Source organism: Streptomyces sp. NPDC034103, from assembly GCF_055575395.1.
The window spans coordinates 1-57,207 of sequence record NZ_JBVISS010000018.1 but is presented as its reverse complement, the minus strand read 5'-3'; the positions used below and the strand labels follow the sequence as shown (position 1 = coordinate 57,207).

General features: G+C 71.7%; 51 protein-coding genes and 1 tRNA gene (1 of these 52 only partly in view). 25 read left to right on the top strand and 27 right to left on the bottom strand.

Going from position 1 to position 57,207, the window contains the following annotated elements; genetic code table 11:
• Both ACZ56U_RS33875 and ACZ56U_RS33870 read left to right on the top strand, forming a co-directional pair.
• Positions 1-788 carry the 3' portion of a class I adenylate-forming enzyme family protein gene (locus tag ACZ56U_RS33875; RefSeq protein WP_469087749.1) on the top strand. The gene continues 880 nt to the left of window position 1, outside the view, so only the last 788 of its 1,668 coding nucleotides appear in the window; the start codon falls outside the window, past its left edge; its stop codon occupies positions 786-788.
• 42 nt (positions 789-830) lie between these two features.
• Entirely contained in the window at positions 831-1,424 is a 594-nt protein-coding gene (locus ACZ56U_RS33870) for a TetR/AcrR family transcriptional regulator (RefSeq protein ID WP_391240364.1), read from the top strand.
• A gap of 59 nt (positions 1,425-1,483) precedes the next feature.
• Here the strand turns inward: ACZ56U_RS33870 and ACZ56U_RS33865 are convergent, their stop codons facing one another.
• The 3 genes from ACZ56U_RS33865 to ACZ56U_RS33855 form a co-directional block, all read right to left on the bottom strand.
• Positions 1,484-2,698 carry an acyl-CoA dehydrogenase family protein gene (locus tag ACZ56U_RS33865; protein WP_469087748.1) on the bottom strand — a complete coding sequence of 405 codons (1,215 nt, stop codon included), beginning with the start codon at positions 2,696-2,698 and terminating at the stop codon, positions 1,484-1,486.
• Positions 2,699-2,704: 6 nt separating this feature from the next.
• Entirely contained in the window at positions 2,705-3,751 is a 1,047-nt protein-coding gene (locus ACZ56U_RS33860) for a phosphotransferase family protein (RefSeq protein WP_469087747.1), read from the bottom strand.
• 160 nt (positions 3,752-3,911) lie between these two features.
• Positions 3,912-4,208 (bottom strand): hypothetical protein, encoded by a 297-nt coding sequence (locus tag ACZ56U_RS33855; RefSeq protein ID WP_469087746.1) that lies wholly within the window; start codon positions 4,206-4,208, stop codon positions 3,912-3,914.
• 111 nt (positions 4,209-4,319) lie between these two features.
• Here ACZ56U_RS33855 and ACZ56U_RS33850 point away from each other — a divergent pair, with 111 nt between their 5' ends.
• A complete protein-coding gene (locus ACZ56U_RS33850; protein ID WP_469087745.1) occupies positions 4,320-5,294 on the top strand; it encodes an NADP-dependent oxidoreductase in 975 nt (324 codons plus the stop codon).
• A 125-nt stretch (positions 5,295-5,419) separates the two neighbouring features.
• On the opposite strand, the gene ACZ56U_RS33845 is transcribed toward ACZ56U_RS33850, so the two are convergent.
• From ACZ56U_RS33845 to ACZ56U_RS33830, 4 genes are all read right to left on the bottom strand, one after another.
• Entirely contained in the window at positions 5,420-5,755 is a 336-nt protein-coding gene (locus ACZ56U_RS33845; RefSeq protein ID WP_469087744.1) for a DUF202 domain-containing protein, read from the bottom strand.
• Complete coding sequence (locus tag ACZ56U_RS33840) at positions 5,752-6,144, bottom strand: YidH family protein (RefSeq protein WP_469087743.1); 393 nt, start codon at positions 6,142-6,144, stop codon at positions 5,752-5,754. The genes ACZ56U_RS33845 and ACZ56U_RS33840 overlap by 4 nt, the downstream gene beginning before the upstream one ends.
• Positions 6,145-6,196: 52 nt before the next feature.
• Positions 6,197-6,712: an NUDIX domain-containing protein gene (locus tag ACZ56U_RS33835; protein ID WP_469087742.1), complete on the bottom strand. Its 516-nt coding sequence runs from the start codon at positions 6,710-6,712 to the stop codon at positions 6,197-6,199.
• Between the two features lie 91 nt (positions 6,713-6,803).
• Positions 6,804-7,700 (bottom strand): DMT family transporter, encoded by an 897-nt coding sequence (locus tag ACZ56U_RS33830; protein ID WP_469087741.1) that lies wholly within the window; start codon positions 7,698-7,700, stop codon positions 6,804-6,806.
• 368 nt (positions 7,701-8,068) lie between these two features.
• On the opposite strand from ACZ56U_RS33830, the gene ACZ56U_RS33825 reads away from it, so the two are divergent.
• From ACZ56U_RS33825 to ACZ56U_RS33810, 4 genes are all read left to right on the top strand, one after another.
• Complete coding sequence (locus ACZ56U_RS33825) at positions 8,069-9,019, top strand: hypothetical protein (RefSeq protein ID WP_469087740.1); 951 nt, start codon at positions 8,069-8,071, stop codon at positions 9,017-9,019.
• A 75-nt stretch (positions 9,020-9,094) separates the two neighbouring features.
• Positions 9,095-10,624 (top strand): APC family permease, encoded by a 1,530-nt coding sequence (locus ACZ56U_RS33820; protein WP_469087739.1) that lies wholly within the window; start codon positions 9,095-9,097, stop codon positions 10,622-10,624.
• 74 nt (positions 10,625-10,698) lie between these two features.
• The gene (locus tag ACZ56U_RS33815; protein ID WP_469087738.1) at positions 10,699-11,424 is read left to right on the top strand and encodes a molybdopterin-dependent oxidoreductase; all 726 of its coding nucleotides are present in this window, start codon (positions 10,699-10,701) and stop codon (positions 11,422-11,424) included.
• Positions 11,408-12,034: a cytochrome b/b6 domain-containing protein gene (locus ACZ56U_RS33810; RefSeq protein WP_469087737.1), complete on the top strand. Its 627-nt coding sequence runs from the start codon at positions 11,408-11,410 to the stop codon at positions 12,032-12,034. The genes ACZ56U_RS33815 and ACZ56U_RS33810 overlap by 17 nt, the downstream gene beginning before the upstream one ends.
• Positions 12,035-12,238: 204 nt before the next feature.
• Here ACZ56U_RS33810 and ACZ56U_RS33805 read toward each other — a convergent pair whose 3' ends face one another.
• Together ACZ56U_RS33805 and ACZ56U_RS33800 are read right to left on the bottom strand one after the other, a co-directional pair.
• Positions 12,239-13,636 (bottom strand): GntP family permease, encoded by a 1,398-nt coding sequence (locus tag ACZ56U_RS33805; RefSeq protein ID WP_469087736.1) that lies wholly within the window; start codon positions 13,634-13,636, stop codon positions 12,239-12,241.
• Positions 13,637-13,684: 48 nt separating this feature from the next.
• Positions 13,685-14,191 carry a gluconokinase gene (locus ACZ56U_RS33800; protein WP_469087735.1) on the bottom strand — a complete coding sequence of 169 codons (507 nt, stop codon included), beginning with the start codon at positions 14,189-14,191 and terminating at the stop codon, positions 13,685-13,687.
• 128 nt (positions 14,192-14,319) lie between these two features.
• On the opposite strand from ACZ56U_RS33800, the gene ACZ56U_RS33795 reads away from it, so the two are divergent.
• The gene (locus ACZ56U_RS33795) at positions 14,320-15,021 is read left to right on the top strand and encodes a FadR/GntR family transcriptional regulator (protein ID WP_469087734.1); all 702 of its coding nucleotides are present in this window, start codon (positions 14,320-14,322) and stop codon (positions 15,019-15,021) included.
• A gap of 46 nt (positions 15,022-15,067) precedes the next feature.
• Here ACZ56U_RS33795 and ACZ56U_RS33790 read toward each other — a convergent pair whose 3' ends face one another.
• The 5 genes from ACZ56U_RS33790 to ACZ56U_RS33770 all read right to left on the bottom strand — a co-directional run bounded on the left by ACZ56U_RS33790 (position 15,068) and on the right by ACZ56U_RS33770 (position 21,569).
• A complete protein-coding gene (locus tag ACZ56U_RS33790) occupies positions 15,068-15,442 on the bottom strand; it encodes a YchJ family protein (RefSeq protein ID WP_469087733.1) in 375 nt (124 codons plus the stop codon).
• Positions 15,443-15,624: 182 nt separating this feature from the next.
• Positions 15,625-16,980, bottom strand: coding sequence for a M1 family metallopeptidase (locus tag ACZ56U_RS33785; protein WP_469087857.1), 1,356 nt, complete (start codon positions 16,978-16,980; stop codon positions 15,625-15,627).
• A gap of 74 nt (positions 16,981-17,054) precedes the next feature.
• Positions 17,055-20,906, bottom strand: coding sequence for a Pls/PosA family non-ribosomal peptide synthetase (locus ACZ56U_RS33780; RefSeq protein WP_469087732.1), 3,852 nt, complete (start codon positions 20,904-20,906; stop codon positions 17,055-17,057).
• A gap of 264 nt (positions 20,907-21,170) precedes the next feature.
• Complete coding sequence (locus ACZ56U_RS33775) at positions 21,171-21,392, bottom strand: hypothetical protein (protein WP_469087866.1); 222 nt, start codon at positions 21,390-21,392, stop codon at positions 21,171-21,173.
• Positions 21,393-21,481: 89 nt separating this feature from the next.
• Positions 21,482-21,569 (bottom strand) — tRNA-Leu (locus ACZ56U_RS33770).
• A gap of 186 nt (positions 21,570-21,755) precedes the next feature.
• On the opposite strand from ACZ56U_RS33770, the gene ACZ56U_RS33765 reads away from it, so the two are divergent.
• The 3 genes from ACZ56U_RS33765 to ACZ56U_RS33755 all read left to right on the top strand — a co-directional run bounded on the left by ACZ56U_RS33765 (position 21,756) and on the right by ACZ56U_RS33755 (position 24,389).
• Positions 21,756-23,081 carry a M20/M25/M40 family metallo-hydrolase gene (locus ACZ56U_RS33765; RefSeq protein WP_391240311.1) on the top strand — a complete coding sequence of 442 codons (1,326 nt, stop codon included), beginning with the start codon at positions 21,756-21,758 and terminating at the stop codon, positions 23,079-23,081.
• Between the two features lie 157 nt (positions 23,082-23,238).
• Positions 23,239-23,472, top strand: coding sequence for a chaplin ChpH (gene chpH, locus ACZ56U_RS33760; protein ID WP_391240308.1), 234 nt, complete (start codon positions 23,239-23,241; stop codon positions 23,470-23,472).
• A 140-nt stretch (positions 23,473-23,612) separates the two neighbouring features.
• Positions 23,613-24,389, top strand: coding sequence for a chaplin (locus ACZ56U_RS33755; RefSeq protein WP_469087731.1), 777 nt, complete (start codon positions 23,613-23,615; stop codon positions 24,387-24,389).
• Positions 24,390-24,479: 90 nt separating this feature from the next.
• Here the strand turns inward: ACZ56U_RS33755 and ACZ56U_RS33750 are convergent, their stop codons facing one another.
• Positions 24,480-24,668 (bottom strand): DUF5703 family protein, encoded by a 189-nt coding sequence (locus ACZ56U_RS33750; protein ID WP_079308592.1) that lies wholly within the window; start codon positions 24,666-24,668, stop codon positions 24,480-24,482.
• 47 nt (positions 24,669-24,715) lie between these two features.
• On the opposite strand from ACZ56U_RS33750, the gene ACZ56U_RS33745 reads away from it, so the two are divergent.
• On the top strand, positions 24,716-25,414 hold the full coding sequence (locus ACZ56U_RS33745) for a hypothetical protein (RefSeq protein WP_469087730.1): 699 nt from the start codon (positions 24,716-24,718) through the stop codon (positions 25,412-25,414).
• A gap of 384 nt (positions 25,415-25,798) precedes the next feature.
• On the opposite strand, the gene ACZ56U_RS33740 is transcribed toward ACZ56U_RS33745, so the two are convergent.
• Together ACZ56U_RS33740 and ACZ56U_RS33735 are read right to left on the bottom strand one after the other, a co-directional pair.
• Complete coding sequence (locus ACZ56U_RS33740) at positions 25,799-28,291, bottom strand: helix-hairpin-helix domain-containing protein (RefSeq protein ID WP_469087729.1); 2,493 nt, start codon at positions 28,289-28,291, stop codon at positions 25,799-25,801.
• Positions 28,288-29,271, bottom strand: a complete 984-nt coding sequence (locus ACZ56U_RS33735) for an aldo/keto reductase (protein ID WP_469087728.1) — start codon at positions 29,269-29,271, stop codon at positions 28,288-28,290. Before ACZ56U_RS33735 ends, ACZ56U_RS33740 begins: the two co-directional genes overlap by 4 nt.
• A 178-nt stretch (positions 29,272-29,449) precedes the next feature.
• On the opposite strand from ACZ56U_RS33735, the gene ACZ56U_RS33730 reads away from it, so the two are divergent.
• Together ACZ56U_RS33730 and ACZ56U_RS33725 are read left to right on the top strand one after the other, a co-directional pair.
• Entirely contained in the window at positions 29,450-30,505 is a 1,056-nt protein-coding gene (locus ACZ56U_RS33730; RefSeq protein WP_469087727.1) for an LLM class F420-dependent oxidoreductase, read from the top strand.
• A 234-nt stretch (positions 30,506-30,739) separates the two neighbouring features.
• Positions 30,740-31,528 (top strand): ferritin-like domain-containing protein, encoded by a 789-nt coding sequence (locus tag ACZ56U_RS33725; protein WP_469087726.1) that lies wholly within the window; start codon positions 30,740-30,742, stop codon positions 31,526-31,528.
• A gap of 9 nt (positions 31,529-31,537) precedes the next feature.
• Here the strand turns inward: ACZ56U_RS33725 and corA are convergent, their stop codons facing one another.
• Entirely contained in the window at positions 31,538-32,533 is a 996-nt protein-coding gene (corA, locus tag ACZ56U_RS33720; RefSeq protein WP_469087725.1) for a magnesium/cobalt transporter CorA, read from the bottom strand.
• A gap of 62 nt (positions 32,534-32,595) precedes the next feature.
• On the opposite strand from corA, the gene ACZ56U_RS33715 reads away from it, so the two are divergent.
• From ACZ56U_RS33715 to ACZ56U_RS33695, 5 genes are all read left to right on the top strand, one after another.
• The gene (locus ACZ56U_RS33715; protein ID WP_469087724.1) at positions 32,596-33,282 is read left to right on the top strand and encodes a histidine phosphatase family protein; all 687 of its coding nucleotides are present in this window, start codon (positions 32,596-32,598) and stop codon (positions 33,280-33,282) included.
• Positions 33,283-33,349: 67 nt separating this feature from the next.
• On the top strand, positions 33,350-33,940 hold the full coding sequence (locus ACZ56U_RS33710; RefSeq protein WP_469087723.1) for a DUF3090 domain-containing protein: 591 nt from the start codon (positions 33,350-33,352) through the stop codon (positions 33,938-33,940).
• On the top strand, positions 33,904-34,713 hold the full coding sequence (locus ACZ56U_RS33705; protein ID WP_469087722.1) for an SCO1664 family protein: 810 nt from the start codon (positions 33,904-33,906) through the stop codon (positions 34,711-34,713). The genes ACZ56U_RS33710 and ACZ56U_RS33705 overlap by 37 nt, the downstream gene beginning before the upstream one ends.
• 177 nt (positions 34,714-34,890) lie before the next feature.
• The gene (gene mshC, locus ACZ56U_RS33700; RefSeq protein WP_469087721.1) at positions 34,891-36,120 is read left to right on the top strand and encodes a cysteine--1-D-myo-inosityl 2-amino-2-deoxy-alpha-D-glucopyranoside ligase; all 1,230 of its coding nucleotides are present in this window, start codon (positions 34,891-34,893) and stop codon (positions 36,118-36,120) included.
• Between the two features lie 405 nt (positions 36,121-36,525).
• On the top strand, positions 36,526-37,485 hold the full coding sequence (locus ACZ56U_RS33695) for an SMP-30/gluconolactonase/LRE family protein (RefSeq protein ID WP_469087720.1): 960 nt from the start codon (positions 36,526-36,528) through the stop codon (positions 37,483-37,485).
• 156 nt (positions 37,486-37,641) lie between these two features.
• Here ACZ56U_RS33695 and ACZ56U_RS33690 read toward each other — a convergent pair whose 3' ends face one another.
• A complete protein-coding gene (locus tag ACZ56U_RS33690; RefSeq protein ID WP_469087719.1) occupies positions 37,642-38,634 on the bottom strand; it encodes a PAC2 family protein in 993 nt (330 codons plus the stop codon).
• Between the two features lie 220 nt (positions 38,635-38,854).
• Entirely contained in the window at positions 38,855-39,526 is a 672-nt protein-coding gene (locus ACZ56U_RS33685; protein WP_469087718.1) for a FadR/GntR family transcriptional regulator, read from the bottom strand.
• Between the two features lie 450 nt (positions 39,527-39,976).
• Between ACZ56U_RS33685 and mtnA the strand changes: the two genes are divergently transcribed.
• Entirely contained in the window at positions 39,977-41,008 is a 1,032-nt protein-coding gene (mtnA, locus tag ACZ56U_RS33680; RefSeq protein ID WP_469087717.1) for an S-methyl-5-thioribose-1-phosphate isomerase, read from the top strand.
• Positions 41,009-41,061: 53 nt separating this feature from the next.
• On the opposite strand, the gene mtnB is transcribed toward mtnA, so the two are convergent.
• The 3 genes from mtnB to ACZ56U_RS33665 are packed head-to-tail and all read right to left on the bottom strand — an operon-like array spanning position 41,062 to position 42,988.
• A complete protein-coding gene (gene mtnB / locus ACZ56U_RS33675) occupies positions 41,062-41,670 on the bottom strand; it encodes a methylthioribulose 1-phosphate dehydratase (protein WP_469087716.1) in 609 nt (202 codons plus the stop codon).
• Complete coding sequence (mtnC, locus tag ACZ56U_RS33670; protein WP_469087715.1) at positions 41,667-42,392, bottom strand: acireductone synthase; 726 nt, start codon at positions 42,390-42,392, stop codon at positions 41,667-41,669. Before mtnC ends, mtnB begins: the two co-directional genes overlap by 4 nt.
• Positions 42,389-42,988, bottom strand: a complete 600-nt coding sequence (locus tag ACZ56U_RS33665; protein WP_469087714.1) for a 1,2-dihydroxy-3-keto-5-methylthiopentene dioxygenase — start codon at positions 42,986-42,988, stop codon at positions 42,389-42,391. The genes mtnC and ACZ56U_RS33665 overlap by 4 nt, the downstream gene beginning before the upstream one ends.
• A 506-nt stretch (positions 42,989-43,494) precedes the next feature.
• Between ACZ56U_RS33665 and ACZ56U_RS33660 the strand changes: the two genes are divergently transcribed.
• The 4 genes from ACZ56U_RS33660 to mtnK are packed head-to-tail and all read left to right on the top strand — an operon-like array spanning position 43,495 to position 48,379.
• A complete protein-coding gene (locus ACZ56U_RS33660; RefSeq protein WP_469087713.1) occupies positions 43,495-44,592 on the top strand; it encodes a substrate-binding domain-containing protein in 1,098 nt (365 codons plus the stop codon).
• A complete protein-coding gene (locus ACZ56U_RS33655; protein ID WP_469087712.1) occupies positions 44,579-46,126 on the top strand; it encodes a sugar ABC transporter ATP-binding protein in 1,548 nt (515 codons plus the stop codon). The genes ACZ56U_RS33660 and ACZ56U_RS33655 overlap by 14 nt, the downstream gene beginning before the upstream one ends.
• Before the next feature lie 25 nt (positions 46,127-46,151).
• A complete protein-coding gene (locus ACZ56U_RS33650) occupies positions 46,152-47,198 on the top strand; it encodes an ABC transporter permease (protein WP_469087711.1) in 1,047 nt (348 codons plus the stop codon).
• Positions 47,199-47,206: 8 nt separating this feature from the next.
• The gene (gene mtnK, locus ACZ56U_RS33645; RefSeq protein WP_469087710.1) at positions 47,207-48,379 is read left to right on the top strand and encodes an S-methyl-5-thioribose kinase; all 1,173 of its coding nucleotides are present in this window, start codon (positions 47,207-47,209) and stop codon (positions 48,377-48,379) included.
• A gap of 196 nt (positions 48,380-48,575) precedes the next feature.
• Here the strand turns inward: mtnK and ACZ56U_RS33640 are convergent, their stop codons facing one another.
• The 4 genes from ACZ56U_RS33640 to ACZ56U_RS33625 all read right to left on the bottom strand — a co-directional run bounded on the left by ACZ56U_RS33640 (position 48,576) and on the right by ACZ56U_RS33625 (position 53,780).
• Positions 48,576-50,192, bottom strand: a complete 1,617-nt coding sequence (locus ACZ56U_RS33640) for a glycerol-3-phosphate dehydrogenase/oxidase (protein ID WP_469087709.1) — start codon at positions 50,190-50,192, stop codon at positions 48,576-48,578.
• A gap of 51 nt (positions 50,193-50,243) precedes the next feature.
• Positions 50,244-51,785: a glycerol kinase GlpK gene (glpK, locus tag ACZ56U_RS33635; RefSeq protein WP_391240238.1), complete on the bottom strand. Its 1,542-nt coding sequence runs from the start codon at positions 51,783-51,785 to the stop codon at positions 50,244-50,246.
• 52 nt (positions 51,786-51,837) lie between these two features.
• Positions 51,838-52,638 (bottom strand): MIP/aquaporin family protein, encoded by an 801-nt coding sequence (locus tag ACZ56U_RS33630; protein WP_469087708.1) that lies wholly within the window; start codon positions 52,636-52,638, stop codon positions 51,838-51,840.
• A gap of 377 nt (positions 52,639-53,015) precedes the next feature.
• Complete coding sequence (locus ACZ56U_RS33625) at positions 53,016-53,780, bottom strand: IclR family transcriptional regulator (protein ID WP_391240233.1); 765 nt, start codon at positions 53,778-53,780, stop codon at positions 53,016-53,018.
• 305 nt (positions 53,781-54,085) lie between these two features.
• Between ACZ56U_RS33625 and metH the strand changes: the two genes are divergently transcribed.
• Positions 54,086-57,207 (top strand): methionine synthase (gene metH / locus ACZ56U_RS33620; RefSeq protein WP_469087707.1); only part of this gene is annotated, 3,122 nt, incomplete at its 3' end.

Here is a 57,207-nt window from a genome sequence, read left to right as displayed (position 1 = left end):
CGGTCGGCCCCTCCACCGCCTTCATGGCGCTGGCCGCCCACCCGGACGTCACCCCGGACCACTTCTCCTCCTTCGTCACCATCTCCTCCGGCGGCGCCCCCCTGCCGCCCGCCCTGGTGGAGAAGTTCCGTGCCGGGTTCGGGCCGTACATCCGCAACGGCTACGGCCTGACCGAGTGCACCGCTCCGTGCGCCTCCGTGCCACCCCATCTGGAGGCGCCCGTCGACCCGGCCTCCGGGACGCTCGCCGTGGGACTGCCGGGCCCGGAGACGGTCGTGCGGATCGTCGACGACCAGGGCGCCGAGGTGCCCTTCGGGGAGCAGGGCGAGATCGTGGTGCGCGGACCGCAGGTCGTGCCCGGCTACTGGCGCCGCCCGGACGCCACCGCCGAGACCTTCCCGGACGGCGAGCTGCGCACCGGCGACATCGGCTTCATGGACGCCCAGGGCTGGCTGTACGTCGTGGACCGCAAGAAGGACATGATCAACGCGTCCGGCTTCAAGGTGTGGCCCCGCGAGGTCGAGGACGTGCTGTACACCCACCTGGCGGTACGCGAGGCGGCCGTCGTCGGGGTGCCCGACGGGTACCGCGGGGAGACCGTGAAGGCCTACATCAGCCTGCGCCCGGGCGCCGACACCGACCCGGATGAACTCGCGGTGTACTGCAAGGAGAGACTGGCCGCCTACAAGTACCCCAGGCAGGTGGAGATCCTGCCCGACCTGCCGAAGACGGCGAGTGGGAAGATCCTCCGGCGGGAACTGCGTTCTCGCAGGCAGGACGAGCAGTAGCGCACAACGAGCGGTATGAACGGAAAGGCAGGAGGCGGCACAGTGCCCAGGACGACCGACGGGGACGGCACGCCCGTTCCGCAGCGGCTGCTGGCCGCCGCCACCCGGCTCTTCGCGGAGCAGGGCTACGACCGCACCTCCGTGCAGGAGATCGTCGAGGCGGCCGGCGTCACCAAGGGGGCGCTGTACCACTACTTCGGTTCCAAGGACGACCTCCTGCACGAGGTGTACGCGCGCGTGCTGCGCGTCCAGCAGGAGCGCCTCGACTCCTTCGCCGACGCGGACGAGCCCATCGAGAAGCGGCTGCGGGGCGCCGCCGCGGACGTCGTCGTCACGACGATCGAGAACCTCGACGACGCGTCGATCTTCTTCCGCTCCATGCACCACCTGAGCCCGGAGAAGAACAAGCAGGTGCGCGCCGCCCGCCGGCACTACCACGAGCGCTTCCGCGCGCTGGTCGAGGAAGGCCAGCAGGCGGGCGTCTTCTCCACGGCGACGCCCGCCGACCTGGTGGTGGACTACCACTTCGGTTCCGTCCACCACCTGTCCACCTGGTACCGCCCCGACGGCCCGATGAGCCCCCAGGAGGTCGCCGACCACCTGGCCGACCTGCTGCTGAGAGCCCTGCGCCCGTAGCAGCGCCAGGACGTGCGCACGGGGCGGTCGCTCAAGGCGACCGCCCCTTGGCGCTCAACTCACAGGTACTTCTTCAGCTCCCGGCGCGCCAGCGACCGCTGGTGCACCTCGTCCGGACCGTCGGCGATCATCAGCGTCCGCGCCCCGGCGTACAGCTCCGCCAGCGGGAAGTCCTGGCTGACCCCGCCCGCGCCGTGCAGCTGGATCGCCCGGTCGATGATGTCGACGACGGCGCGCGGCGTGGCGATCTTGATGGACTGGATCTCGGTGTGGGCGCCCCGGTTGCCGACGGTGTCCATCAGCCAGGCCGTCTTCAGCACCAGCAGCCGCAGTTGCTCCACCGTCACGCGCGCGTCGGCGATCCAGTTGTGCACCACGCCCTGCTGGGCCAGCGCCTTGCCGAAGGCCGCACGCGACACCGCCCGCCGGCACATCAGCTCGATCGCCCGCTCGGCCATCCCGATCAGCCGCATGCAGTGGTGGATCCGGCCCGGCCCGAGGCGCGCCTGGGCGATGGCGAACCCGCCGCCCTCCTCGCCGATCAGGTTCGACACCGGCACGCGCGCGTGGTCGAAGATCACCTCGGCGTGGCCGCCGTGGGAGTGGTCCTCGTACCCGAAAACCTGCATCGCCCGCTTGACCGTGACGCCGGGGGTGTCACGGGGGACCAGCACCATGGACTGCTGACGGCGGATGTCGTCGCCGTCCGGGTCCGTCTTGCCCATCACGATGAAGATCTTGCAGTCCGGGTTCATCGCCCCGGAGATGTACCACTTGCGGCCGGTGATGACGTACTCGTCGCCGTCACGCTCGATGTACGTGGTGATGTTCGTGGCGTCCGAGGAGGCCACCTCCGGCTCGGTCATCGCGAACGCCGAGCGGATCTCACCGGCGAGGAGCGGCTCCAGCCACTGCTTCTTCTGCTGCTCGTCCCCGAACTGGGTGAGCACCTCCATGTTGCCGGTGTCCGGTGCCGCGCAGTTCAGCGCGGTGGGCGCGAGCTGCGGGGAACGGCCGGTGATCTCGGCCAGCGGCGCGTACTGGAGGTTGGTCAGCCCGGCCCCGTACGCGGGGTCCGGCAGGAAGAGGTTCCACAGCCCCTGCCTGCGGGCCTCGGCCTTCAACTCCTCCACCACGGCCGGCGTGTCCCACGGCGACGCCAGCCGGGCACGCTGCTCCTCGGCGACGGCCTCGGCGGGATAGACGTGCTCGTCCATGAAGGCGAGCAGCTTGGCGCGGAGTTCCTCGGTGCGCGCGTCGAACGCGAAGTCCATGGCGGGTCAGCCTTCCTGAAGGGTGGTCAGGCCGTGCGAGATGAAGACGGGGACGAGGTCGCCGATGCGGTCGAAGCCGGCGCCGACCGTCTGGCCCAGGGTGTAGCGGTAGTGGATGCCCTCCAGGATCACGGCGAGCTTGAACCACGCGAACGCCGTGTACCAGGAGACCGTCGAGACGTCGCGCCCCGAACGGGCCGCGTACCGCTCGACCAGCTCGGCCGGGTCGGGATGGCCCGGCGCCGTGGCGGTCGTGGAGACGGGGGAGTCGGGCAGGTCCAGCGGCATGCTGTACATGACCAGCAGGCCGAGGTCGGTGAGCGGGTCGCCGAGCGTCGACATCTCCCAGTCGAGGATCGCGTTGATCCGGTCGGCACCGGTGTCCGGGTCGGGCCCGATGAGCACGTTGTCGAGCCGGTAGTCACCGTGGATCACGGTCGCGGTGGGGGAGGTGGGCAACCGGCGCCCCAGCGTCGCGTGCAGCTCGTCGATGCCGGCCAGTTCGCGGTTGCGGGAGGAGTCCAGCTGCTTGCCCCAGCGGCGCAGCTGGCGGTCCAGGAAGCCCTCGGGGCGGCCGAAGTCGGCGAGGCCCACCTCGGCGGGGTCCACCGCGTGCAGTTCGACGAGCGTGTCCACCAGGGACAGCACCGCGGCCCGGGTGCGCTCCGGGCCGAGCGGGAGCAGCTGGTCGGCGGTGCGGTACGGGGTGCCCTCGACGAACTCCATGACGTAGAACGGTGCTCCGATGCCCGCCGTGTCCTCCTCGGACTCGCACAGCAGCAGCGGTTTGGGGACCGGTACGTCCGTCGGGTGCAGCGCGCTGATCACCCGGTGCTCGCGCTTCATGTCGTGCGCCGTGGCCAGGACGTGGCCCAGCGGGGGACGGCGTACGACCCACCGCGTGGTGCCGTCGGACACCGTGTACGTGAGGTTCGACCGTCCGCCCTCGATCAGCCGGCCGGTCAGGGGGCCGTGGACCAGACCGGGCCGCTCGCGGTCGAGCAGGCCGCGCAGCCTGTCGAGATCCAGTCCGGGCGGATGGTCGGGGCTCATGCGTCGCTCCTACGGGCAGGTGAACGGTACCCGAAACATGATGCCGACCGGTCGGTATGCCGTCCAGTGCGTGGAGCGAACGTGATCTGAGCCACGATAGGCCGACAGCTCCCCGTCCGGTGCGACGGGGAGCTGCGGTGACGTCTTTTCGGTCACGTGGTCAGTGGTCGTCCCAGTGCTCCTCGTGCCGGGCGTGCCGGTGGCCGTCGTGCAGATAGTCCACGTGGTCCCCGTGCAGCACGCTCTCGTGTCCGCAGGAGTCGCCGTGCGCGTGGTCGTGGCCGTCGTGGGTGACGTGCCCGCCCGGCTCGCACTCGTCCCAGTGGCCGCCGTGCTCCCGGTGCAGATGCCCGCCGTGCGCGTAGTCGACGTGGTCCCCGTGCGGTACCTCGGTGTGCCCGCAGTCGGGTCCGTGGGCGTGGGAGTGGGAGGCGTGTTCCTGGTGGAGGGTGCTCATGGTGCTCGCCTTCGCAGATGTGCCGATGCCGTCGGACAGGCTGCCACGCGAACGCCGCGTATCGGGGCATCCCGCTTGCGTGGCGTCCCGTTACCCCGGAGGGTCGAAGCCATGAAGGGCATCAGCTACTCACGCTACGGCGGACCCGAGGTCCTCGCATACGGGGATCTGCGCGACCCCACGGTCGGGGTCGACGGGGTACTGGTCAAGGTCCGGGCGGCGGCGGTCAACCCGGTCGACTGGCACGCCCGGGAGGGGCACCTGGAGCAGATCCTGGACCCCGTCTTCCCGGTGGTCCCCGGCTGGGACGTCAGCGGTGTCGTCGTCCGACTCGGCGTCTCCGTCCCGGAGTTCGCGATCGGCGACGAGGTCATCGGCTATGTCCGCGAGGACTTCCTCTCCCGGGGCACCTTCGCCGAGTACGTGGCCGCCCCCGTCCGCACCCTCGCCCGCAAGCCCCGCAACCTCTCCTTCGAGGAGGCGGCGGGGCTGCCGCTGGCCGGACTCACCGCCTACCAGGTGCTGGTCAAGGCCCTCCAGGTCAAGCGCGGCGAGACGGTCCTGGTGCACGCGGCGGCGGGCGGCGTGGGCTCCCTCGCCGTACAGCTCGCCCACCACTTCGGCGCCCGGGTCATCGGTACGGCGAGCCCGGGCAACCACGACTTCGTACGGAGCCTCGGCGGCGAGCCCGTCGCGTACGGCGAGGGTCTGGCCGAACGGGTGCGCGGGCTGGCCCCCGAGGGCGTCGACGCGGCGTTCGACACCATCGGTGGCGAGACCCTGACCACCTCGGCGAACCTCCTGGCCCCCGAGGGCCGCCTGGTCTCCATCGCGGACGGGAACGTCGTCACCTACGGCGGCCGCTACGTCTGGGTGCGCCCGGACGCCGAGGACCTCCGGCGCCTGTCCGCGCTGGCCGAACAGGGCGTGGTGTCGGTGCACGTGTCACAGACCTTCCCGCTGGAGCGGGCGGCGGAGGCACAGCGGCTGAGCCAGGAGGGGCGGACCCGGGGGAAGATCGTGGTGACGGTGGACCCGGAGCCGGAGCGGCGGCCGGAGGAGCGGGAAGGCGACGACCGGGCCTAGTGCCGCGGCGGGCGCCTCGTGCCCATCAAGGAGCGGCGTCCGGTGCGCCGCCCCCTCAGGGCTCCCGGTGTGCCGACCGGAAGCGCTGGGGGGGGGCGTGCCGGGGCGAGCTGCCTGCGCCCGCCCTAGAACACCAGCGCGGCTCCGCAGAGCGCCATGGCGACGGTGCACAGGGTGGCCGCGCTGGCATGGCGCGGGGTGAGCGCGGAAGGGACCCCGGGGGCCGCGAGGGCGCGGATGCGGCGGTGCGCGACGAGCAGGAGGCCCAGCCACAGGACGCCGGCCAGCGCACAGGCGACGACACCGGCGGCGGACGGACCCCCGTGCAGCGCGGTCTTCGCGGCGAGCACGGCGCAGACGGTGCCGGACAGGGTGGTGCGCCGCCAGGCGAGACGGGTGCGTTCGGGCTGGAGCCCGGGATCGCGTTCCTCGGCGGTGCCGACAGACCGCGTCGCGCTCACCCCTCCCACCCGACGAGCACGACCAGCACCATCGCGACGGCGACGACGGCCACGACGACACCCAGCAGCGCCGGGAACCGGGAGACGGGCAGATCCTCGCCCCGCCGCATCGCCCGCTCGCACCGCATCCAGTGGTTCACCGCGCGCAACGAGCACAGCACCCCGGCGGCGAGCAGCGCGAGCGCCAGCCCCACCCGCCAGCCCCAGCGCAGATCCGGCAGGAACTGGTCCACGGCGAACCCGCCGCCGATGAGCGCGAGGGCGGTCCGCAACCAGGCCAGAAACGTGCGCTCGTTGGCGAGCGAGAACCGGTAGTCGGGCGTGGTGCCCTCCTCCCGGACCTGCTCGGGGGCGAACCACAGCCGGACGTTGCGCACGAAGCCGATCACGTCCCGACCCTACCGGGGTGCAGGCATCCGCCCTGGTCGAGGGGGAGACGTGTCAGCCCGCCGCCCGGTGGGCGCGGAGCCGTTCGTACGCGTCCCGTCCGTCCGGCACCCACTGCCACTCGCCGAGCCGCCGCTCCACCTCCTCCTCCGGCAGGAAGTCGTACCAGGCGACCTCCTCGACCTGGGGGTTCACCGGCAGCTCGCACCGGACCTCGTACACCGACGACCACCAGGTCTGCCCGGCCCCGTCGTCGTACAGGAACTTGAAGAGGAACTCGGGAGCGGGCAGCCCGGACACCCCCAGCTCCTCCTCGGCCTCCCGCAGAGCCGCCTCCTCGTAGGACTCGCCCGCGCCGACGACACCGCCGACCCACATGTCGTACAGGGACGGGAAGACCAGCTTGGTCGCGGTCCGCCGGTGCACGAAGAGCCGCCCCGCGCGGTCCCGCGCCTGGATGAACACACACCGGTGCCGCAGCCCCTTGGCGTACGCCTCACCCCGCGGCGACTGCCCGACGACTCGGTCGTCCTCGTCGACGATGTCGAGAATCTCGTCAGCAGAACTCATGCCCCTCATCCAAGCAGGCCTTTCGACGAGACCGGTCGCCCCACCCGCGACGCCTGTGCCTCGGGTCCGGCCCCGGCGGCCCGGCGCGGCCTCAGTGCGGCTGGAGATCCCGGGGTCGTGTGGTCCGCTCGGATGTCCCGCAGGGCATCGCCGGGTGGAGGCCCAGCAGCACGATGCCCGCCACGACCGCGGCGAGGCCGGCCGCCTCCCAGGCCAGGGCGCCCGTGTCGGTGCGGAGGCGGTCGCCGAGGAAACCCACGCCGCAGATGATGCCGGCCAGGGGCTGGGCGGCGGTGAGGGCCGGGAGGGACATGCGCAGGGAGGCCGTCTCGAAGGCGCTCTGGACCAGGACCAGGCCGGTGACGCCGAGGGCCAGCACGGCGTAGGGCTGCCAGCCGGTGAGCAGCTCCACCAGGCCGCCGGCGGAGAAGCGCTGGCCGCTCACCCGCGTCAGGGCGTCCTGGACGCCGTAGAGCAGGCCGGCGGCGACGGCGAGCAGGGCCGGGCCCGCGACGAGGCGGGAGCGCTTGGCGTACGTCGTCAGCAGCAGCGCGAGGCCGATCATCGCGCCGATGATCAGCCAGTGCCGCAGGGGGTCGGTGACCGCCGTGCCGCCGCGCGGCTCGCCCGCGACGATGAACGCCGTCACCCCGCCCGCGAGCAGCAGCAGGCCCGCCCAGCCCTGGCGGCCCAGCGGCTGCTTGCTCTGGTGGCGGGAGAGGGCCATCGCGAACAGCAGGTTCGTCGCCAGCAGGGGCTCCACCAGGGAGATCTCGCCCTGTCCCAGCGCGATCGCGCCCAGCGCCATGCCGACCACCATCAGCGCGATACCGCCCAGCCAGCGCGGCATCCTCATCAGGTCCAGCAGCAGCCGGGGCGAGAGGAAGTCGTTCAGGGGTGCCCGCTGGGCCGCGTCCTGCTGGAGGACGAAACCGAGGCCCAGACAGCAGGCGGCGCTCACGGCGAGAACCAGGACAAGAACCGACACGCTGCGTACCTCGATCACTGGGCCGGGCTGCGGGGCGGGGGTAAGGGCCGACTTTAATGCCCCGGGACGCGGCTTGCTCCCGGGAGTACCCGGAACCGGGCGGTTGACTCGGTCGCCCGTACGACCGTCCCGCCATGCTCCGACGCCCGGCCTCGCGGCGCCATGGCGTACGCCACACCCACGGCCCCCCGTATGCCCTGTGCCCGCCAAAAGTGATCACAACTGCCTCATGCGTCACACTAGTTGAACCGTGTAACAGCCGTTCCGGCCTTGACGGGAAGCCTTGGCTGCGGGTTTGCTGTCCGTGACCAGCTGCCCACACAACCGAACTACGACGTCGAGCAACGTCGCGTGAGGAAGTCTCCGCGGTGTCTCCACCCCCGCCCCCACTGGGCCGCAGCCGCAGACGCGCGGCCCAGGCCTTCGACGCCGCCCTCGACGACGCCGAACTCGCCGCAGCCCGCGCCGCGTTGGCCCAGGGCCGCTGGCAGGCCGCCCGCTCCCTGCTCGCGCACTCCGGCGACGACTGGGACCTGCGAGGCCACCGGGTGACCGTCCTCGCCCTGGAGCCCTACAGCGCCGCCTGGACCCGCGACTGGCTGCTCGCCGAACCCGAGTCCGCCGACGCCGCCGTCCTGCTCGCCCTCGCCCAGGTCCAGCGCGCCCTGCGCGGCAAGGAGAAGCCGGACCGCGCCCGCGATGCCTGCCGTACCGCCGCCGAGCGGGCCCCCGCCGACCCCACCCCCTGGCTCGGGATGCTCATGCTGGAGAAGGGCACGGTCGGCGCCCAGGCCGCCGTCCGGATCTTCGAGGAGGTCCGCCGGCGTCACGCCGACCACCACCACGCCCACCACCTGATGGTCGCCCGCCTGGCCGAGCACCGTGCCGAGACCGGCCCGGACCCCCTGCACGAGGTCTACGACTTCGCCAACTGGGCCGCCGAACAGGCCCCGGCCGACTCGCCCCTCGCCATCCTCCCGGTCATCGCGCACGCCGAGCGCTACCGCGTCCTCGCCGCCGCCGGCCACGAACCCCCCGACCCGGCCGCCTCCGGCCACTGGGTCGGCCGCCGGGCCCGCCAGGTGATGAAGGCAGCCTTCGACTGGTGGCTGGAATGGGAGCACGAGGGCCATCCCCGGCGCCTGGTCGACCTCAACTTCCTCGCCCACGCCAAGGTCAACGAGGGCCGGGGCGCCGAGGCCGCCGCCCTGTTCCACCGCATCGGCGAGCACGCCACCCCCGCCCCCTGGTCGTACCCCGACCGGGACCCCTCCGCGGCCTTCCGCGCCGCCCGCGACAGCGCCCTCGGTACGACGTAAGCCCCCCGGCACCCCCTGACGGCCCCCGGCCCCCGGCCCCCGCCAGCCCTTCCCCCGAAAAGGACGGTCTCCCCCGTGACAACGGACAGTTCGAGCCCGAGCAGAACCGACGGCATCAGCACCTTCAAGGGCCAGGACCGGGCCCTGCGCGCCGACCGCCTCGGCACCGGTGGCCTGCTGCTCTCCGTGCTCGCGGCGACCGCCCCCCTCATGGTGGTCGCGGGTGTCATGCCCACCACATTCGCGGTGATGGGCATCGTCGGACAGCCCCTGCTCTTCGTCCTCCTCGGCGTGATCCTCGTCCTGTTCGGCATCGGCTACGCCGAGATGAGCCGGCACGTCCACAACGCCGGCGCCTTCTACGCGTACATCTCCCGAGGCCTCGGAGGCACCGCCGGCGCGGGCGCGGCGATGGTCGCCCTCGTCGCCTACAACGCCCTCCAGGTCGGCATCTACGGCATCTTCGGCTTCGAGGTCTCCGGCCTCTTCGCCACCTACGCCGAGACGGACGTCGCCTGGTGGATACCGGCCCTGGTGGCCGCGCTCGTCGTCGGCGCGCTGGGCTGGCTGAAGATCGACGTCAACGCCAAGGTGCTCGGCGTCCTGCTGGTCATCGAGGTGGCCCTGGTCGTCATCTTCGACATCGCCGCCGTCGCCGACCCGGGCAAGGAGGGCCTGTCCCTGCACGCCTTCAACCCCGACACCCTCACCGGCGCGGGCGTCGGCACCGCGCTGTGCTTCTGCATCGCCGCCTTCCTCGGCTTCGAGCAGGCGCCCGTCTACGCCGAGGAGACCAGCCGCCCGCACGTCCTGGTGCCCCGGGTGATGTTCCTCGCCGTCGGCGGGGTCGCCGTCTTCTTCGCGCTCAGCAGCTGGGCCCTGACCGTCGCCACCGGCCCCTCGGCGATCGTCGGGGAGTCGCAGAAGCAGAGCGCCGGGCTGCTCTTCGGCCTCACCGAGTCCCGCCTCGGCGGCACCTTCACCGACGCGCTGCACATCCTCTTCGTGACCGGCATGTTCGCCGCGATGCTCAGCTTCCACAACGTCGTCGCCCGCTACGCCTTCGCCATGGGCCGCGAGGGTCTGCTCCCCGCCGCCTTCGGCCGCACCACCGGCGCCAGCGGCGCTCCCGGCACCGGCTCGCTGCTCCAGACGGCCGTCTCGGTGGTGGTCGTGGCCGCCTTCGCGGTCGCCGACGACAAGCCGACCGGCGACCCGACCGTGCCCGTCCTGCACCTGTTCACCTGGTTCGGCAACATCGGCGCCCTCGGAGTGATCGTCCTGATGGCGGCGGCCTCCTTCTCGGTGGTCGTCTTCTTCGCCCGCCGCGGGGCCGCCGGCGCCCAGGCCTGGCGCCTGGTCACCTCCGCACTGGCCGGCCTCGCCCTGCTGGTGATCGCCGGCTACACCGTGAAGGACTTCGATGTCCTGGTCGGCTCGGGGCCGGACTCGTCGCTGAACTGGCTGCTGCCCGGCATCATCGTCCTGGCACTGCTCGCCGGCGTGGTCCAGGGCCTGCTCCTGCGCGCCCGCTCGCCCGAGGCGCACGCCCGCATCGGCCTGGGCAACGAGGCGTTCCAGCTGGACAAGGCGGCCTCTTCGTAAGGAGTGGTTACGGAAGTCTGACGGGCACCCGCGAACCCTGGTCCGCCAGGGCCCGCGGGTGTTCGAATGGTCAGGTGAACTCCGGACAGCCCGAGGAACAGGGCAGGCCCATCGGCCGCCGCGTCCTCCTCGGCACCCTCGGCCTCGGCGCCCTCGGCGTGGTCGCCGCGCCCACCCTCCAACGCGGCCTGGAGTCCTTCCTCGGCGGCGCGGCCGACAAGGACCCCACCGGCCTCACGGGTCTCCTCCCCAACGGCGGCGGCTTCCGCTACTACTCGGTCGCCTCCTCCGTCCCGCACAAGAACGCCGCGACCTACCGCCTGAGAGTCGACGGCCTCGTCGACCGCCCGGCCACCTACACCCTGAACGACCTGCGCGCGATGCCCCAGACCCGGATGGTCAAGGACGTCCAGTGCGTCACCGGCTGGCGCGTCCCGGGCACCCCCTTCGAGGGCGTCCGCCTGTCCCGGCTGCTCGACGCCGCCGGGGTCCGCTCCACGGCCACGGCGATCCGGTTCAGCTGCTTCGACGGCACGTACACCGAGAGCCTCACCCTCGACCAGGCCCGCCGCGCGGACGTCCTGGTGGCCCTGCGCATGCGGGACGAGGACCTCGGCCACAGCCACGGCGGCCCGGTCCGCCTCTATGTGGCGCCGATGTACTTCTACAAGTCCGCCAAGTGGCTCTCCGGCATCACCGTCACCGAGGACGTGGAACCGGGCTACTGGGAACGGCGCGGCTACGACGTCGACGCCTGGGTCGGCCGGTCGAACGGGCGGGACGATGAGCCTACGAGCTGACGCCCCCGCCCCCGAGTCGTCCCGCGTCCGGCGCTTCGGCCGCAGCCAGCGCTGGGTGCACCGCGCGACGGCCGCCCTGATGGGCGTGTGCGTGCTCAGCGCGGCCTCTCTCTACCTCCCCCAGCTCGCCGAACTCGTCGGCCGCCGCGAACTGGTGGTCCGCGTCCACGAGTGGTCCGGCCTCGCCCTGCCCCTTCCCGTCCTGATCGGCCTGGCCTCCCGGCACCTCCGCGCCGACCTCGGCTTCCTCAACCGCTTCGGCCCGCACGACCGGACCTGGCTGCGCGCCGCCCTGCGCCGCGACAAGCGGCCCTCGGCACGCCCGGCGGGGAAGTTCAACGCCGGGCAGAAGGTCTACGCCGCCTGGATCGCGGGCGCCACGCTCGTGATGCTCGGCACCGGCCTGCTGATGTGGTTCACCCACCTCACCCCGATCCAGTGGCGCACCAGCGCGACCTTCGTCCACGACTGGCTGGCGCTGACCATCGGCATCGTCCTCGCCGGCCACATCGGCATGGCGCTGGGAGACCCGGAGGCCCGCCGCGGCCTCAGGACCGGGACCGTGAGCCGGGAATGGGCCGAGCGCGAGCACTCCCTGTGGCATCACTGACCGGCTGACCGTGACCCCGACCGCCCGGCGGCCCGGCCTGCCGCCCCGAAGTCGGCGCGGGGCAGCGCGACATGGCGAGCCCGAAATCCCGACTCTCCGCACCGCAGGCCACGTTCACCCCGCTCACGGGACCGGGTTCAGCCCCCGGAGACCAGGGCCGTCCGGCCGCTGATGTCGAACAGCGGGTGACTCGTCCCCGTACCCCTAGATGATCAGCGAGAGGAGCAGGACGAGGCCGCCCGCGACCACCGAGATGATCGTCTCCATGACGGACCAGGTCTTGATGGTCTGGCCGACGCTCAGGCCGAAGTACTCCTTGACCAGCCAGAACCCGGCGTCGTTGACATGGCTGAAGAAGAGCGAGCCGGCGCCGATGGCGAGGACCAGCAGGGCCGCGTGGGTCGTCGACATGTCGGCGGCCAGCGGGGCGACCAGTCCGGCCGCGGAGACCGTCGCCACCGTCGCGGAACCGGTCGCGAGGCGGATGGCCACCGCGATCAGCCACGCCAGCAGCAGGGCCGGGATCGACCAGTCCTTGGAGATGTCCAGGATCATCGCGCCCACGCCGGTGTCGATCAGCGTCTGCTTGAAGCCGCCGCCCGCGCCGACGATCAGCAGGATGCCCGCGATGGGCGCGAGGCCCTTCTCCACCAGACCGGAGACCCGCTCCTTGCCGAAGCCCGCGGGCCGCAGCAGTGTGAAGATGCCGAGCAGCACGGAGGCGAGCAGGGCGATCAGCGGCGAGCCGATGACGTCGAAGACGCGCTGCGTGGTGTTCTCGGGGTCGTCGATGACGATGTCGACGAGCGCCTTGGAGAGCATGAGGATCACCGGCAGCATGATGGTGATCAGCGTGGCGCCGAAGCCGGGACGCCTCTCCAGCTCCTCCGAGGCCCGCTGCGGGATCATCTTCTCCGGCGCCGGGACGTCCACCCAACGTGCCGCGTACCGGGAGAACAGCGGACCGGCGATGATCACGGTCGGGATCGCGACGAGCACGCCGAGCGCCAGGGTGACCCCCAGGTCGGCCTTGACCGCGTCGATCGCGACCAGCGGGCCGGGGTGCGGCGGGACCAGGCCGTGCATCACGGACAGACCGGCGAGGGCCGGGATGCCGATCCGCATGAGCGAGTAGTTGCCGCGCCTGGCCACCATCAGCACGACCGGGATCAGCAGCACGACGCCGACCTCGAAGAACAGCGGCAGACCGATCACCGAGGCGATCAGCACCATGGCCCACGGCAGCGAACGGCCGCCCGCCCTGGCGAGGATCGTGTCGACGATCTGGTCGGCGCCGCCGGAGTCGGCGAGCATCTTGCCCAGGATGGCGCCCAGGGCGATGAGCACGCCCACACCGGCGACGGTCGTGCCGAGACCGGTGGTGAAGCTGGTGATGGCCTTGTCCAGCGGCGCCCCGGCGAACGCGCCCAGCGCGAGCGAGCCGATGGTCAGCGACAGGAACGCGTGGAGCTTGAACTTGGTGATGAGCAGGACGATGACGGCGATGCCCGCCAGGACGGCTATGCCCAGCTGAGCGTGCCCGGCCGAGGTGATCGGCTCGACCGGATCCGCTGCCAGCATCTCGACGCTGAGTCTGGTCACGGGGGTTTCCCTTGCAGGTACGGGGACGGGGAGGGGAGGTGCGGGGTGTTACGGGAGCGCGGCCAGGGCCTCGGCGGCCCGGCCGGCGATCTCCTCGGGGCCGCCGGTGACGTCCACCACGACGCCCGCCTCGTCCTCCTGAAGCGGCTGGAGGGTCGCGAACTGGGAGTCGAGCAGCGCCGTCGGCATGAAGTGCCCCTGCCGTTGGGACATCCGGTCCTCGATGAGGGCGCGCTCGCCCGCGAGGTGGACGAAGACGAGCTCGGGGGCGACGGCGCGGAGCCGGTCGCGGTAGGACCGCTTCAGCGCCGAGCAGCTGACCACCCCGCCGAGCCCCGCCCGCCCGCGCGCCCAGTCGCCGATGGCGTCCAGCCAGGGCCACCGGTCCTCGTCGGCGAGCGGGGTGCCGGCCGACATCTTGGCGATGTTGGCCGGCGGGTGGAAGTCGTCGCCCTCGGCGTACGGGACGCCGAGCCGGGCGGCGAGCAGGGGACCGATCGTGGTCTTGCCGGTGCCCGCGACGCCCATCACCGCGACGACATGAGGGGTGTTCATCGCTGCCTCCCTGTCTTGGTCGACCTGATGTCGACGCAACTGAAACCCATTAGGTACGACGAATTCAAGAGCCTGTGATGAATAAGTCTGACTTTTTGGCTCCGTGATCTGCCGCGTACGCTGAGTGCATGAGCACATCCGGCCGGGGGCTGCACGGCCACGTACTGGAAACCCTCGGCCCCGCGATCACCGGGGGTGAGTACCCGCCGGGCAGCGTTCTGCGCACGGACGAACTGGCCCAGCAGTTCGACGTGTCCCGCTCGGTGATGCGCGAGGCGGTCCGCGTCCTGGAGTCCATGCACCTGGTCGAGTCCCGCCGCCGCGTGGGCGTGACGGTCCGCCCCAAGTGCGACTGGAACGTCTACGACCCCCAGGTGATCCGCTGGCGCCTGGCCGGCGCCGACCGCCCGCACCAGCTGCGCTCCCTGACGGTCCTGCGCTCGGCCATCGAGCCGGTCGCGGCGGGCCTCGCGGCCAAGAACGCCACGGCTCGGCAGTGCGCCGAGCTCACCGAGTGCGCGCTGGGCATGGTCGCCCACTCACGCGGCCACCAGTTGGAGGGCTACCTGGTCCACGACATGGCCTTCCACCGCGTCATCCTCGCGGCCTCCGGCAACGAGATGTTCGCCCGCCTCGCGGACGTGGTCGCCGAGGTTCTCGCCGGCCGCACCCATCACGAGGTCATGTTCGAGGACCCCGACCCGGCCGCGGTGACCCTGCACCTCCAGGTCGCCGAGGCGGTCCGCGCCGGCGACGCGGTCCGCGCCGAGACCCTCACCCGCGAGATCACCGTGGGCGCGCTCCAGGAACTGGACATCCTCGCGCCGTGACCGACGAGGTGCGGCGCGCGCACACCGCCGGCCCCCGCCGCGAGGGTCACTCCAGGAAGTCCCCGTCCACGTAGACCCAGGCCCCGTCCACCCGCTCGAACCGGCTGCGCTCATGCAGCGACCCACCCCGGAAGGACGCCCGGAACGTCACCGTCCCCACGGAGTGGAACGCCGAGCCGTCGGTCGTGTCGAGGATCTCCAGAGAGGTCCACCGCATGCCCGCGTCGAGGTCGAGGCTCGCCGGCCGGGTCCGCGGATGCCAGGTCCGCAGCAGATAGGCGGCGTTCTGCTGGACGAAGGCGCAGTACCGGGACCGCATCAGCGCCTCGGCGGTGGGCGCCGCGGCGGCACCCGAGTGGTAGCGGCCGCAGCACCGGTCGTAGGGCTCGGGCAGACCGCAGGGGCAGGAACGCGTGCTCATGGGCGCCACTCTCCCGGGCCCAGGGCGTGTTGTGAAAGTGGTCTCGTCGCCCGGAGGGCGGCCGCGCGGCGTTCGGTGCGTGCTCTCGGCGTGCCGCCCGGAAGCCCTCGTACTGGGCGTACTCGGGCTTTCGGGCGGTGCGGCGAGAGTGCGTGCCGGGCGTCGCGCGGCAGAGGCCACTTTCACAACAGGCCCTGTCCGGCCGCCCGCGTCCGCGGCACCGGCAGCGGCGGCAGCGCCGTCCCGTGCACCCACGCCTGGAACGCCTCGTCCAGCGGCTCGGTCGAGAAGCGGGAGGCGTGCGCGGTGAAGGTCGCCGTCGTCACCGCCCCGCCCCGGTGCAGCCCCGCCCACTCCCGCAGCATGCGGAAGAAGGCCACGTCGCCCATCGCGCAGCGCACCGCGTGCACGGTCAGGCCGCCGCGCTCGTAGAGCCGGTCGTCGAACATCGACTTGCGGCCCGGGTCGGCGAGCCGGAGATCCTGCGGCAGCGACGACAGCAACCGGTGCGCGGCGGTGGCCAGTTGCTGCGCGGTCCGACCGCCCGAGCGCTCCGACCACAGCCACTCCGCGTACTTGGCGAACCCCTCGTTCAGCCAGATGTGCCGCCAGTCGGCGATGGACACGCTGTTGCCGAACCACTGGTGCGCCAGCTCGTGCGCCACCAGCCGCTCCGAACCCCGCGCCCCGTCCACGTGGTTGGAGCCGAAGAGGGACAACCCCTGCGCCTCCACCGGCACATCGAGCTCCTCCTCCGTCACCACGACCGCGTACTCGTCGAACGGGTACGGGCCGAACAGGTCCTGGAAGAGGTCCATCATCTGCGGCTGGCGCGCGAAGTCCCGGGAGAACCGCGGCAGAAGACGCGCCGGGATGTGCCCGTGCTGCGGCACCCCGCCCGGCCCCGGATCGCCCAGCAGCACCGTCTGGTACATGCCGATCGACAGCCCCACCAGATAGCTGGATGTCGGCGCCGACTGCTCGTACACCCAGGTCGTCGTGGACGCCTTCGTGGTCCGGGTCAGCAGGCGCCCGCCCGCCACCACCGCGTACGCCGACGGCGTGGTGATCGAGATCTGGTAGGAGGCCTTGTCCGCGGGCCGGTCGTTGCACGGGTACCACGACGGCGCCCCGACCGGCTGGCTGGCCACCAGCGCCCCGTCCTCCAGCTCCTCCCACCCGAGCCCGCCCCACGGGCTGTGCACCGGCTTGGGGTTGCCCGCCCACTGCACCTCGACCGTGAACGCGGCCCCCGGCCGGACCGGTTTCGCGGGGCGGATGCGCAGCTTGCCGCCGCGATGCGTGTAGTGCGGCTGCCGGCCGTCCACCCGGACCCGCCCGACCTTGAAGTCGGCGAGGTTCAGGAAGAAGTCGCCCAGCGGCGCCGGTCCCGCTATGGCGTTGATCCGGGCCGTGCCGGACAGCCGGTTCGGGCCCGGACGGTAGTCCAGCGCGAGTTCGTACCGGTGCACCCGGTACCGCGCGTCACCGTTCTCCGGGAAGTACGGGTCCGAACCCGCCGACTGCTGAACCGCCACCGCTGTGTCCGCTCCCTGCGCCATGTCGCCACCTAGCCCCGGTGCGCCGCCCTCCCGTGCCGAGGGGCCCGCGCTCAGTGACGCCATGCCTCGATCGGGTTGCCGAGCCAACGGGTGTCGTCCGGAACGGACTCCGCGGCCATGACGAGCGACGCGGGACCCAGGGTCGTACGGGCCCCGACCGTGCTGCCGGGCAGCACGATCCCGCCAGGACCCAGCGTCGCGCCCTCACGGAGGACCACAGTATCCGTCCGCAAGATCCGGTCGTGGAAGAGGTGCGTCTGGAGCACACAGCCCCGGTTCACCGTGACCGCGTCCCCCAGGGTCACCAGATCCGTCTCCGGCAGCCAGTAGCTCTCCACCCAGACCCCCTTGCCGATGCGCGCGCCCAGCCCCCGCAGCCACGCGGTCATCAGCGGCGTACCCGGCACCGACCCGGCCAGCCACGGCACGGCGACGACCTCGACGAAGGTGTCCGCCAGCTCGTTGCGCCACACGAAGGAGCTCCACAGCGGATGCTCCCCGCCGCGGTGCCGCCCGACGAGCAGCCACTTCGCGACGATCGACACCAGCGCGGCCGCCCCGCCCGCCGCGAGCAGCACCAGGCCCGACAGCGCCCAGGCCCACCCGCCGAGAACACACAGCGCCGCGACCGTCAGCATCCCGATCGCCGCCGAGCAGAACACCGGCACGATCCGGCACAGCTCCACCAGCGCGCGCGCCCACAGCAGCCGCGCCGGCGGGTCGTACGTCCGGCTCTGGTCGCCACCGGCGGCCGCCCGGGGCAGCTTCACCGGCGGCAGCCCCAGGTACGAGCTGCCCTTCTTCGCCTTCTTCGGCGTCGCCGACAGCACCCCGACCAGCCCGCCGTCCGGCACGGACCGCCCCGGCGCGGTCATCCCCGAGTTCCCGAGGAACGCCCGCCGCCCGATCTCGGCCCGCCCGATCCGCATCCAGCCGCCGCCCAGCTCGTACGGCGCGGTCAGGGTGTCGTCGGCCAGGAACGCCCCCTCACCGACCGTCGTCAGGCTCGGCAGCGCGAGCACCGTCGACACCTCCGCGCCCCGCCCGATCCGCATCCCGAGCATCCGCAGCCACACCGGCGTGGCCAGCCCGGCGTACAGCGGGAACAGGGTCTCGCGCGAGCGGTCCATCAGCTGGGTGACCGTCCAGGCCTGCCAGCCCACCCGGCTGTGGGTCGGATGCGTGCCCTCCCGCAGCCCGAGGCTCAGCAGCCGTACGGCGACCAGGAGCAGCAGCGCGTACGCCAGACCGAACGCCAGCGTCGCCGGGACGAGCGCGAGCGCGGCGCCCGGGAGAGGCTGCTCCGGCGTGAGGAACACCCGGCCCACCAGGAACGCGGCCAGGCCCGCGAGCACCGGCAGCGCGCTGAGCGCCACACCTGTCACGCCGTACATCACCCGCCAGTACGTGCCCTTGCGCGGCCGCTCCTTGGGCCAGTTCCGCTTGGCCTTGCCCAGCTTGACCGCGGGCGCGCCCGCCCAGCGCTGCCCGGTGGGGACCTGCCCGGTGACCGCCGAACCCGGCGCCACCTCGGCCCGCTTGCCGACGCGGGCGCCCGGGAAGAGGATGCTGCGCGTCCCGACGACCGCGTGCGCGCCGACCCTGACCGCCCCGAGCTCCAGCCGGTCGCCGTCCAGCCACCAGCCGCTCAGGTCCACCTCGGACTCCACGGCCGCGCCCCGGCCGAGCTTGAGCATGCCAGTCACCGGCGGCAGCGAGTGCAGGTCCACGTCCGGACCGACCCTGGCGCCCAGCGCCCGCGCGTACCGCTCCAGCCACACCCCGGTCAGCCCGGTCGCCCCGCTGAACTCGGCCAGCCGCTCCGCGGCCCACAGCCGCAGATGCACGCTCCCGCCGCGCGGGTACCTACCGGGCCGCACCCCCCTGAGCAGGAGCCGCGCCCCGCCCGCCGCGATCGCCAGCCGACCGGGCGGACTGAACAGCACCAGCGCCGCCGCGCCGACGATCCACCAGGAGGCGGTCGGCAGCCAGGCGTACGACAGGACGTTGCCCAGCGCGGCCAGCGCCACCGTCCAGCGCAGCCCCAGCAGGGTGAACAGGGGGACCATCGCGAGGAGTTGGATCACCTGGGCCCGCACCGGCACCGGGGCGACGACCCGCGCGGCCCCGTCGTCCTGCGCCGACTCCGCCAGGTGCCGGGCCAACTTCCGCAGGACGGGCTGCTGGTAGATGTCGAGGACGGCCGCGCTCGGGTAGCGGGTGCGCAGCCGGGTGGTCAGCTGGGCGGCGGCGAGACTGCTGCCGCCGATGGCGAAGAAGTCGTCGCGCGCGCTCGACACGGGGATGCCGAGCACCTCGCTCCACTGCTCGGCGAGCCACGCCTCGGTGCCGTACAGCTGCTCGACCGGCCCGCCGGTCTCGAGGTCCTTCAGGGGCCAGGGCAGGGCGTCGCGGTCGACCTTGCCGCTGGTCCGGGTGGGCAGTTCACCGACCGGCGCGAGCAACGGCACCAGGGCGGCGGGAAGTTCGGCGCGCAGCTTCTCGACCGCCGTCGCGTGGTCCCAGCCCTCCTGCGTCACGACATAGCCGACCAGGAGCTGGTTGCCGCCGCGGGCGGTGCGCACGGCGGCGGCGGCACCGGCGACACCGGGCAGCCCCTGCAACGCGGTGTCCACCTCACCCAGCTCGATCCGCCGCCCACCCAGCTTGATCTGCTCGTCGGCCCGCCCGAGGAAGACCAGCCCCTCCGGCTCCGCCCTGACGAGGTCACCGCTGCGGTACGCCCGCTCCCAGCCCAGCGACTCCAGTGGCGCGTACTTCTCCGCGTCCTTCCCGGCGTCCAGGTACCGCGCGAGACCGACCCCGCCGATCACCAACTGCCCGCTGGCGCCCATGGGTACGGGCGCCCCGGCCTCGTCCACGACGGCCAGCTCCCAGCCGTCCAGCGGCAGCCCGATCCGGATCGGCTCCTCACCCGACATGAGCGAGGCACAGGCCACCACGGTCGCCTCGGTCGGCCCGTACGTGTTCCAGACCTCACGCCCCTCGGTCACCAGCCGCTGCGCCAGCTCCGGCGGACAGGCCTCCCCGCCGAAGATCAGCAGCCGTACGTCGGTGAGGGTCTCCGGCTCCCACAGCGCGGCGAGCGTCGGCACCGTGGAGACGACCGTGATCTCCTGCTCCACCAGCCACGGTCCGAGATCGGCACCGCTCCTGACCTGCGCCCGCGGCACCGGCACCAGACAGGCGCCGTACCGCCACGCCAGCCACATCTCCTCGCAGGACGCGTCGAAGGCGACCGACAGGCCCGCCATGACCCTGTCCCCGGGACCGATGGGCTCCTCGGCGAGGAACAGCGCGGCCTCGGCGTCCACGAACGCGGCGGCGCTGCGGTGACTGACGGCGACACCCTTGGGCTTCCCGGTGGAGCCGGAGGTGAAGATGACCCACGCGTCGTGCTCGACACCGGGCCGCGCGGCGGGCACCTCGCTGCGCCCGGTCAGGGTCAGCTCGTGCCCGGCCGCCACGACGGCCCGTACGTCCGCCTCGCCGAACACCAGCTCGGCGCGCTCGTCGGGGTCCTCGGCGTCCACCGGCACGTACGCGGCACCGGCGGCGAGCACGGCGAGGATCGCCACATAGAGGTCGTTGGTGCCGGAGGGGACGCGGACGCCCACCCGGTCGCCCAGACCGACCCCGGCCTGCGCGAGCGCGCACCGCAGCCGCTCCACCTCGACGGCCAGCGCGCGGTAGGTCAGCGACGTCGTGCCGTCGTCCAGGGCGGGCTCGTCCGGGTACGACCGCACGGACGCGTCGAAGATGTCCACCAGGGTGCGCGGAGAGGCCGCCGGGCCCCCGGAGAAACGTGCCGTATCACCGAACCGCTCGCGGATCTCGTCCTCGAGCAGGCCGAGAGCATCGCTCTCGTGTATGGCTGCCATCGGTCCTCGCGTCTCGATCCCGGAGACCTCCGGGGTGCTGGCGGGGCCGCAGGTCTGCCTGGGGTTGTCCGGCTCCAGCTCGTAACAAGCCGGAAATTTTAGTACGACGCTAGGTTCGGACCCCTGGAACGGCCAGCGGCCAGGCCCGTCCGGGTGGCGTCCCGGACGAGCCTCGTACCGCCTGACCTGCTGATCCTCAGCGAGGGCGAGACATGCCCCACATCGACCAAGAACCCTGCGAGTGGCCGCTGTTGGGTGCTTTGTTCATGATGCGTAGGTCTCGAATTCAGCTATCCGCGGTGTCCCGTTCGCCCCGGTGACCGAGAAGGTGATCTTCTTCAGCGCGGTCGGAGCCAAGGCGATCGTCCCCGCCCCGGTGCCGGAGGCCAGCACCGCGCCGGTCTCGGGGGTGGGTGTGGGTGTGGCCGTCGGTGTCGCGGTCGCCGTGGGTGTCTGGACCGTGCAGTGCCAGGGAGTGGTCACCACGGAGGGCCGCGAGGTTGCCGACCTGGCGGGAGAGATTTCGCCAAGGAGCGGAGAAAAGCAAAAAACCCCTGATCGACAGGGGTTTCAGCTGGTGTCCGAGGGGGGACTTGAACCCCCACGCCCGATAAAGGGCACTAGCACCTCAAGCTAGCGCGTCTGCCATTCCGCCACCCGGACAAGGTGTCTGTCGCGCGGGTTTCCCTCGCGGCGACAGAGGAAACATTACCAGGCTTTCGAGGTGCCCCGATCACCCCCTCACCTTGGCGTGAACGCCGTGTGACGGGCCGGGTCCGGTCTTGGGCGCGGCCCGCCGGAGAGAGAGGATGAGGGCGACCACCAGCAGTGACAGCGGGAGGAACCACCGTGAGCGGGACGGACACGACCAGGCACGTCACCGGCGAGGACGAGGTCGTGGACCTCTGCCGCGAGCTGATCCGGATCGACACCAGCAACTACGGCGACCACTCGGGCCCGGGCGAGCGCAAGGCGGCCGAGTACGTCGCCGAGAAGCTGGCCGAGGTGGGCCTCGAACCGCGGATCATCGAATCGCACCCGGGCCGCGCCTCCACCGTCGCCCGCATCGAGGGCGAGGACCCCTCCAAGCCGGCGCTCCTCATCCACGGGCACACCGACGTCGTACCGGCCAACGCGGCGGACTGGACCCACCACCCCTTCTCCGGCGAGGTCGCCGACGGATGCGTGTGGGGGCGGGGCGCCGTCGACATGAAGGACATGGACGCGATGACCCTGGCGGTCGTCCGCGACCGGCTGCGCAGCGGCCGCAAGCCCCCGCGGGACATCGTGCTGGCCTTCCTCGCCGACGAGGAGGCGGGCGGCACGTACGGCGCCCGGTACCTCGTCGACAAGCACCCCGACCTCTTCGAGGGCGTCAGCGAGGCGATCGGCGAGGTCGGCGGGTTCTCCTTCACCGTCAACGAGAACCTGCGCCTCTACCTGGTCGAGACGGCCCAGAAGGGCATGCACTGGATGCGGCTCACCGTGGACGGCACCGCCGGGCACGGCTCGATGACCAACGACGACAACGCCATCACCGAGCTGTGCGAGGCCGTCGGCCGGCTCGGGCGGCACACCTGGCCGGTGCGGGTCACCAAGACCGTGCGGTCCTTCCTCGACGAGCTCTCCGACGCCCTCGGCACCGAGCTCGACCCCGAGAACATGGACGAGACCCTCGCCAAGCTCGGCGGCATCGCCAAGATGGTCGGCGCCACGCTGCGGAACTCGGCGGCGCCCACCATGCTCGGCGCCGGCTACAAGGTCAACGTCATCCCCGGTCAGGCCACCGCCCACGTCGACGGCCGTTTCCTGCCCGGCTACGAGGAGGAGTTCCTCGCGGACCTCGACCGCATCCTCGGCCCGCGCGTGCGCCGCGAGGACGTGCACGGCGACAAGGCGCTGGAGACCGACTTCGACGGAAAGCTCGTCGACGCCATGCAGAGCGCGCTGAGCGCCGAGGACCCGATCGCGAAGGCGGTGCCCTACATGCTCTCGGGCGGCACCGACGCCAAGTCCTTCGACGACCTGGGCATCCGCTGCTTCGGCTTCGCGCCGCTCCAGCTGCCGCCGGAGCTCGACTTCGCGGGCATGTTCCACGGCATCGACGAGCGGGTGCCGGTGGACGGGCTGAAGTTCGGGGTGCGCGTGCTGGACCGGTTCATCGACGCGTCCTGAATGGACGCGTCCTGAATGGACGCGCCGATTCGACCGGGCGTGCGGAAGTGACTGAGAAGGGTGAATGCACTCATAGGTTCGTAGCTTCATTACTCCCCTCTCGTTACAGGTGATGCGATCGGCAACACGAGATCGCTTTTGCCAACAAGGAGGAATAATGATCAAGAAGGTCGTCGCCGCTGCGGCTGCCACTGGTGGCCTCGTTCTCGCGGGTGCGGGTCTCGCCGTCGCCGACGCCGGTGCCCAGGGTGCCGCCGTGCACTCCCCGGGTGTCCTGTCCGGCAACGTCGTTCAGGTCCCGGTTCACATCCCGGTGAACGTCTGCGGCAACACGGTCTCTGTGATCGGCCTGCTGAACCCCGCCTTCGGCAACACCTGCATCAACAAGTGACGCCGACCCCCGGAGGTGCATTCCTCCGAGGGGCGTTTATCTGACCGTCGGCCTCGGAGCGCGCGCCATGCGCTCCGGGGCCTACCGGTCTTTTCACGAGGATCGCAGGTCGAAATCCACAAGGCAGGGGGAATGCAGGAATGCGTGAAGTGACCCGCAAGGGCCTGATGACGATGGCGGCCGCGACCGGCGTGATCGCCGCCGCGGGAGGCGCCGCGCACGCGGACTCCGGGGCGATCGGATCGAGCTCGAACTCGCCGGGCGTGCTGTCGGGCAACACGGTGCAGGCGCCGGTGCACGCGCCGGTGAACGTGTGCGGCAACACGGTCGACGTGGTCGGGGTGCTCAACCCGGCCATGGGCAACAAGTGCGCCCACCCCGGCGGATCGTCCGGCGGGTACGGCGACTCCGGTGCCGGTGCGTCCTCCGGCGGTCACGCGAGCGACTCCCCGGGGGTCGGCTCCGGCAACCATGTCGAGGCCCCGGTGCACGTCCCGGTGAACGTCTGCGGCAACAGCGTCGACGTCATCGGGATCGCCAACCCGACCACGGGCAACGACTGCGGCAACGGTGGCGGGAACCCCGGTACGCCTCCCGGCGGCGGTCAGACCCCTCCGGGCGGACCGGGCCAGCCGGGCAACCCCGAGCAGCCGAACCACCCGGGCACCCCCGGGGGGCCGGGTACTCCGGAGGGTGGGACTCCGGGCACACCGGGCGGCGGCACTCCGGGGACTCCGGGGGCGCCGGGCTCGTGGGGCGACAACCACCCCGGAGCCCGGACCGTCACCCAGCCGCAGGGCCACGCCCAGCTCGCCACCACCGGCAGTGACCTGCCCCTGGGCCTCGCCCTCCCGGCCGGAGCGGGCGCGCTGCTCGCGGGCGCGGTGCTCTACCGCAAGGCGCGGGCCTCGGCGTAGTCGGCGCCCCGGGGGTCGGCAGAGCCGGTACCGGGCAGAACGGAGCGGGCCCCGCCTCGGCGGGGCCCGCTCCGTCTCGCATGCCTCACCTCACCACGTGGCGCGCACCTGGCGGATGATCCTGCGGCGCAGCCGCACCTTGCGGCTTCCGTCACGCAGCAGGCTCAGGCGGTCCAGCTCCCAGTGTCCGTACTCGGCATGGTCGGTCAGCAGACGTGTGGTGTCCTTGCGGGAGACCCCGCGCGGCACGTACACGTCGACAAATTCGTATTCCGGCATCGCATCTATTGTGCGGGCTGGGGCTCGGTACGGATAGCGTCTGCACTATGTCTGATGCTGTGCAGCCCACCGCTGCCGAGGTACGCGCCGCCGCCGAGGCGGTCAAGGCCGCGCTCGACCGTCACCTGGCCGCGGTCGAACACCGGTCGGGGGAGGACGACCCGGCCGTGTACGAAACGTTCAACGAACTCGCCGCGGCCGCCGAGGTGTACGACGAGCTGCTCTACGACCGCTACGACGAGGTCACGCCCTTCGAGATCCCCGGCACGGAGGAACTGCCTCCGTACGCGGGTCCCGAGGAACCGCACGCCGTGAGTGTGCTGATCCGCCGCGACTACGCGGTGGCCGAGCCGCAGCGGCTGCTCGCCCAGGCCCAGCGGGTCGAGGCGGCCGACTACGAAGAGGGCGCGGAGACCTCCGGCACCGTGCACGGAGCGCTGGGCCTGCTGTTCGGTGAGTTCGAACCGGACGAGATCGCCTCGCGGCACAAGGAGTTCGGGCTGGAGGAGGGCGACTCCACGCTGTGGGTGACCGCGGCCGACGAGCAGACCGACCCCGGGGAATGGCTGGAGGCACCGTTCGAGGGGGTGGACGCGCAGCGGGTGGTCTGCCGCTTCGACGTCAGCGCGGTCTTCGACGACGATCTCGACAGTGCGGACGATGCCGACGACATCGACGAGCTCGACGACATCGACCCGGAGCTGGACGAGGACGAGGATCTGGAGCACCTGGACGCGGAACGCTAGCGCTGGGCTCGGACGGCGGCGGTCACGGAGGTTCTCCGGGGCCGCCGCCGTCGGCGTGTGCGGGGGCGGTGGGCGAGCGCGGCTGGTGGACGGCTGCGGGGTGGTGGGGGAGTGCGGTCGGTGGGCGGCTGCGGGGTGGTGGGTGAGCGCGGCTGGTGGACGGCGGTGGGGCGGTGGGCGGCTGCGAGGCGGTGGGGGCTTGTCGCGCAGCTCCCCGCGCCCCTGGGTGGGTCGCCGCGTGCGCAGTCCGCAGTGCGCCCCGGGTGGGGCGGGCGGGCAGGCAGCCCTCGCTCGCCCCTTAGGTGGGTCGCCGCGTGCGCAGTCCGCTGTACGCCCCCGGGTGGGTCAGGCGGGCAGGCAGCCCCCGCTCGCCCCCCGGGTGGGTCAGCCGGGCGTCGGCAGCTGGGTTCCGAGGAGGACGGGGAGGCGCGTCGTGCGGGGCTTCGCCTGGATCTCCGCGACCGCCCTGGGCAGGGCCTGGTCCGCGCCGTGGACCACGGACAGATGGCGGACGGCTCGGCCGAAGGCCGTGTAGACCCAGGGTCGGCTGAGGGCCTGGGTGGCGTCCCCGGGGAGGACCACGACCACCGCCGGCCAGCGGCCGCCCACCGCCTGGTGCGCGGTGAGGGCCCAGCCGTGCCGCACGCACTGCTCGACCCGCTCCTTCGGTACGACGACGTCCTCCCCGGCGCACGACAGGTGCAGGCCCTCCGCGTCCGCCTTCACGACGTGGCCCGGCACGCTGCGGCCGGGGGCGGGGGAGTAGGCGACGCGGTCGCCGGGGTCGAAGCCGCCGAAGCGACCGGGTCCGGGGTTGAGACGGTCCTTGAGGGCCGCGTTGAGGGTCCGGGTGCCCGCCGCGCCGCCGTGCCCCGGCGTGATCACCTGGGTCTGCTCGGCGGGTACGCCGATCGCCCGCGGCACCGAGTCGGCGACCAGTTGCACGGTCCGGTGCACGGCCTCGCCCGCGTCCCGCACCGGCACGATCACGACCTCCTTGCCCGGCGCCTCGACCTGGTTCAGTTCGCCGACGCCGATCCCGGAGACCAGCTCACCGAGGGGTCCGGGATCCGGGCGCCGTGAGGCGATCTGGGGGCAGACCCTTGCGGCCAGCAGGTCGCCGAAGACCCTGCCCGGCCCCGCCGACCACAGCACCCCCGGATCCCCGGCCAGCACCAGCCGCGCCCCGTCCGGCAACGACTCCGTCAGCAGCGCGGCCGTCTCCACGTCCAGCTGGGGCGCGTCGACGACGACGAGCAGGTCGAGGTCGAGCGCCCCTTCGGCGTCCCGCCCCGGACCTTCGGCGCCGGAGAGGAGGCCGGTGACGGTGACCGCGGTGGCCGACGTGGCGAGGCGGTCCCGGCCCAGCGGTCCGGGGGCCGCCGTCCAGGCGCGCAGGCCCAGTTCGCGGGCCGCGTCCAGCAGGGCCGCCGGTTCGGCCAGGGACGCCTCGCCGCCGGTGTGGAGGACCAGACCATGGCCCGCCACCGCGCGGATCAGTTCACCGGCGGAACCCTGTGCCGCGTCGGCGGCGCGCTCCCAGTCCTCGGCCGAACCGTCCTGCTTGGGCACCGAGTTGATCAGCCGCGCCAGTCCGTCGGCGAGGCTCTCCTCCGCGAGCGCGTACCGCTCCAGGCCGACCAGGACGCGCACCGGGCGCTCCTCGCCCTCCTCGGGCTCCGGGGCCCGCGGGTCGAGGGCGTCCTGGAAGACCAGGGCCTCGGCCTCCGCGAGGGTGTTCTGGACGGCCGCGTCGGCGTCCGGCACGCCCTGCTTGCCCAGCGCGGCCGTGAGCGTGGGCAGTTCGAGCGCGGTGTGCCCGGCCGCGGCCGCCTGCTCCAGCAGCCAGACGGTCACCGCCCGACCCCGCCGCTCGTCATCCGGACCGCACTGCGCACCGAGCAACGCCCGCGCGAACCCGTCGGCCTGCTCTGGCCGTACCCCGGTGACCCGCAGCAACTGCCAGGGGTCCTCGCGCAGTTGCCCGGCGGCGCCTTCTCCCAGGGCCGCGGCGACCTGCGGGACGAGGGCCTCCGGCGCACCGCCGTCGGTCAGCACCTCGCGCACGGACTCCAGGGTCCGCGGCGCCGGGGCCGCGGGGACCTCGGCCGCCATGGGCCGGGGGCGCCGCGCGGGTTCCGGCGCGGGCCGGCGTGGCGCCTCGGGCTCGGCGAAGACGTCCGCCACGGGCTTCGCCCCGCTCTCCACGGCCCGTACGGCGGCCAGCAGATCGGCGGCCTTCCCGCTGAGCTTCGCGCCGGCCTCGACGGGTCCCTGCTTCTCGGCCTTGCGCCGGGCGATCCGCTCCCGCTCGAGCTTCTGCGCCGCGAGTTCGGCCTGGGCCTCGGACAACTTGGCCGCGGCCTCCGCGTCGGCCCCGGCCGCAGCGACGTCCTCGCCGCTGGCGGAAGGCCCGCCCTCAGCCGCAGCGCTGTCCTCGCCGCCGGAGGCTCCGCTGTCGGCCGCGACGGACTCCTCGGCCTCGGCCGCAGCGCTCGTCTCGTCGCCGGTCGCGGAAGCGTCGCTGTCGGCCGCGACGGACTCCTCGTCCTGGGCTGCGGCGCTGTCCTCGCCGCCGGTCACCACAGGTCCGCCGTCAGCCGCGACGGACTCCTCGTCCTCGGCCGCAGCCCTCGCCTCGCCGCCCGTCGTGGAGGCCCCGTCGGCCGCACCGAGGTCGGGTCCGGTGCCGTCGGTCGCCCCGGCTCCCGGCCCGGTGCCGTCGGCCGTCTCGGTCCCGTGCCCCGTCGCGTCGGCGGTGCCGGTCTCCGCGGCCGGGGTGCCCTCGGCCACCTCGGCCACCTCGGCCACCTCGGCCTCCTCGGTCGACGCGGCCTCCGGCTCGGTCTCCTCCGTGGGCTCCGGCTCCGTGCTCACAGCGTGCTCCAGTCGTGATCGGGATAGCGGTGCACGGGCGCCGACACATCGTCGAGAGCCCGGCAGATCTCGTCAGGAAGACTAAGGGCCTCCACTGACAATGCCGCCGTGAGCTGCTGCGCGTTGCGCGCGCCGACGATGGGCGCGGTCACCCCGGGCCGGTCGCGGACCCAGGCGAGGGCCACCTGGAGCGGGGTCACCGCCAGTCCGTCGGCGGCGGTCCGCACCGCGTCCACGATGCGGCTCGCCGTGTCGTCGAGGTACGGCGCGACGAACGGGGCGAGGTGGTCGGAGGCGCCGCGGGAGTCGGCCGGTGTGGCGTCCCGGTACTTGCCCGTCAGGACCCCGCGCCCCAGCGGGGAGGAGGGCAGCAGTCCGATGCCCAGGTCCAGCGCGGCGGGCAGCACCTCGCGCTCGACGCCGCGCTGGAGCAGGGAGTACTCCAGCTGGGTCGCGGCCAGCCGGGTCCGGGTGCCGGGGGCCGCCAACTGCCAGGTCGCGGCCTTGGCGAGCTGCCAGCCGCAGAAGTTGGAGACACCGGCGTACCGCGCGCGGCCGCTGCTGACCGCGAGGTCGAGCGCCTGGAGGGTCTCCTCCAGCGGGGTGTCCGGGTCGTAGGCGTGGACCTGCCAGATGTCGACGTGGTCCGTGCCGAGCCGGGCGAGCGAGGCGTCCAGCGCGGAGAGCAGATGGCCGCGCGAGCCGTCGAACCGCCGGTCCGGGTCGGGCACGCTGCCCGCCTTGGTGGAGATGACGAGGTCCCGGCGCGGCACCAGCCCTTCCATGAGGCGGCCGAGCAGATACTCGGACTCCCCGTCGCCGTACACGTCCGCCGTGTCGACGAGGGTCCCGCCCGCCTCCCAGAACGTCTTCAAGAGGTCCGCGGCGTCGTGCTCGTCGGTGTCCCTGCCCCAGGTGAGGGTGCCTAGTCCAACGCGGGACACGCGCAGGCCGGTGCGGCCGAGATGCCTCTGCTCCATGAACGCCGACATTACTGGCCGGAACCAGCGGTGTGGGGGCCTGTGGACAACCAGTTTCCCGCAGCGACAGGGGCGTTGATGTGGGCGGAAGAACACGAGCGCGAACTGCCCCGATCCGCGTGGCCCGCGCTAAGGTCGGGAATCCAGGGACGTTACTGATGGGTAAGGGGAATCGGCCATGCAGCTCGGCATCAACCTCGGCTACTGGGGCGCCGGAATGGACGCGGACAATCTCGCCGTCGCCCAGGAGGCCGACCGACTCGGGTACGCCGTGTGCTGGGCCGCCGAGGCCTACGGCTCCGACGCCGCGACCGTGCTCAGCTGGGTCGCCGCGCAGACCGAGCGCATCGACGTCGGCTCGGCCATCTTCCAGATCCCGGCCCGTCAGCCGGCCATGACCGCGATGACCGCCGCCACCCTCGACTCGCTCTCCGGCGGCCGCTTCCGGCTCGGCCTCGGCGTCTCCGGACCGCAGGTCTCCGAGGGCTGGTACGGCGTCAAGTTCGACAAGCCGCTGGCACGCACGCGTGAGTACGTCGAGATCGTCCGCAAGGCGATGACCCGCGAGCGCCTGTCGTACGAGGGGCAGCACTGGACGCTGCCGCTGCCCGGCGGGCCCGGCAAGCCGCTGAAGCTGACCGTGCACCCGGAGCGCGAGCACATCCCGCTCTACATCGCCGCGATCGGACCGAAGAACCTGGAGCAGACCGGCGAGATCGCCGACGGCGCCCTGCTCATCTTCCCGTCCGCGGAGCACCTGGAGGAGACGACGCTCAGGCATGTGCGCGCGGGCCGCGAGAAGGCCGGCAAGACCCTCGACGGGTTCGACGTCCACCCCACCCTCCCGCTCGCCCTCGGCGAGGACAAGGACGTGGCCACGCTCGCCGACACCTTCCGCCCCTACACCGCGCTGTACGTCGGCGGCATGGGCAGTGCCAAGCAGAACTTCTACAACCAGCTCGCCCAGCGCATGGGGTACGAGGAGGCGGCCGCCGAGGTGCAGGAGAAGTACCTGTCCGGCGACAAGCAGGGCGCCGCGGCCGCCATCCCGCACGACCTGATCGACAAGACGACACTGCTGGGCTCCGTGGACCGCATCGCGGACCGGATGAAGGAGTACGCGGCGGCCGGTGTCACCACGCTGAGCCTGGCCCCCGCGGGCTTCACGCTCGACGAGCGGATCGCCGCGCTGCGCGCCGGGTCCGAGGCGCTGGAGCGGGCCGGACTGGCGTAGCGCGCCGGGAACCACCGGAAAGTTTCTGCGGCCGTGGTGGGGGCTCGGGGGTCTTCCCCGCCACGGCCGTCACGCAGAACAACGCGCCCGCGCCCGTGCGGTTACGCCCCCGTCGTGACGGCCAGGGTCCTCCGTTCGGCGGAGTTGTCCGACACAGCTGTTGCAGCACCCCTCGCGCGGCATTTGACTCGTTCTTTGCGGAATGCCGCGGAGTCCCGCAGAGAGGTGCCCACGATGCTTTCGGCCAGGAGTCTGTTCCAGGAGATCCTCGACAACGACGAATCCTTCCGCCTGTTCTGCTCCATCGCGGCGAGCGGGGAGTCGCAGGGCGGCTGGGAGAACGCCCGCATCGCCGCGCTCGTCCCCGACAGCGAGCGCGCCCTCGCCCCCAAGATCTCCCGGCACGGCGCGGACGAGGACAAGCACGGGCGGATCTTCAACGCCCTGATGAGGAAGCGCGGCCTCGAACCGGTCCCCGTACCGCCCGACACCGACTACACGATGCTCCTGGAACGCGACGGGATCGGTCTCGCCCACGACACGCTCAGGGCCGGCCGGCCGCTGACCGTGCGGGACATCGTGACCTACCTCGCCCACAGCCGGGTCACCGAGCAGCGCGCCTCCGAGCAGATGGAACTGCTGCGCAAGCACTTCGCCGACGACCCCGAGCTCGGTCGCGCGGTGAAGATGATCTCGGGCGACGAGGACAACCACCTCGCCTACTGCCACGAGGAGCTGCTGCGGTTCGCCCGCGCGGGACACGGCCGGGACATCCAGCGGACCCTGCGGCAGTGCGCGCTCGCCGAGATCCGCGTCTACCGGGACGTCAGCCTCGCGGTCATGGCCCACATGGGCCGCATCCTGGGCTGGCCCACGGCCAAGTCGGCCGTCCTCGCGGCGGGCATCCACGCGGTGTACGCGTACGAATGCGTCTTGGGCTGGCGCCGGATGGTCTCCCTGAAGATGCCCGAGCGGCGCGACGCACTCGGCGGACCGGCCACCCCGGCCCCCGAGTTCGCCTGACCCGCGCGCCTACAGCCAGCCCCGGTTCTTGAACATCCGGAACAGCAGCACCTCCAGGGCGGCCATGACCACGATCACGGCCGGGTAGGACCACACCCAGCGCAGTTCCGGCATGTGCTCGAAGTTCATGCCGTAGACCCCCGCGATCATCGTGGGGACCGCGGCCATGGCCGCCCACGCGGAGATCTTCCGCATGTCGTCGTTCTGCCGGACGCTCATCTGCGCCAGATGCGCCGACAGGATGTCCGACACCAGGCGGTCGAGGCCCTCCACGGACTCGTTCACGCGCGTGAGGTGGTCGTTGACGTCCCGGAAGAAGGGCCGCGCCTTCTCGTTGACGAACGGCACCCCCGAGCCGAACTGGCCGACGGCCGCCAGCCGGGTCAGCGGCAGCGCGAGCGGGCCGGTGGCCCGGCGGAACTCCAGGATCTGCCGCTTGAAGTTGTAGATGCGGGACGCGGTGTGGCGCGAGCCGCCGCCGTCCGGCGAGAAGACCTCCGTCTCCAGCTCCTCCAGGTCCGTCTGGAGCTCCGTCGCCACGTCCAGGTAGTGGTCGACCACGGCGTCCGAGACGGCGTACAGCACCGCCGTGGGACCCTTGCCCAGCAGCTCCGGCTCGTGTTCCAGCCGCTGGCGCACGTCCGCGAGCGGGGAGCCCTCGCCGTGCCGGACGGTCACCACGAAGCCGTCGCCGAGGAAGAGCATGACCTCGCCGGTGGAGACCGTGTCGCTCTGCGGCTCGTACACCACCGGCTTGAGGACGACGAAGAGCGAGTCGTCGTAGACCTCCAGCTTGGGCCGCTGGTGCGCCTTCAGGGCGTCCTCGACCGCCAGCGGGTGCAGCCCGAACTCCCGGGTGACCAGGTCGAACTCCTTCTCAGACGGCTCGTGCAGCCCGATCCAGACGAAGCCGCCCGCGCCCCGCGCCTGGTCGAGGGCGTCGGACAGGTCCTCCGGGCCGTCGGCCCGGTGCCCGTCGTGGTAGATGGCACAGTCCACGATCACGCTGCGTATTCTCCCGTCGCTCGGCGGCCGGCGCACGCGTGCGTGCGCCTACCCTGGGCCGCATGCCCACGTTGATCCTCGTCCGGCACGGACGATCCACCGCCAACACCGAGGGACTGCTCGCCGGATGGACGCCCGGGGTCGCCCTGGACGAGCGCGGCATCGCGCAGGCCGCCGCGCTGCCGGGACGGCTCGCCCAGCTGCCGATCTCCGAGGTCGTCAGCAGCCCGCTCCAGCGCTGCCAGGAGACGATCCGGCCGCTGCTGGACGCCCGCCCCGGACTGAGCGCCCACACCGAGGAGCGGATCGGGGAGTGCCACTATGGCGACTGGTCCGGCCGCAAGCTCGCCGAGCTCATGGACGAGCCGCTGATGGAGGTCGTCCAGGCGCACCCGTCGGCCGCGGCGTTTCCGGGCGGCGAGTCGATGCGGGCGATGCAGACCCGCGCGGCGGAGGCCGTACGTGAGTGGAACGCGCGCGTGGAGCGCGACCACGGCTCCGACGCCGTGTATCTGATGTGCTCGCACGGCGACATCATCAAGTCGCTCGTCGCGGACGCTCTCGGACTTCATCTCGACCTCTTCCAGCGGATCTCCGTCGAACCGTGTTCCATCACAGCGATCCGTTACACCCGTCTGCGGCCGTTTCTCGTACGTCTCGGTGACACCGGTGATTTCACCTCGCTGGCGCCGCGCGAGGAGCCGGCCGGCGGTGACGCCACGGTCGGTGGTGGTGCGGGCGCACCGTGATCGTCGGGCGCAGTAGGGTGAAGCGGTCGAAGCAGCGCCGTACCCACGATTCCAATGGAGACAGGACGTGTCCCGTCAGGTGTTCCTCTACGACCCGCCGGAGCGTTTCGTGGCCGGCACGGTCGGACTGCCCGGGCGCCGTACGTTCTTCCTCCAGGCCTCCGCCGGCCCCCGGGTGACCAGCGTGGCCCTGGAGAAGACCCAGGTCGCCGCGCTCGCCGAGCGGATGGACGAACTGCTGGACGAGGTCGTGCGCCGCAGCGGCGGCATCGCCGCCGTGCCGGCCATGGCACCCACCGAGGTGTCCGACACCGCCCCGCTGGACACCCCCGTCGAGGAGGAGTTCCGCGTCGGCACCATGGCCCTGGCCTGGGACGGCGAGGAGCAGCGCATGATCGTCGAGGCGCAGGCCCTCGTCGAACTCGACGCCGACTCCGAGGAGGACCTCGCCGAGGCCGAGGAGCGGCTCCTGCAGGACGAGGAGAACGGCCCCCCGATGCTGCGGGTCCGGCTCACCGGCGCGCAGGCGAGAGCCTTCGCCAAGCGTGCCCTGGACGTCGTCAACGCCGGGCGGCCGCCGTGTCCGCTGTGCAGCCTCCCGCTCGACCCGGAAGGACACGTATGTCCGCGCCAGAACGGATACCGCCGCGGAGCGTGACCACGGCAGAGCTGCTCACCCGCGGTGAGCTGACCGTGCGCGGACAGATCCGGGACGCCTCCAACGCGGTGCTGCACTGCTCCGTCGCCTACGAGGGCCGTGAGGCCCTGTGCGTCTACAAGCCGGTGCGCGGCGAGCGCCCGCTGTGGGACTTTCCCGACGGCACCCTCGCCCAGCGGGAGGTCGCCGCGTACGAGGTCTCCGAGGCGACCGGCTGGGGGCTCGTCCCGCCCACCGTGCTGCGTGACGGGCCCTACGGCGAGGGCATGGTCCAGCTGTGGATCGAGGCCGGGCCGGGCCCGGACCTGCTGGCGCTCGTCGACGCGCAGGAGCCGGGGCCGGGCTGGAAGGCGATCGGGTTCGCCGAGGTGGGGGACGGAAAGACCGCCCTGCTGGTGCACGCCGACGACGAGCGGCTGCGGCGGCTCGCCGTGCTCGACGCCGTGATCAACAACGCCGACCGCAAGGGCGGCCATCTGCTGCCCGCCGGGGACCGGCTGTACGGCATCGACCACGGGGTCACCTTCAACGCCGAGAACAAGCTGCGCACGCTGCTGTGGGGCTGGGCGGGGGAGCCGCTGCCCGGCGAGGCCGTCGACGTGCTCAAGGGCCTCAGGGAGGCGCTGGCGGGCGAGCTGGCCACCCGGCTGGCCGAACTGATCACACCCGCCGAGCTCGACGCCACACGCGCGCGTGTCGAGTCCCTCCTCACCACCGGCAGGCACCCGGAACCGAGCGGCGAGTGGCCGGCCATTCCCTGGCCGCCGGTGTAGGAGCAGAGCGGGTGGCACCGTGCCCCGCAGGGGCGCGGGGAACCGCGCGACCAGCCCCCACCGGCCGGCGGTTTCGTCACGGCTACCCCTGCGGAGCGTTCCGCGCAAGACCGCCTTACCGGCCATCCGGCCCGGTCCGGTTCGTATGCGGAACATCCGTCCGGTTAGGCTCATGACATGCATGCCTGGCCCGCTTCCGAGGTCCCCGCCCTGCCTGGTCAGGGCCGCGACCTGAGGATCCACGACACCGCGACCGGCGGTACGGTCACCCTCGACCCCGGTCCCGTCGCCCGTATCTACGTCTGCGGCATCACGCCGTACGACGCGACCCACATGGGTCACGCGGCGACCTACAACGCGTTCGACCTGGTTCAGCGCGTGTGGCTCGACACCAAGCGGCAGGTGCACTACGTCCAGAACGTCACCGACGTCGACGACCCCCTCCTGGAGCGCGCCGAGCGGGACAACGTCGACTGGGCCGCCCTCGCCGAGAAGGAGACGGCCCTCTTCCGCGAGGACATGACCGCCCTGCGGATGCTGCCCCCGCGCCACTACATCGGCGCGGTCGAGGCGATACCCGGCATCGTCCCGCTGGTGGAACGGCTGCGGGACGCGGGCGCCGCGTACGAGCTCGAGGGGGACGTGTACTTCTCCGTCGAGTCCGACCCGAACTTCGGCAAGGTGTCGGGCCTGGACGCCGCCGCCATGCGGCTGCTGTCCGCCGAGCGCGGCGGCGACCCGGACCGTCCGGGCAAGAAGAACCCGCTCGACCCGATGCTGTGGATGGCCGCCCGCGAGGGCGAGCCCAGCTGGGACGGCGGCTCGCTGGGCCGCGGCCGCCCCGGCTGGCACATCGAGTGCGTCGCCATCGCCCTGGACCACCTCGGCATGACCTTCGACGTCCAGGGCGGCGGCTCCGACCTGGCCTTCCCGCACCACGAGATGGGCGCCTCGCACGCCCAGGTGCTCACCGGCGAGTTCCCGATGGCCAAGGCCTACGTCCACGCCGGCATGGTCGCCCTGCACGGCGAGAAGATGTCCAAGTCCAAGGGCAACCTGGTCTTCGTCTCCCGGCTGCGCTACGACGGCGTCGACCCGGTCGCGATCCGGCTCGCCCTGCTGGCCCACCACTACCGGGCCGACTGGGAGTGGACCGACCAGGTGCTCCAGGACGCCGTGGCCCGGCTCGGCGCCTGGCGCGCGGCCGTGTCCCGGCCCGACGGACCGCCCGCCGACGCCCTCGTCGAGGAGATCCGCGCGGCGCTCGCCGACGACCTCGACGCCCCCACCGCGCTCGCCGCGGTCGACCGCTGGGCCGCGCTCCAGCAGGCGCAGGGCGGTACCGACGAGGGCGCCCCCGGCCTCGTCTCGCGCGCCGTGGACGCGTTGCTCGGCGTCGCGCTGTAGACACCCGGCACCCGAAGGGCGCTTCCTCCGAGCGGAGGAAGCGCCCTTGGTTCTGCCGGCTCCCGGTGGTCACAAGCGCGGAATCCGGACACCGCGCAGCACGTTCGGTGACTGGGCGTCCCGATGACCTGCCGCGGCCTTTCCTCGCTTCCGAACAGCGGTTCAGAACAGCGGTTCAAGCGTGAGCGGTGGACAACCAGGCATTCCAACGGGCCCTCGTCCAGCCCGTGTTCGGCAACTCGCTTCAAAAGAAGCTGAATTGGGTAACGGGTGCAATCCGTCCTGAATCAGATGTCACGCAGCAATCCGGCCAAGGACTGCGGTGGTCATCGTCATGTGATGGGGTGGGGGCGTCTGTTGACCGTTCGGCCGGCCACCGCCGGCCCCTTGGCAGAAGGACGCACAGTGGCACCCACAGACCGTTCCTTCGCACGTCGAAGACTGCTCACCGCGACCGCGGCGCTGACGGGAGCAGCGCTGCTCGGCGGCACCGCACACGCGGCCGGGACGCCGAAGAAGGCTGCCTGGCCCGACCGGTTCCCGCTGCCCGACGGCTTCCAGCCCGAGGGCATCGCCATCGGGACCAAGCCCTTCGGCTACTTCGGTTCCCTGGCCGACGGCGCCGTCTACCGGGCGAGCCTGGCCACCGGCCGGGGCTCGGTGATCAGCAAGGGCCTCGGCGAGGGACACCCCACCGTGGGCCTGAAGATCGACCCGCACGGCCACAGGCTCTTCCTCGCCGGCGGCGACAGCGGCGAGATCCGCACGGTGGACGCCCGCTCCGGCGCGATCGAGAAGGTGTACGCCACCGGCGGCACCTTCGTGAACGACGTGATCCTCACCCCGGGCGCCGCCTGGTTCACCGACTCCTTCAAGCCGCAGCTCTACAAGCTGCGCCTCGGTGGGCACGGGGAACCCCTGGACGTCGAGACCGTTCCCCTGACCGGCGACTGGGTCCAGGGCGACGACTTCACCGCCAACGGCATCGAGCGCACCCCCGACGGCCGCGCGCTGCTCGTGGTGAACGCCTTCGCCGACGGCGGCACTCTGGAGCGCGTCGACCCGCGCACCGGAGTCGCCCGCGCCGTGGACCTCGGGGGAGCGAAGATTCCCAACGGGGACGGTCTCCTGCTGCTCGGCAGGACCCTCTACGTGGTCCAGCAGGCGCAGAACGCGGTCGACGTGTTCCGGCTGAACGCGGCCGGCACCAAGGGCACGACGATCACCCGGATCACCGACCCGCGCTTCCGTATCCCGACCACCGCGGCGGCCTGGGGCGACCGCATCTACCTGCCCAACGCCCGCTTCGACGTGGACCCGACGCCCACCACCGACTACGACGTGGTGGCGGTACCGCGGGTCTGAAGCGGCAGGAGGGCGGTGCGCGTCATACGCACCGCCCTCCTGCCACCCAAGCACTCAGCCCAAGCGCTCAGCCCAAACACTGACCAGGCATTCAGCCCGAGCCGTCGGCTCGGGCCTCCGCCCGATGCCATCGGCCCGAGGCGCTCGGCCTCCGCCTCAGTCCTCAGACGAGTCGGCCGGGCCCTCGTCGTCCGCGCCGCCCGGCCTCGGCGGCTTCGGCGGGCGCGTACGACCGCTGGGGTTGTCCCGCAGATACGACGTGCCCTCGCCGCCCTCGGTCGCGTGACCACCGGGCGGGGTCGGGCCGCCGCCGTCCCGTCTGCGCAGATACCGCTCGAACTCGCGGGCGATCGCCTCGCCCGACGCCTCCGGCAGCTCCGCGGTGTCCCGGGCCTCCTCCAGCGTCTGCACGTACTCGGCGACCTCGGTGTCCTCGGCGGCCAGCTGGTCCACGCCCACTTGCCAGGCGCGCGCGTCCTCGGCCAGCTCGCCCAGCGGGATGCGGATGTCGATCAGGTCCTCGAGCCGGTTCAGCAGCGCCAGCGTCGCCTTCGGGTTGGGCGGCTGCGACACGTAGTGCGGTACGGCCGCCCAGAGGCTGACCGCTGGTACGCCCGCGTGCGTGCACGCCTCCTGGAGGACGCCGACGATGCCCGTGGGGCCCTCGTACTTGGTCTCCTCCAGGTCCATCCGCTGGGCCAGGTCCGGGTCGGACGTGGTCCCGCTGATCGGGACCGGACGCGTGTGCGGGGTGTCGCCGAGCAGGGCGCCCAGGATCACCACCAGCTCCACGCCCAGTTCGTGGGCGAAGCCGAGCAGCTCGTTGCAGAACGAGCGCCAGCGCATGGACGGTTCGATACCTCGGACGAGTACGAGGTCGCGCGGCTTGTCACCGCCGACGCGGACCACGGAGAGCCGGGTCGTCGGCCACGTGATCTTCCGCACTCCGGCATCCATCCACACCGTGGGCCGGTTCACCTGGAAGTCGTAGTAGTCCTCGGCGTCCAGCGCCGCGAACACCTCGCCCTTCCACTCCCTGTCCAGGTGCGCGACCGCGGTGGAGGCGGCGTCGCCGGCATCGTTCCAGCCCTCGAACGCGGCCACCATGACCGGGTCGATCAGCTCGGGAACCCCCTCGAGCTCGATCACCCAGTGCCTCCTTCCGACGTGCCCTCACGTACGCCCCAACCTTACGGCGTCCAACGGGGGCGTCCGCAGCCCCCTTGCACGGGGGAGTGAACGCATCACTGCCCCGTCTGCCGCCCCGGAACACCCCCAGTGATCCGAGCTGTGCCGGGACGACCTGCACGGCTGTCCCGGACGTCGCCCCCTGACGCGGGTAGACGTCCGACGATCGGGGAGCCGTTGCTCACAGGGTCGAACGCAGCCACTGCTCCACGCTCGCGATGTGCACCGTGGCCCAGGAACGGGCCGCCTCGGCGTCCCGGTCGCGCAGGGCGGCCAGGATCATGCGGTGTTCGTGGAGGGTGCGGCTGACGGCGTCCTCTTGGGTGAGGCCGCGCCAGACACGGGCCCGGGTGGTGGGCCCGGAGAGACCGTCGAGGAGGGAGCAGAGCACGGAGTTGCCGGAGCTCTGCACGATGCCCCGATGGAAGTCGAGGTCGCAGGCGACCAGTTCCTCCACCGAGGGGGCCTCACCGAGCTTGGCCAACTGGGCCGACAACGCGTCCAGTTGCTGTTCGCTGATGCGCAGGGCCGCCATGGAGGTCGCGGCCGGCTCCAGGATGCGGCGGACGGCGAGGAACTCGAGAACGGTGTCGTCGCGGTGGAAGTCCACCACGAAACTCAGCGCCTCCAGGAGGAGTTGAGGGTCCAGGCTGGTCACATAGGTGCCGTCGCCCTGGCGCACGTCCAGGATCCGGATCAGCGACAGGGCGCGCACCGCCTCCCGCAGGGAGTTGCGGGACAGCCCGAGTTCGGCGGCGAGTTCGCTCTCCTTGGGCAGCCGGTCGCCGGGGCGCAGGGCGCCCGAGACGATCATGCCCTTGATCTTCTCGATCGCCTCGTCGGTGACTGCCATGCCCGGCCTCCCAGTGGTTCCCGCACGCCCGGTTCGGGGCCTGCGAACGTCCCGTCAAGACATCCGATGTCTCACATCATTATGGGGCCGACCGGCCGATCGGCCGAACAGGATGCCCATGGCCCGCTCGGGCACCACCGCCCAGGTCGGCGATCACCACCCACTCGTCCAGGGTGCGGACAGACGAGAGAACGGGGACGGGTCAGCGTCGGCGGCCGTCACCGGCACGGCGGCACACCGGCACGGCGGCACACCGGCACACTGGCACACCGGCCGAAGTCGAGGAAGCGCCGCTTGAGCAGCACGGGCGTCCTCGCTCGTCTCGGTATGCGGACTGATTGCCGGGCCCTGGCATCCGTTTCCGGACACTTGCCCGATTGTCTCGAACTGTGGTTCCCCCAGGTCATGTACCGTGACCGGACACCACCGGAACATCAGGAGTGTCCCGATATGCCCCAGGGATTGCGTGCCGTCGAGTGGACCGGCGACGGTCTCGCCCTCATCGATCAGACGCTGCTCCCGCACCGCGACGAGACGGTGGCTGTCCGCGATGTGGACACTCTGGTCGACGCGATCCAGCGGCTCGTGGTCCGCGGCGCCCCCGCGATCGGCGCGGCCGGCGCGTACGGCGTCGCCCTCGCGCTGGTGCAGGGGGAGCGCGAGGGCTGGTCGGTGGCGCAGGTGCGCGCCGCCGTCGCACGCATCCGGGAGGCCCGGCCGACCGCCGTCAACCTGATGGTGTGCGTGGACCGCGTGATGGCCCGCTTCGACGAGGGCCTGGGCGCCGTCCTGGAGGAGGCCGTCGCCGTCCAGCGCGAGGACGTCGAGGCGAACCGGGCGATGGGCGCCCACGGTGCCGACTGGCTGCTCGAAACGGTGGGCGTGGAGCGGCCGTTGCGCATCCTGACCCACTGCAACACGGGCGCCCTCGCGACGGCCGGCTGGGGCACGGCACTCGGCGTCATCCGCGAACTCCACGCGCGCGGACGCCTCGACGTCGTCTACGCCGACGAGACGCGTCCGCTGCTCCAGGGATCCCGGCTCACCGCCTGGGAGTTGGTCCAGGAGGGCATCGCGCACTACGTACAGGCGGACGGCGCCGCCGCCGGGACCATCCTGCGCGGCGAGGTCGACGCGGCGATCGTCGGGGCGGACCGTATCGCCGCCAACGGCGACACGGCGAACAAGGTCGGCACGGTGGGGGTCGCGCTGGCGTGCGCCGACGCGGGCATCCCGTTCCTGGTGGCGGCGCCGACGACGACCGTGGACCTCGCCACCAAGACCGGCGACGAGATCCACATAGAACTCCGGGCCGAGGCCGAGGTGTTGGAGTGGGGCGGCGTGCGGACGGCGCCCGCCGAGTCGCGCGGTCACAACCCCGCCTTCGACGTGACGCCGGGGCGGTTGGTGACGGCGCTGGTGACCGAGCGAGGTGTGCTGGAGGTGGCGTCCGGCCAACTGCCGGGCGAGTACCTGACGTGACGAGAACGTGACGAGAAGGGGACCCCCGCCGCCGAGGGCCCCCTTCCGTGTGCTCAGCGCTGCGACAGCTCCAACTCCAGCAGCCACTCCACGACTTCGGTGTGATGCCGGGCCTGACGGGGATCGGCACCCCACACATACAGTCCGTGCCCCGCGACCACCACCGCCGGCATCCGCGCATCACGCGCCGCCTCCAGCCGGTCCCCGAGCACCTTCATGTCCTGGCTGTTGGCGATGACCGGCAAGAGCACCTCGACGTCGTGCGCGGGCTGTCCGACGCCCTTGAGCATCTCCAGGTCCCGCAGGACGATCCCGCCCGGTTCCCGACGCCCCATGGCCACCGAGGCGACCGTGTGCACGTGCACCACGGCCCCGGCGCCGGTCAGCGCCGCCACGCGCGCGTGCAGCTCGGCCTCCGCGGACGGCTTGCCGCCCCGTACCGCGGCGCCCTGCCCGTCCACCAACACCACGTCGGCGGGGGTCAGTTCCCCCTTGTCACGGCCGCTCGCGGTCACCGCGAGCCGCAGCGGGTCACGGCTGAGGACGACGGACAGATTGCCGGAGGTGCCCCGCATCCAGCCGAAGCCGGCGAAGCGCGCGGACTCGGCGGCGAGGACCACCCCCGCCTCCTCCAGGTCCCGTTCGGTGATCTCGGCGGTCATACGGTGCTCCCGGTGGTGCTGAGGGTGATCTCGTCGAACGCCGCCGCCTCGGCGTGGTCGCCGACGCCCTGCGCGTAGTACGGCTCCCCGGGCCGCCGGACACCGACGGTGTGCCAGCCGGCCGCACGGGCCGCGTCCAGCTCGCCGGGACGGTCGGAGAGGAAGAGAAGCCTCGCGGCCTCGACACCGGTCGCCGCCGCGATCCGGCGGTAGGACTCCGGCTCCTGCTTGGGGCCGGCGTTCTCGGTGTCGTACAGGCCCGAGACGAGCGGGGTGAGGTCGCCCTGCGGGCTGTTGGTGAACCACGCCCGCTGGGCGGCGACCGAACCGGACGAGTAGACGTACAGCCCGATCCCCGCCGCGTGCCACGCCCGCAGCCGCGGGACGACATCGTCGTAGAAGTGGGAGACGAGGTCACCGCGGGCGAAGCCCTCGGACCAGATGACGCCCTGGAGGGTCTTCAGCGGTGTGGCCTTGCGGTCCTCGTCGAGCCAGGCGATCAGGGCCTTCTCGACCGCGGCCGCGTCCGCCGCCGGGTCGCCGAGCGCCTCCCGGACCTGCGCGACCGCCCGGGCCACGTCCGGATCGTCGCCCCGCTCGGCCAGCAGCGCGCCGAAACGGGAGCGCGAGTACGGGTACAGCACGTCGACGACGAAGCCCGTGGCGCTCGTGGTGCCCTCGATGTCGAGCACCACGGCGTCCACGTCGTGCACCACGCTCATGCGGAGGCCTTGTCCGCCTCGTAGCCCGCCGCGATCGTGTCGTAGTCCGGGAAGCGGGAGGCGATCGTCGAGCCGGTGAAGGTGCCGATCCAGCCGTCCTCCTCGTGGAAGAAGCGGATCGCGGTGAACGACGGGTTGGTGCCCATGTCGAACCAGTGCGTGGTGCCGCGCGGCACGCCCAGCAGGTCGCCCTTCTCGCAGAACACCGCGTGCACCTCACCGCCCGCGTGGAGGTAGAAGATGCCCGAGCCGGAGACGAAGAAGCGGACCTCGTCATCGTCGTCGTGGGTGTGCTCCTGGAGGAACTTCTCGCGCGCGGCCTTCGCCTTCGCGGGGAACTCCGGGTCGTCGCTGGGGTGCAGGCCGAGGACGTCGACCGTCGTGAAGCCCTCCTCGGCGTTCAGCCTGTCGATCTCCGGGCCGTACGCGGCGAACACCGTGTCGCTGTCGGCGTCGAAGGGGACGTCCTCGCGGACCGGCCACTGCTCGTAGCGCACGCCGAGCGGCTTGAGGGCCTCGGCGATCTCGGCGGGGTCCGAGGTGCGGCGGACCTGCGTCTCGGGGCCGGACTCGGACCAGGTGGTCAGCAGGGTCATGGGAACAACTCCAGGAGTCTGGAAGGGATGTCCGGATACCGAGACAAGCACCGGACGGGCGGGGGAGGAAGAGGGCGGTGACGGGACGGGCGAGGCGGGCGGTCAGCCGCGACACAGCGCGCCGGGACAGCGGCGCATGCCGGTCCTACGCGTCGCTTTCGCGCCAGCTGTCGTCATCAGGGCCTCACAGTGCCGGGTCGGTGCCGGTCCCGCGATGCTAACGCGTGCCGTGACCTGCGGCGGGTGTGACCTAGTCGTTGTCTCACTCCCTGAGAAACCGCTTTCAAGCTTTGACGTATGGCCGAAATCTTTCTCATGATCTGCGTATGAAGACGCTGCTGCTCGTACGGCGGCTGTACGTGGACCTGCTCCGGTCGACCACGGCCCGCTGTCGCTGACCCCTCCCGGAGCCCCGGCCCGCCCGCCCCTCTGTGCGTCGGCGCATCACGACACCCCTGCTCCGGGTCGAGCACCCCTTTCACCTCCCCGACACCTGGAGCCCCGTCATGCCCCGCACCCGTCTGCCCCTCGCCGCGCTCTCCCTCGCCTCGCTCTCCGCGCTCGTGCTGTCCGGCTGCTCGCAGTCCACGGACGCCTCGAAGGACACCGGTGACACCGCCGCCTCCGCCTCGGCCGCCACCGGCAAGAAGCCCGCCCCCTTCAGCGCGGGCGCGGTCAAGGTGGCCCTGGTCCGGCAGAGCGGCGCCGGTGACTACTTCGAGCAGTGGGGCAACGGCGCCAAGGCGCAGGCCAAGGCCCTCGGCATCGACCTGACCGTGTACGACGCACAGGCCGACAACGCCAAGCAGGCCACCGACCTGTCCTCCGCCATCAACTCCGGCGCGAAGGCGATCATCATCGACCACGGCTTCCCGGCGACCATCCAGCCGGAGATCGACAAGGCCGTGAAGAAGGGCATCAAGGTCGTCGTCTACGACGTCGAGACCTCCACGAAGGGTGTCGTCTCCACCAAGCAGGACGACGCGAGCATGGCCAAGGCAGTCCTCGACGTGATGGCGAAGGACCTCGGCAAGAACGCCAAGGTCGGCTACGTCAACGTCGCCGGTTACGCCGCCCTCGACAAGCGCGACTCGGTGTGGAAGGGAACCGTCGACAGCAACGCCTGGAAGCAGGAGTTCAAGGTCGGCAAGGTCACCGACTCCACCGCCACCGACAACGTCCCCCTGGTCTCCGCCGCGCTCACCCAGCACTCCGACGTGACCGGCGTCTTCGCCCCCTACGACGAGCTCGCCAAGGGCACCGTCCTCGCCGTCCAGAACAAGAAGCTCCAGGGCAAGGTGAAGGTCTTCGGCGCGGACGTCTCCAACGCCGACATCCAGCAGATGACCGCCGCCGACAGCCCCTGGGTCGCGACCGCCGGCACCGACCCGTCCGCCGTGGGCGCCGCCGTCGTCCGGACGACCGCGCTGGAACTGGCCGGACAGCTGGACAAGACCTCCGTCCAGTTCCCGGCCGTCGCCATCACCCAGGACTTCCTCAAGAAGAACAAGATCGCGAACATGGACCAGCTGCGTGAGGCGCTGCCCGCGCTGAACCTGACCCAGGTCTCGACCGCGGACTGGATCTCGAATGTCGCCCACTGAGACGGCAGGTGAGGAGGCCGCCCCGGCCGCCCCGGCCGTCGCTCTCACCGACGTCAGCATGGCCTTCGGCGGCAAGACGGTCCTCGCCTCCGTCTCCCTCGACATCGCCCCGGGCAGCGTCGTCGCGCTGCTCGGCGCGAACGGCGCCGGCAAGTCCACGCTGATCAAGATCCTGTCGGGCGTGCACACCGACCACGGCGGCGAGGTACGGGTCGCCGGGCAACCCGCGGCACTCCAGTCGCCGCTCGCCGCCCGCCAGTTGGGCATCCAGACGGTGCACCAGCGCATCGGCGAGGGCATCGTGCCCGGCCTCACGGTCGCCGAGAACCTCGTCTTCGAGGAACTCGCGCAGCGCCGCGGCAACCCGTTCCTCAACAGCGGCACGCTGCTGGCGCGCGCCCGGGAGATCCAGACCGGCCTCGGTCTGGACTGGAGCGACTCCCTGCTGCGCCGAGACGTCACCGAACTCGGCATCTCCGACCGCCAGTTGCTCATCCTCGCCCGCGCCCTGGCCACCCGCCCCCGGCTGCTCATCCTCGACGAGCCGACCTCCGCGCTCTCCGCCGCCGAGGCCGAGCGCCTGTTCACGCTCGTCGAGAGGATGCGCGACGACGGCATCGCGGTCCTCTACGTCTCCCACCGCCTCGGTGAGATCGACGCCCTCGCCGACCGCCTGGTCGTCCTGCGGGACGGCCGTCTCACCGAGGACCAGGCCAAACCCTTCGACTGGGACGCCGCCCTGCGCGCGATGCTCGCCCAGGCCCAGGAGGCGACGACGGCCCGCCCGGTGCGCGAGGGCGCCGCCGGCGAGGTGGCCCTGTCCCTGCGCGGCGTCCGCCTCTTCGAGGGCCGGGCCCCACTGGACCTCGACATCCGGGCCGGCGAAGTCACCGGCGTCGTCGGCCTGTTGGGCGCCGGCAAGACCGAACTCGCCCGAGGGCTGTTCGGCGCCGAGCTCTTCACGACCGGTTCCGTCGCCCTGGACGGCACGCCGTACGCGCCGAGGAGACCCTCCGACGCGATCCGGGCCGGCGTCCACCTCGTCCCCGAGGACCGGCACGCCGACGCCCTCATCCCCGGCTGGTCCCTGGCCCGGAACATCTCGCTGCCGTTCCTGAAGTCGCTGTCCAGGGCGGGGCTCGTCCAGCGGGGAAGGGAGGACGCCCTCGGCCGCGACACCATCGAGGCCCTCGGAGTCGTCGCCCGCGACGAGCACAGCACCGTCGAGGAACTGTCCGGCGGCAACCAGCAGAAGGTCGTCGTCGGCCGCTGGCTCGCCGAGACCCCCCGCGTCCTCATCCTGGACGAGCCGTTCCGAGGCGTGGACATCGGCGCCCGCCGGGACATCGGCCGCCGCGCCCGCGCCCTCGCCGCCGAGGGCGCCGCCGTGCTCGTCCTGTCCGCCGACGTCGACGAGGTGCTCGAGGTCGCCGACCGGGTCGTCGTGCTCGCCGCCGGTGAGATCCACCTCGACGCGTACGGCGAGGCCGCGGAACGCGACCGTGTCATCCAGACCATCTCGGCGTCCGTGTGACCCCGGCTCCCTGAGGAACTACGCCATGACGACCACCCAGAGCACGGAAGTCCCCACGAAGGCGGCGCTTCCGCCCGCCGACTCCACCGCCCTACGGGTCCAGAACGCCGTCATCAAGTACGGCTTCATCTTCGTGACGGTCGCGCTCTTCCTGTACTTCGCGCTCAGCGAGGGCTCCTTCCGCGAGTCCGCCACCCTCCTCGACACCCTGCGCTATGTCTCCGTCGCCGCGATCCTCGGCCTCGGCGTCACCCTCACCATGGCCGTCGGGGGAATGGACATGTCCGTCGGCGCGGTCGCCGGGCTCGGCGTCTCGGTCGCGGCCCAGACGATGGTCGTCCAGAACCAGGTCGGCACCGTCGCCATCGTCGCCGTCCTCGCCGCCGGCGCCCTCGCGGGCCTGCTCAACGCGCTGCTGATCGTCGTCCTGAAGATCCCCGACATGCTCGCCACCCTCGGCACCATGTTCGTCATCCAGGGCGGCAAGCTCATCCTGGTCGACGGGCAGTCGATCACCCCGGGCATGACCCTGGACGACGGCACCACGGCCCCCGGCAGATTCACCGCCGGGTTCCTGCGCATCGACCGCGGCACGGTCCTCGGCGTCCCCGTCTCGGTCCTGATCTTCGGCGGCCTCACCCTCGCCGCCTGGGTCTTCCTGGCCCGCACCCGCTGGGGCCGGGTCCTGTACGCCATCGGCGCCAACCCCGAGGCCGCCCGTCTCGCGGGCATCCGCGTCGGGGCGTACCGCTGTCTCGCCTACGTCCTGTCCGGCGTCCTCGCCTCCATCGGCGGGCTGATCCTCGCCTCCCGCATCGGCCAGGGCGACGTGAGCGCCGGCACCTCCCAGCTCCTGGAGGCGGTGGCGGTGGCCCTGGTCGGCACCTCGGTCCTCGGCCGGGGGCGCCCGAACGTCTGGGGGACGGCCCTCGGCGCGGTCCTGATCGGCATCATCACGACCGGCCTGACCATCAAGGGCCTGCCCTACTACACCCAGGACGTCGTCGAGGGCGCGGTCCTCATCCTCGCCCTGGTCTTCAGCTTCACCCTGTCCAAGCGCCGCACGTCCTGAGGAGAGCCATGGGCTACCGCATCCTGGAGACCGACGACATCCCGGGCTACCTGCACGAGCGGGGCCACTGGGACAACCCGGCCGACGTCGCCGTCCGCGAGGTCTCGGACGGCAACATGAACAGGGTCTTCCTCGCCTCGAACACCGACGGCACCCGCAGCCTCGCCGTCAAGCAGGCCCTGCCCTGGGTCCGGGTGGCCGGCCCGTCCTGGCCGATGAACCCCGACCGCGCCGACGCCGAGGCACGCGCCTACGAGCAGGTCGCGCGGGTCGCCCCGGACAAGATCCCGGCGATCCACGGGTACGACCCCGAGAACTACGCCCTCGTCATGGAGGACATGTCGGACCTGGAGGTCCTGCGTACCCTCCTCAACGAGGGCGCCGCGTACGGTCCGCACACCTCCGCCCGGATCGGCGAGTTCGTCGCCCAGTTCTCCTTCGCCACCAGCGACTTCGGCATGGCCTCCGCCGACCGCAAGGCCCTGATCGCCGCCTCGGTCAGCCCGGAACTGTGCAAGATCACGGAGGACGTCGTCCTCTCCGAGCCGTACATCGAGCACGAGCACAACCACTGGCACGAGCAACTGGACGACCTGGCGCGGGAGTTCCGCGCCGACGCCCGCCTGCGCACCGAGGTGGCCGACCTCCGCCACACCTTCATGACCAGCGCCCAGGCCCTCCTCCACGGCGACCTGCACACCGGCAGCGTCATGGTCGGCGACCGCGACGGCGCCCCCGTCGTCCGGGTCTTCGACCCCGAGTTCTCCTTCGTCGGCCCGATCGGCTACGACCTCGGCCTGTACTGGGCCAACGCACTGGTGTCGGAGGAACGGGCACGGGCGCTGGGCCGGTTGACGGACCACGCGGACCAACTCCGGCTGTCCTGGGAGGCGTTCGAGACGGAGTTCCGCCGCCTGTGGCCGGCCCGTGTCGACACCTTCTTCGACGACGCCTATCTGGACCGCTTCCTGCGCCGTGTCTGGACCGAGTCCGTGGGCTACGCCGGCACGGAGATCGTCCGTCGCATCATCGGCTTCGCCCACCTGACCGACCTGACGACCCTTCCCGACCCGGTCCCGGCGTCCCGCAGGGCACTGCTCCTGGGCCGCGAACTCATCGTCCGGCGCGAGGAGTTGACGTCACCGCAGGCCGTGCGCGCCGTCGTGGCCGCACTCGACTGACCCGCCGCCGAACCACCTCGGGGGCTGCCTGATCCAGGGTCATGCACCCAGGAGGACCCCCGCCACCGACACCGCGGACATACGAACGGGGCGGCTCCATCGGCGTGGAACCGCCCCGTTCGCGTGCCGGCCCCCATAGGGGAGAGGGGCCGTTCTCGGTGGTGCCGGCCAGGGCAGGAAGGGGCCGGCCCGAGGTCTACTTCTTGTCGAGCAGGTCCTGCACCTTGGCGCGGACGTCGTCCGAGGCCAGGCCGCGGATCGTCAGCGTCGTACGGCGGCGCAGCACGTCGTCCGTGGTCTCGGCCCACTCGTTGTCCCGGGCGTAGACGACCTGCGCCCAGATCTCCGGGGCGTCCGGGTGGACGCGCTCGCCCAGCTCCGGGTTCTCGTTCGCCAGCCGCGCGATGTCGAAGGCGAGCGAACCGTAGTGCGTGGCCAGGTGCTTGGCCGTGTCCGCCGCCATGCGCGGACCCGGCGCCGGGTTGTCGACCAGCAGCCGGTGCGCGACCGCCCGCGGGTTCGCGACACCCGGCAGCGGCAGCCTCTTGGGCAGCGAGGAGATCGGCTCGTAGTCGTCACCCAGCGGAGCGCCCGGCAGCGACTCCAGCTGCTTCATGACCGTACGGCCGATGTGCCGGAAGGTCGTCCACTTGCCGCCCGCGACGGACAGCATGCCGCCCCTGCCCTCGGTCACGACCGTCTCCCGCTTGGCCTTGGCGGTGTCACCGGGGCCACCCGGCAGCACGCGCAGACCCGCGAAGGCGTACGTGATGAGGCCACGGTCGAGCTGCTGGTCGCGGATGGAGAACGCGGCCTCGTCGAGTATCTGCGCGGTGTCCTTCTCGGTCACCGTCACGTCCCCCGGGTCGCCCTCGAACTCCTCGTCCGTGGTGCCCAGCAGCAGCATGTCCTCCCACGGGAGGGCGAAGGTGATGCGGTACTTGTCGATCGGGGTGGCGAGCGCGGCCCGCCAGGGCGCCGTCCGCTTCAGGACCAGGTGCGCGCCCTTGGACAGGCGGATGGAAGGAGCCGCGTTCGGGTCCTCCATCTTGCGCAGGTGGTCCACCCACGGGCCGGTCGCGTTCAGCACCAGGCGGGCGTTCACGCCGAACTCGTCACCGGACTGGCGGTCGCGCAGCTCGGCGCCCGTCACCCGGCCCCTGGTGAACCGCAGCCCGGTCACCTCGGCGTGGTTCAGGACCACCGCGCCCGCCTCGACGGCCGCACGGACCGTCATCAGCGCCATGCGCGCGTCGTTCATCTGGTCGTCGCCGTAGACCGCGACGGCCTTGAGGTTGTCGGTACGCAGCTCCGGCACGTCCTGCGCCGCCTTGGCGGGGGACAGGAGGTGGCCGACGCCGTCACCGAACGCGGAGAGCATGGAGTAGGCGAAGACGCCCGCCCCGAGCTTCGCGGCGCCGTGCGGCCCGCCCTTGTACACGGGGAGGTAGAACGTGAGCGGGTTCGCCAGGTGAGGGGCCACCTGACGGGAGACCGCACGGCGCTCGAAGTGGTTCTCCGCCACCAGCCGCACCGCGCCGGTCTGCAGGTAGCGCAGACCGCCGTGGAGCAGCTTCGAGGAGGCGGAAGAGGTGGCACCGGCGAAGTCGCCGGCGTCGACCAGGGCCACCCGCAGGCCGGACTGCGCGGCGTGCCAGGCGGTGGAGATGCCCAGGATGCCGCCGCCGATCACGAGAAGGTCGTACGACGCCTTGGAGAGCTGCTCCCGGGTCTCGGCGCGGCTCGGGTTGGAGCCGGAGGCCGGGCGCGTACCGAGGGCAGGCACGGACTGCAGGGTGGTCTGACTGGTCATTTCGGGTTCTTACTCCTCATCAGAGCGGCTTGAGCCTACGAGTGGCTCTCGTCAGCTCTCTTCGTCCTCGAGCCAGCCCATCGTCCGCTCGACGGCCTTGAGCCAGCTCTTGTACTCACGGTCGCGCTTCTCCGCGGCCATGTTGGGGGTCCACTCGGCGGCTCGGCGCCAGTTGGCGCGCAGGTCGTCGGTGCTGGTCCAGAAGCCGACGGCGAGACCGGCGGCGTAGGCGGCACCGAGGCAGGTCGTCTCGGCGACCATCGGGCGGACCACGGGGGCGTCCACGAAGTCGGCGAGGGTCTGCATCAGCAGGTTGTTGGAGGTCATACCGCCGTCGACCTTGACGGCCGCGAGCTCGACACCGGAGTCCTTCGTCATGGCGTCGGTGATCTCACGGGTCTGCCAGGCCGTGGCCTCCAGGACGGCGCGCGCGAGGTGCGCCTTGGTGACGTACCGGGTCAGGCCCGCGATCACACCGCGGGCGTCGGAGCGCCAGTACGGGGCGAACAGACCGGAGAAGGCCGGCACGAAGTAGGCGCCGCCGTTGTCCTCGACCGACAGCGCGAGCGTCTCGATCTCGGCGGCGGTGGAGATCAGGCCCATCTGGTCGCGCATCCACTGCACCAGCGAACCGGTGACGGCGATCGAGCCCTCGAGGGCGTAGACCGCCTTCTGGTCGCCGATCCGGTAGCCGACCGTGGTGAGCAGGCCGTTGTACGAGTTGACGGGCTTCTCGCCGGTGTTCATCAGCAGGAAGGTGCCGGTGCCGTACGTCGACTTGGCCTCGCCCTCGGCGAAACAGGTCTGGCCGAACAGGGCCGCCTGCTGGTCACCGAGCGCCGAGGCGACCGGGATGCCGCCGAGCAGGTCGCCCAGCTTGCCGCCGGAGACCTCGCCGTAGACCTCGGCGGAGGAGCGGATCTCCGGGAGCATCGACAGCGGCACGCCGATGGACTCGGCGATCTTCGCGTCCCACTCCAGCGTGTGGAGGTTCATCAGCATGGTGCGGGAGGCGTTGGTGACGTCGGTGTAGTGCTTGCCGCCGTTGACGCCGCCGGTCAGGTTCCAGATGACCCAGGAGTCCATGGTGCCGAAGAGGATGTCGCCGGCCTCGGCGCGCTCGCGCAGGCCCTCGACGTTGTCCAGCAGCCAGCGGGCCTTGGGGCCGGCGAAGTACGAGGCGAGGGGCAGGCCCGTCTCGCGGCGGAAGCGGTCCTGGCCGACGTTGCGGCCGAGCTCGCGGCAGAGCGCGTCGGTGCGGGTGTCCTGCCAGACGATGGCGTTGTGGACGGGCTCACCGGTGTTCTTGTCCCACAGGAGAGTGGTCTCCCGCTGGTTGGTGATGCCGATGGCCTTGATGTCGTCCCGGGTGATGCCGGCCTTCTCGATGGCTCCGGCGACCACTTCCTGGACGTTGGTCCAGATCTCGGTGGCGTTGTGCTCGACCCAGCCCGGCTTGGGGAAGATCTGCTCGTGCTCCTTCTGGTCGACGGAGACGATACGGCCGTCACGGTCGAAGACGATGCAGCGGGACGAGGTCGTGCCCTGGTCGATCGCGGCGATGAAGGGGCCGGCGGTGTGCGCGTCGGTCACTGTGTGCTCCTGGGTTTCCGTAAGTAAGGGGGACTGTCTACGACTGCTTGTTCTAAGCGAAAGCGACGTTGTAGATGCCCGCAGCGATCGCGGCGCCGATCAGGGGACCGACGACCGGGACCCAGGCGTAGCTCCAGTCGGAGCCACCCTTGTTGGGCAGGGGCAGGAGGGCGTGCACGATACGCGGACCGAGGTCACGGGCCGGGTTGATGGCGTAACCCGTCGGGCCACCGAGGGACAGACCGATCGAGACGACGACCAGGGCGGTGATCAGGGCGCCCAGGGTGCCCAGGCCGTTGCCGCCGTCGTTGAGGCCCTGCGTGAGAACCGCGAGCACCAGCACGATGGTGCCGATGACCTCGGTGGCGATGTTCTGCCAGGCGACCCGTATCTCGGGGCCGGTGGAGAAGACGCCCAGGACCGGGCCGGCGCCCTTCTCCTGCGCCTCCACGGACTTCGTGACGTTCTCCCGCGCACCCGGAGTGCCGACGATCTCCTCGTCGGTCAGGTGCGCGAGGAACTGGCCGTAGTAGGCGATCCAGACCAGGGCCGCGCCGATCATGGCGCCGAGCAGCTGCCCGCCCCAGTAGATCGGGACGTCACTCCAGGAGATGCCGTCCTTCTTGAGCGCGAGCGCGAGGGTGACGGCCGGGTTCAGATGGGCGCCGGAGAGCGGCGCGGAGGTGTAGACGGCCGTCAGTACGGCGAAACCCCACCCGAAGGTGATGGCGAGCCAACCGGCGTTACGGGCCTTGGAGGCCTTCAGCGTGACGGCCGCGCAGACGCCGCCGCCGAGCAGGATGAGTATGGCGGTACCGATGGTCTCGCCGATGAAGATGTCGGAGCTGGACACCCGCGACTCCTTTGTCCTTCGTCCAGGGGAAGCAGAACCCCGGGTCCCTCCGGTGGTTCGCGTGCCCTCGGGGTGAGAGCGATGCCGGCCCTTGGCGTTGTCACACTCTAGCGCGTATTGCCGGTAGGTGTTCGACAATGCCGACCGATGGACGGGAGTCTCACCCCGGCGTCACATGTGCGTCAAGGGTTCTGTTATCGAAAGCACGATCGTTATTGATTGCCGTGAGCTATCGATCTTCGAACGGGCCATCTGGCGCGACCCACCCGATATGTGCACTTCAGGGTAGGACGAAGGCCGGAACGCCGTCGCGGCGTCCCGGTGGCTCCTGCCGAGTCCTCCGCCGACGGCTCCCGCCGGCTTGCCCCAGGCCCGCTCTAGAAGCGCCCGGCGCCCAGGTCCCGCGACACCGCGCGGGCACAGTCCCGCACCGCCGCGATCAGCTCGGGGCGCAGCTCACCGTCCCGGCACAGCCGCTCCACGGCCCCGGTGACACCCACCGCCCCCACCGGCATCCGCCGCCGGTCGTGAATGGGCGCGGCCACACCGGCGACGCCCTCCCAGGTCTCCTCCACGTCCGCCGCGTACCCACGCGCGCGCGTGATGTCGAGGACGTTCTCGAAGGCGTCCAGCTCGCACACCGTGCGGTCGGTGAACGCCTTGCGGTCGGCCTCCAGCACCTCGCTGTGGGCCACCGGGTCGTACGCCGACAGCACCTTGCCGAGAGCGGTGGAGTGCAGGGGCTGCATGGCCCCGATCTCCAGGACCTGCCGGCTGTCGTCGGGCCGGAAGACGTGGTGCACGATCAGCACACCCTGCTGGTGCAGCACACCGAGGTGGACGCTCTCGCCGCTGGAGCGGGCCAGGTCGTCGGTCCACACCAGCGCGCGTGCCCGCAGCTCGTGCACGTCGAGATAGGTGGTGCCCAGACGCAGCAGCTCGGCGCCCAGCTGGTACCGCCCCGACGCCTCGTCCTGCTCGACGAACCCCTCCAGCTGGAGGGTGCGCAGGATGCCGTGGGCGGTGCCCTTGGCGAGGCCCAGGGCCGAGGCGATGTCCGACAGGCCGAGCCGACGCTCGCCGCCCGCGAGCAGCCGCAGCATCGCCGCCGCCCGTTCGAGCGACTGGATGTTCCGTGCCATCGCCGTCCTGCCTCCGTCCCCTTCGACCGTCGACCCGCGACGTCGCTGCCGCCGTTCGGCAATGTCGAACACTACTAGTCCATGCCGACCAATCGCCAATGGTCGTACACACCTTTGCGTCACCGGTGATCCGCCCGCGTGTCACTCGTGCCCCGCAAGCGACGCGCCCGCCATCCTCGTCCGTCCCGTGGACGCTCTGACCGTCCGGGCCCCGTCCCGGCTACCCTGACGGCGTGCGCCCGCGGTGGGAAGTCCCACGGCAGGAAGCAAAGCCGACAGCCGTCGCACCCTGAGGGAGCCCTTTCATGGCCTCGTTGCCACCGACCCCTTCCGCCGACAGCCGGACCCGCGCGTCCGAGCTCCGTGAGGCCTTCGCCACCCGTGTGGTGGTCGCCGACGGGGCGATGGGCACCATGCTCCAGGCGCAGGAGCCCACGCTTGAGGACTTCGAGCAGCTGGAGGGCTGCAACGAGATCCTCAACGTCACCCGCCCCGACATCGTGCGCGCGGTGCACGCCGAGTACTTCGACGCGGGCGTCGACTGCGTGGAGACCAACACCTTCGGCGCCAACCTCTCCGCCCTCGGCGAGTACGACATCCCCGAGCGCGTCCACGAACTGTCCGAAGCGGGCGCCCGTATCGCCCGCGACACGGCGGACGAGTACGCGGCCCGTGACGGCCGCCGGCGCTGGGTCCTCGGCTCGATGGGCCCCGGCACCAAACTCCCCACGCTCGGCCACACCACCTTCGGTGCCATCCGGGACGCCTACCAGCAGAACGCCGAAGGCCTGCTGGCCGGCGGCGCCGACGCGCTCCTCGTCGAGACCACCCAGGACCTCCTCCAGACCAAGGCCTCCGTCATCGCCGCCCGCCGCGCGATGGAGACAGCCGGATACGACGTCCCCCTGATCGTCTCGGTCACGGTGGAGACGACCGGCACGATGCTGCTGGGCTCCGAGATCGGCGCCGCGCTGACGGCGCTGGAGCCGCTCGGCATCGACATGATCGGCCTGAACTGCGCGACCGGTCCGGCGGAGATGAGCGAGCACCTGCGCTATCTGGCCCGGCACTCCCGCATCCAGCTGTCCTGCATGCCCAACGCCGGCCTGCCCGTCCTCACCAAGGACGGCGCGCACTACCCCCTGTCCGCGCCGGAACTGGCCGACGCGCAGGAGAACTTCGTCCGCGACTACGGCCTGTCCCTCATCGGCGGCTGCTGCGGCACCACCCCCGAGCACCTGCGCCAGGTCGTCGAGCGCGTCCGCGACCTCGCGCCCACCGAGCGCAGCCCGCACCCCGAGCCGGGCGCCGCATCCCTGTACCAGACGGTGCCGTTCCGGCAGGACACGGCGTACATGGCGATCGGTGAGCGGACGAACGCCAACGGGTCGAAGAAGTTCCGCGAGGCCATGCTGGAGGCCCGCTGGGACGACTGCGTCGAGATGGCCCGGGAGCAGATCCGCGAGGGCGCGCACATGCTCGACCTGTGCGTGGACTACGTCGGCCGCGACGGTGTCGCCGACATGGAGGAGCTGGCCGGTCGGTTCGCGACCGCGTCCACCCTGCCGATCGTGCTGGACTCCACCGAGGTCGACGTCATCCGGGCGGGGCTGGAGAAGCTCGGCGGCCGTGCGGTCATCAACTCGGTCAACTACGAGGACGGCGACGGCCCCGAGTCCCGGTTCGCGAAGGTCACCAAGCTCGCCCAGGAGCACGGCGCCGCGCTGATCGCGCTGACCATCGACGAGGAGGGCCAGGCCCGCACCCCGGAGCACAAGGTCGCTATCGCCGAGCGGCTGATCGAGGATCTGACGGGGAACTGGGGCATCCACGAGTCGGACATCCTCATCGACACCCTGACCTTCACCATCTGCACGGGTCAGGAGGAGTCCCGCAAGGACGGCATCGCGACCATCGAGGCCATCCGCGAGCTGAAGCGGCGCCACCCTGAGGTGCAGACGACTCTGGGGTTGTCGAACATCTCCTTCGGGTTGAACCCGGCCGCGCGGATGCTGCTGAACTCGGTGTTCCTGGACGAGTGTGTGAAGGCGGGTCTGGACTCGGCGATCGTGCACGCCTCGAAGATCCTGCCGATCGCCCGGTTCAGCGAGGAGGAGGTGCAGACGGCCCTCGACCTGATCTATGACCGGCGTGCCGAGGGCTATGACCCGTTGCAGAAGCTGATGGCGCTGTTCGAGGGCGCCACGGCGAAGTCGCTGAAGGCGGGCAAGGCCGAGGAACTGGCCGCGCTGCCGCTGGAGGAGCGCCTCAAGCGCCGGATCATCGACGGCGAGAAGAACGGCCTGGAAGCCGACCTCGAAGAGGCCCTCCAGGACACGCCCGCCCTGGACATCGTCAACAACACGCTTCTCGACGGTATGAAGGTCGTCGGTGAGCTGTTCGGCTCCGGGCAGATGCAGTTGCCGTTCGTGCTCCAGTCCGCCGAGGTCATGAAGACGGCGGTGGCCTATCTGGAGCCGCACATGGAGAAGACGGACGATGACGGCAAGGGCACGATCGTGCTGGCCACCGTGCGCGGGGACGTGCATGACATCGGCAAGAACCTGGTCGACATCATCCTGTCCAACAACGGCTACACCGTCGTCAACCTCGGCATCAAGCAGCCGGTGTCGGCCATCCTGGAAGCGGCCGTGGAGCACAAGGCCGATGTGATCGGCATGTCCGGGCTGCTGGTGAAGTCCACGGTGATCATGAAGGAGAACCTGGAGGAGCTCAACTCCCGTGGTCTCGCCGCCGATTACCCCGTGATCCTCGGCGGCGCCGCCCTCACTCGCGCCTACGTCGAGCAGGACCTGCACGAGATCTACGAGGGCGAGGTCCGCTACGCCCGCGACGCCTTCGAAGGCCTGCGCCTCATGGACGCCCTCATCGGCGTCAAGCGCGGCGTCCCCGGCGCCAAGCTGCCGGAGCTGAAGCAGCGCCGGGTGCGTGCGGCCGCGAGCGTCGAGGTCGAGGAGCGCCCGGAAGAGGGCCACGTCCGGTCCGACGTCGCCGTCGACAACCCCGTTCCCACGCCCCCGTTCTGGGACACCCGCGTCATCAAGGGCATCCAGCTCAAGGAGTACGCGTCCTGGCTCGACGAGGGCGCTCTCTTCAAGGGGCAGTGGGGTCTGAAGCAGACCCGCACCGGCGAGGGCCCGTCGTACGAGGAGCTCGTGGAGACCGAAGGCCGACCCAGGCTGCGCGGTCTGCTGGACAAGCTCCAGACGGAGAACCTGCTGGAGGCGGCCGTCGTCTACGGCTACTTCCCGTGCGTGTCCAAGGACGACGACCTGATCATCCTCGACGACGAGGGCAACGAGCGCACCCGCTTCACCTTCCCGCGCCAGCGCCGTGGCCGCCGGCTGTGCCTGGCGGACTTCTTCCGCCCGGAGGAGTCGGGGGAGACCGACGTCGTCGGCCTCCA

Coding starts and splice junctions, on each gene's coding strand:
- mshC (WP_469087721.1), top strand. CDS start 34,891: ATGCATGCCTGGCCCGCTTCCGAGGTCCCCGCCCTGCCTGGTCAGGGC.
- ACZ56U_RS33640 (WP_469087709.1), bottom strand. CDS start 50,192: ATGACCAGTCAGACCACCCTGCAGTCCGTGCCTGCCCTCGGTACGCGC.
- ACZ56U_RS33850 (WP_469087745.1), top strand. CDS start 4,320: ATGAAGGGCATCAGCTACTCACGCTACGGCGGACCCGAGGTCCTCGCA.
- ACZ56U_RS33755 (WP_469087731.1), top strand. CDS start 23,613: ATGCGTGAAGTGACCCGCAAGGGCCTGATGACGATGGCGGCCGCGACC.
- ACZ56U_RS33780 (WP_469087732.1), bottom strand. CDS start 20,906: ATGGCAGCCATACACGAGAGCGATGCTCTCGGCCTGCTCGAGGACGAG.
- ACZ56U_RS33655 (WP_469087712.1), top strand. CDS start 44,579: ATGTCGCCCACTGAGACGGCAGGTGAGGAGGCCGCCCCGGCCGCCCCG.
- ACZ56U_RS33800 (WP_469087735.1), bottom strand. CDS start 14,191: ATGAACACCCCTCATGTCGTCGCGGTGATGGGCGTCGCGGGCACCGGC.
- ACZ56U_RS33625 (WP_391240233.1), bottom strand. CDS start 53,780: ATGGCACGGAACATCCAGTCGCTCGAACGGGCGGCGGCGATGCTGCGG.
- ACZ56U_RS33835 (WP_469087742.1), bottom strand. CDS start 6,712: ATGAGTTCTGCTGACGAGATTCTCGACATCGTCGACGAGGACGACCGA.
- ACZ56U_RS33715 (WP_469087724.1), top strand. CDS start 32,596: ATGCCCACGTTGATCCTCGTCCGGCACGGACGATCCACCGCCAACACC.
- ACZ56U_RS33790 (WP_469087733.1), bottom strand. CDS start 15,442: ATGAGCACGCGTTCCTGCCCCTGCGGTCTGCCCGAGCCCTACGACCGG.
- mtnK (WP_469087710.1), top strand. CDS start 47,207: ATGGGCTACCGCATCCTGGAGACCGACGACATCCCGGGCTACCTGCAC.
- ACZ56U_RS33865 (WP_469087748.1), bottom strand. CDS start 2,698: ATGGACTTCGCGTTCGACGCGCGCACCGAGGAACTCCGCGCCAAGCTG.
- ACZ56U_RS33660 (WP_469087713.1), top strand. CDS start 43,495: ATGCCCCGCACCCGTCTGCCCCTCGCCGCGCTCTCCCTCGCCTCGCTC.
- ACZ56U_RS33795 (WP_469087734.1), top strand. CDS start 14,320: ATGAGCACATCCGGCCGGGGGCTGCACGGCCACGTACTGGAAACCCTC.
- ACZ56U_RS33860 (WP_469087747.1), bottom strand. CDS start 3,751: ATGAGCCCCGACCATCCGCCCGGACTGGATCTCGACAGGCTGCGCGGC.
- chpH (WP_391240308.1), top strand. CDS start 23,239: ATGATCAAGAAGGTCGTCGCCGCTGCGGCTGCCACTGGTGGCCTCGTT.
- ACZ56U_RS33810 (WP_469087737.1), top strand. CDS start 11,408: ATGAGCCTACGAGCTGACGCCCCCGCCCCCGAGTCGTCCCGCGTCCGG.
- ACZ56U_RS33730 (WP_469087727.1), top strand. CDS start 29,450: ATGCAGCTCGGCATCAACCTCGGCTACTGGGGCGCCGGAATGGACGCG.
- ACZ56U_RS33735 (WP_469087728.1), bottom strand. CDS start 29,271: ATGGAGCAGAGGCATCTCGGCCGCACCGGCCTGCGCGTGTCCCGCGTT.
- ACZ56U_RS33650 (WP_469087711.1), top strand. CDS start 46,152: ATGACGACCACCCAGAGCACGGAAGTCCCCACGAAGGCGGCGCTTCCG.
- ACZ56U_RS33745 (WP_469087730.1), top strand. CDS start 24,716: ATGTCTGATGCTGTGCAGCCCACCGCTGCCGAGGTACGCGCCGCCGCC.
- ACZ56U_RS33705 (WP_469087722.1), top strand. CDS start 33,904: ATGTCCGCGCCAGAACGGATACCGCCGCGGAGCGTGACCACGGCAGAG.
- ACZ56U_RS33855 (WP_469087746.1), bottom strand. CDS start 4,208: ATGAGCACCCTCCACCAGGAACACGCCTCCCACTCCCACGCCCACGGA.
- mtnB (WP_469087716.1), bottom strand. CDS start 41,670: ATGACCGCCGAGATCACCGAACGGGACCTGGAGGAGGCGGGGGTGGTC.
- ACZ56U_RS33750 (WP_079308592.1), bottom strand. CDS start 24,668: ATGCCGGAATACGAATTTGTCGACGTGTACGTGCCGCGCGGGGTCTCC.
- mtnA (WP_469087717.1), top strand. CDS start 39,977: ATGCCCCAGGGATTGCGTGCCGTCGAGTGGACCGGCGACGGTCTCGCC.
- mtnC (WP_469087715.1), bottom strand. CDS start 42,392: ATGAGCGTGGTGCACGACGTGGACGCCGTGGTGCTCGACATCGAGGGC.
- ACZ56U_RS33685 (WP_469087718.1), bottom strand. CDS start 39,526: ATGGCAGTCACCGACGAGGCGATCGAGAAGATCAAGGGCATGATCGTC.
- ACZ56U_RS33665 (WP_469087714.1), bottom strand. CDS start 42,988: ATGACCCTGCTGACCACCTGGTCCGAGTCCGGCCCCGAGACGCAGGTC.
- ACZ56U_RS33725 (WP_469087726.1), top strand. CDS start 30,740: ATGCTTTCGGCCAGGAGTCTGTTCCAGGAGATCCTCGACAACGACGAA.